The organism is Methylobacterium sp. M6A4_1b (assembly GCF_053345175.1).
This window is the reverse complement of record NZ_JBKEZQ010000001.1, coordinates 331833-387313: the sequence shown is the minus strand read 5'-3', so window position 1 is coordinate 387313 and position 55481 is coordinate 331833. Positions and strand designations below refer to the sequence as shown.

Annotated in this window: 53 protein-coding genes (2 of these 53 cut by a window edge); 25 read left to right on the top strand and 28 right to left on the bottom strand. The window is 69.8% G+C overall.

From position 1 onward, the window contains the following. Positions 1-182 carry the beginning of a glycosyltransferase family 4 protein gene (locus ACLBWX_RS01920; protein WP_447675400.1) on the bottom strand. It extends 964 nt beyond the left edge of the window, so only the first 182 of its 1146 coding nucleotides appear in the window; it begins with the start codon at positions 180-182; its stop codon lies off the left edge, out of view. Positions 183-450: 268 nt separating this feature from the next. Between ACLBWX_RS01920 and ACLBWX_RS01915 the strand changes: the two genes are divergently transcribed. Both ACLBWX_RS01915 and ACLBWX_RS01910 read left to right on the top strand, forming a co-directional pair. After that, on the top strand, positions 451-1662 hold the full coding sequence (locus ACLBWX_RS01915) for a glycosyltransferase family 4 protein (RefSeq protein WP_447675399.1): 1212 nt from the start codon (positions 451-453) through the stop codon (positions 1660-1662). A 214-nt stretch (positions 1663-1876) separates the two neighbouring features. After that, entirely contained in the window at positions 1877-2749 is an 873-nt protein-coding gene (locus tag ACLBWX_RS01910) for a glycosyltransferase family 2 protein (RefSeq protein WP_447675398.1), read from the top strand. A gap of 192 nt (positions 2750-2941) precedes the next feature. Here the strand turns inward: ACLBWX_RS01910 and ACLBWX_RS01905 are convergent, their stop codons facing one another. The 7 genes from ACLBWX_RS01905 to ACLBWX_RS01875 form a co-directional block, all read right to left on the bottom strand. Continuing rightward, positions 2942-3325, bottom strand: a complete 384-nt coding sequence (locus tag ACLBWX_RS01905; protein ID WP_447675397.1) for a hypothetical protein — start codon at positions 3323-3325, stop codon at positions 2942-2944. A gap of 11 nt (positions 3326-3336) precedes the next feature. Then, positions 3337-4320 carry a CsgG/HfaB family protein gene (locus ACLBWX_RS01900; RefSeq protein WP_447675396.1) on the bottom strand — a complete coding sequence of 328 codons (984 nt, stop codon included), beginning with the start codon at positions 4318-4320 and terminating at the stop codon, positions 3337-3339. A gap of 147 nt (positions 4321-4467) precedes the next feature. Then, the gene (locus ACLBWX_RS01895) at positions 4468-4923 is read right to left on the bottom strand and encodes a curli assembly protein CsgF (RefSeq protein WP_447675395.1); all 456 of its coding nucleotides are present in this window, start codon (positions 4921-4923) and stop codon (positions 4468-4470) included. 54 nt (positions 4924-4977) lie between these two features. After that, the gene (locus tag ACLBWX_RS01890; RefSeq protein ID WP_447675394.1) at positions 4978-5667 is read right to left on the bottom strand and encodes a hypothetical protein; all 690 of its coding nucleotides are present in this window, start codon (positions 5665-5667) and stop codon (positions 4978-4980) included. An 8-nt stretch (positions 5668-5675) separates the two neighbouring features. Beyond that, on the bottom strand, positions 5676-6011 hold the full coding sequence (gene csgH, locus ACLBWX_RS01885; protein ID WP_447675393.1) for a curli-like amyloid fiber formation chaperone CsgH: 336 nt from the start codon (positions 6009-6011) through the stop codon (positions 5676-5678). A gap of 74 nt (positions 6012-6085) precedes the next feature. Then, on the bottom strand, positions 6086-6637 hold the full coding sequence (locus tag ACLBWX_RS01880) for a helix-turn-helix transcriptional regulator (RefSeq protein WP_447675392.1): 552 nt from the start codon (positions 6635-6637) through the stop codon (positions 6086-6088). A gap of 225 nt (positions 6638-6862) precedes the next feature. Next, positions 6863-7078 carry a hypothetical protein gene (locus tag ACLBWX_RS01875; protein ID WP_447675391.1) on the bottom strand — a complete coding sequence of 72 codons (216 nt, stop codon included), beginning with the start codon at positions 7076-7078 and terminating at the stop codon, positions 6863-6865. A 355-nt stretch (positions 7079-7433) separates the two neighbouring features. On the opposite strand from ACLBWX_RS01875, the gene ACLBWX_RS01870 reads away from it, so the two are divergent. The 3 genes from ACLBWX_RS01870 to ACLBWX_RS01860 all read left to right on the top strand — a co-directional run bounded on the left by ACLBWX_RS01870 (position 7434) and on the right by ACLBWX_RS01860 (position 10470). Beyond that, complete coding sequence (locus ACLBWX_RS01870; RefSeq protein WP_447675390.1) at positions 7434-8681, top strand: hypothetical protein; 1248 nt, start codon at positions 7434-7436, stop codon at positions 8679-8681. A gap of 179 nt (positions 8682-8860) precedes the next feature. Next, complete coding sequence (locus tag ACLBWX_RS01865) at positions 8861-9436, top strand: hypothetical protein (RefSeq protein ID WP_447675389.1); 576 nt, start codon at positions 8861-8863, stop codon at positions 9434-9436. Between the two features lie 140 nt (positions 9437-9576). Next, entirely contained in the window at positions 9577-10470 is an 894-nt protein-coding gene (locus ACLBWX_RS01860; protein WP_447675388.1) for a lytic transglycosylase domain-containing protein, read from the top strand. A gap of 2 nt (positions 10471-10472) precedes the next feature. Here the strand turns inward: ACLBWX_RS01860 and ACLBWX_RS01855 are convergent, their stop codons facing one another. The 3 genes from ACLBWX_RS01855 to ACLBWX_RS01845 form a co-directional block, all read right to left on the bottom strand. Next, positions 10473-10937 carry a hypothetical protein gene (locus ACLBWX_RS01855; protein WP_447675387.1) on the bottom strand — a complete coding sequence of 155 codons (465 nt, stop codon included), beginning with the start codon at positions 10935-10937 and terminating at the stop codon, positions 10473-10475. Positions 10938-12279: 1342 nt separating this feature from the next. After that, the gene (locus tag ACLBWX_RS01850) at positions 12280-14526 is read right to left on the bottom strand and encodes a polysaccharide biosynthesis tyrosine autokinase (RefSeq protein WP_447675386.1); all 2247 of its coding nucleotides are present in this window, start codon (positions 14524-14526) and stop codon (positions 12280-12282) included. A gap of 776 nt (positions 14527-15302) precedes the next feature. Continuing rightward, the gene (locus ACLBWX_RS01845) at positions 15303-15965 is read right to left on the bottom strand and encodes a hypothetical protein (RefSeq protein ID WP_447675385.1); all 663 of its coding nucleotides are present in this window, start codon (positions 15963-15965) and stop codon (positions 15303-15305) included. A 513-nt stretch (positions 15966-16478) separates the two neighbouring features. On the opposite strand from ACLBWX_RS01845, the gene ACLBWX_RS01840 reads away from it, so the two are divergent. Continuing rightward, on the top strand, positions 16479-17108 hold the full coding sequence (locus ACLBWX_RS01840; protein WP_447675384.1) for a recombinase family protein: 630 nt from the start codon (positions 16479-16481) through the stop codon (positions 17106-17108). A 112-nt stretch (positions 17109-17220) separates the two neighbouring features. Beyond that, the gene (locus tag ACLBWX_RS01835; RefSeq protein ID WP_447675383.1) at positions 17221-17514 is read left to right on the top strand and encodes a hypothetical protein; all 294 of its coding nucleotides are present in this window, start codon (positions 17221-17223) and stop codon (positions 17512-17514) included. A gap of 21 nt (positions 17515-17535) precedes the next feature. Here ACLBWX_RS01835 and ACLBWX_RS01830 read toward each other — a convergent pair whose 3' ends face one another. Further along, a complete protein-coding gene (locus ACLBWX_RS01830; protein WP_447675382.1) occupies positions 17536-19665 on the bottom strand; it encodes a carbohydrate porin in 2130 nt (709 codons plus the stop codon). Between the two features lie 379 nt (positions 19666-20044). Then, complete coding sequence (locus ACLBWX_RS01825; protein WP_447675381.1) at positions 20045-20545, bottom strand: hypothetical protein; 501 nt, start codon at positions 20543-20545, stop codon at positions 20045-20047. A 161-nt stretch (positions 20546-20706) separates the two neighbouring features. On the opposite strand from ACLBWX_RS01825, the gene ACLBWX_RS01820 reads away from it, so the two are divergent. Continuing rightward, on the top strand, positions 20707-22398 hold the full coding sequence (locus ACLBWX_RS01820; protein ID WP_447675380.1) for a methyl-accepting chemotaxis protein: 1692 nt from the start codon (positions 20707-20709) through the stop codon (positions 22396-22398). Here ACLBWX_RS01820 and ACLBWX_RS01815 read toward each other — a convergent pair. The 4 genes from ACLBWX_RS01815 to gntA form a co-directional block, all read right to left on the bottom strand. Next, positions 22364-22999, bottom strand: a complete 636-nt coding sequence (locus tag ACLBWX_RS01815) for a DNA-3-methyladenine glycosylase (protein ID WP_447675379.1) — start codon at positions 22997-22999, stop codon at positions 22364-22366. The genes ACLBWX_RS01820 and ACLBWX_RS01815 overlap by 35 nt on opposite strands. Then, positions 22996-23748: a ribonuclease HI gene (gene rnhA / locus ACLBWX_RS01810; RefSeq protein ID WP_447675378.1), complete on the bottom strand. Its 753-nt coding sequence runs from the start codon at positions 23746-23748 to the stop codon at positions 22996-22998. The genes ACLBWX_RS01815 and rnhA overlap by 4 nt, the downstream gene beginning before the upstream one ends. Positions 23749-23854: 106 nt before the next feature. Beyond that, positions 23855-24478: a DUF1989 domain-containing protein gene (locus tag ACLBWX_RS01805; RefSeq protein WP_447675377.1), complete on the bottom strand. Its 624-nt coding sequence runs from the start codon at positions 24476-24478 to the stop codon at positions 23855-23857. After that, positions 24468-25166, bottom strand: a complete 699-nt coding sequence (gene gntA, locus ACLBWX_RS01800; protein WP_447675376.1) for a guanitoxin biosynthesis heme-dependent pre-guanitoxin N-hydroxylase GntA — start codon at positions 25164-25166, stop codon at positions 24468-24470. Before gntA ends, ACLBWX_RS01805 begins: the two co-directional genes overlap by 11 nt. A 208-nt stretch (positions 25167-25374) precedes the next feature. Here gntA and ACLBWX_RS01795 point away from each other — a divergent pair, with 208 nt between their 5' ends. The 4 genes from ACLBWX_RS01795 (at position 25375) to ACLBWX_RS01780 (ending at position 29256) form a co-directional block, all read left to right on the top strand. Continuing rightward, entirely contained in the window at positions 25375-26601 is a 1227-nt protein-coding gene (locus ACLBWX_RS01795) for an App1 family protein (RefSeq protein WP_447675375.1), read from the top strand. Positions 26602-26824: 223 nt separating this feature from the next. Continuing rightward, a complete protein-coding gene (locus tag ACLBWX_RS01790) occupies positions 26825-27964 on the top strand; it encodes an HPP family protein (protein ID WP_447675374.1) in 1140 nt (379 codons plus the stop codon). A gap of 327 nt (positions 27965-28291) precedes the next feature. After that, positions 28292-28888: a 5-formyltetrahydrofolate cyclo-ligase gene (locus ACLBWX_RS01785; RefSeq protein ID WP_447675373.1), complete on the top strand. Its 597-nt coding sequence runs from the start codon at positions 28292-28294 to the stop codon at positions 28886-28888. A 14-nt stretch (positions 28889-28902) separates the two neighbouring features. Further along, positions 28903-29256: a cupin domain-containing protein gene (locus ACLBWX_RS01780; protein WP_447675372.1), complete on the top strand. Its 354-nt coding sequence runs from the start codon at positions 28903-28905 to the stop codon at positions 29254-29256. A gap of 4 nt (positions 29257-29260) precedes the next feature. Here ACLBWX_RS01780 and ACLBWX_RS01775 read toward each other — a convergent pair whose 3' ends face one another. From ACLBWX_RS01775 to ACLBWX_RS01760, 4 genes are all read right to left on the bottom strand, one after another. Then, positions 29261-30064, bottom strand: a complete 804-nt coding sequence (locus ACLBWX_RS01775) for a TetR/AcrR family transcriptional regulator (RefSeq protein WP_447675371.1) — start codon at positions 30062-30064, stop codon at positions 29261-29263. Positions 30065-30129: 65 nt separating this feature from the next. Next, on the bottom strand, positions 30130-30957 hold the full coding sequence (gene proC, locus ACLBWX_RS01770) for a pyrroline-5-carboxylate reductase (protein ID WP_447675370.1): 828 nt from the start codon (positions 30955-30957) through the stop codon (positions 30130-30132). After that, on the bottom strand, positions 30954-31457 hold the full coding sequence (locus tag ACLBWX_RS01765; RefSeq protein WP_055957499.1) for a type III secretion system chaperone family protein: 504 nt from the start codon (positions 31455-31457) through the stop codon (positions 30954-30956). Before ACLBWX_RS01765 ends, proC begins: the two co-directional genes overlap by 4 nt. A 304-nt stretch (positions 31458-31761) precedes the next feature. After that, on the bottom strand, positions 31762-32040 hold the full coding sequence (locus ACLBWX_RS01760; RefSeq protein ID WP_447675369.1) for an accessory factor UbiK family protein: 279 nt from the start codon (positions 32038-32040) through the stop codon (positions 31762-31764). A gap of 309 nt (positions 32041-32349) precedes the next feature. On the opposite strand from ACLBWX_RS01760, the gene ACLBWX_RS01755 reads away from it, so the two are divergent. Together ACLBWX_RS01755 and ACLBWX_RS01750 are read left to right on the top strand one after the other, a co-directional pair. Further along, the gene (locus ACLBWX_RS01755) at positions 32350-33078 is read left to right on the top strand and encodes a response regulator (RefSeq protein ID WP_447675438.1); all 729 of its coding nucleotides are present in this window, start codon (positions 32350-32352) and stop codon (positions 33076-33078) included. Beyond that, positions 33075-34508, top strand: coding sequence for an ATP-binding protein (locus tag ACLBWX_RS01750; RefSeq protein ID WP_447675368.1), 1434 nt, complete (start codon positions 33075-33077; stop codon positions 34506-34508). Before ACLBWX_RS01755 ends, ACLBWX_RS01750 begins: the two co-directional genes overlap by 4 nt. Positions 34509-34632: 124 nt before the next feature. Here ACLBWX_RS01750 and ACLBWX_RS01745 read toward each other — a convergent pair whose 3' ends face one another. Then, entirely contained in the window at positions 34633-34902 is a 270-nt protein-coding gene (locus tag ACLBWX_RS01745; protein WP_447675367.1) for a hypothetical protein, read from the bottom strand. 161 nt (positions 34903-35063) lie between these two features. Next, positions 35064-35720 carry a glutathione S-transferase family protein gene (locus ACLBWX_RS01740; protein WP_447675366.1) on the bottom strand — a complete coding sequence of 219 codons (657 nt, stop codon included), beginning with the start codon at positions 35718-35720 and terminating at the stop codon, positions 35064-35066. A gap of 374 nt (positions 35721-36094) precedes the next feature. On the opposite strand from ACLBWX_RS01740, the gene ACLBWX_RS01735 reads away from it, so the two are divergent. After that, positions 36095-37309 carry a polyhydroxyalkanoate depolymerase gene (locus tag ACLBWX_RS01735; protein ID WP_447675365.1) on the top strand — a complete coding sequence of 405 codons (1215 nt, stop codon included), beginning with the start codon at positions 36095-36097 and terminating at the stop codon, positions 37307-37309. A gap of 244 nt (positions 37310-37553) precedes the next feature. Here ACLBWX_RS01735 and ACLBWX_RS01730 read toward each other — a convergent pair whose 3' ends face one another. The 3 genes from ACLBWX_RS01730 to ACLBWX_RS01720 all read right to left on the bottom strand — a co-directional run bounded on the left by ACLBWX_RS01730 (position 37554) and on the right by ACLBWX_RS01720 (position 41729). Then, positions 37554-39317, bottom strand: coding sequence for an ABC transporter ATP-binding protein (locus ACLBWX_RS01730; protein ID WP_447675437.1), 1764 nt, complete (start codon positions 39315-39317; stop codon positions 37554-37556). Between the two features lie 256 nt (positions 39318-39573). Beyond that, positions 39574-40926 carry an MFS transporter gene (locus ACLBWX_RS01725; RefSeq protein ID WP_447675364.1) on the bottom strand — a complete coding sequence of 451 codons (1353 nt, stop codon included), beginning with the start codon at positions 40924-40926 and terminating at the stop codon, positions 39574-39576. Beyond that, positions 40923-41729 (bottom strand): PRC-barrel domain-containing protein, encoded by an 807-nt coding sequence (locus ACLBWX_RS01720; RefSeq protein ID WP_447675363.1) that lies wholly within the window; start codon positions 41727-41729, stop codon positions 40923-40925. Before ACLBWX_RS01720 ends, ACLBWX_RS01725 begins: the two co-directional genes overlap by 4 nt. A gap of 416 nt (positions 41730-42145) precedes the next feature. On the opposite strand from ACLBWX_RS01720, the gene ACLBWX_RS01715 reads away from it, so the two are divergent. The 4 genes from ACLBWX_RS01715 (at position 42146) to ACLBWX_RS01700 (ending at position 47204) form a co-directional block, all read left to right on the top strand. Further along, entirely contained in the window at positions 42146-42523 is a 378-nt protein-coding gene (locus ACLBWX_RS01715) for a hypothetical protein (protein WP_447675362.1), read from the top strand. A gap of 397 nt (positions 42524-42920) precedes the next feature. Continuing rightward, positions 42921-43661 (top strand): aquaporin Z, encoded by a 741-nt coding sequence (gene aqpZ, locus ACLBWX_RS01710; protein ID WP_447675361.1) that lies wholly within the window; start codon positions 42921-42923, stop codon positions 43659-43661. Between the two features lie 170 nt (positions 43662-43831). Further along, positions 43832-46123, top strand: coding sequence for an FUSC family protein (locus tag ACLBWX_RS01705; protein ID WP_447675360.1), 2292 nt, complete (start codon positions 43832-43834; stop codon positions 46121-46123). Positions 46124-46529: 406 nt separating this feature from the next. Continuing rightward, positions 46530-47204, top strand: a complete 675-nt coding sequence (locus ACLBWX_RS01700; RefSeq protein ID WP_447675359.1) for a response regulator transcription factor — start codon at positions 46530-46532, stop codon at positions 47202-47204. 119 nt (positions 47205-47323) lie between these two features. Here ACLBWX_RS01700 and ACLBWX_RS01695 read toward each other — a convergent pair whose 3' ends face one another. Further along, positions 47324-48616: a flagellin N-terminal helical domain-containing protein gene (locus ACLBWX_RS01695; RefSeq protein WP_447675358.1), complete on the bottom strand. Its 1293-nt coding sequence runs from the start codon at positions 48614-48616 to the stop codon at positions 47324-47326. 333 nt (positions 48617-48949) lie between these two features. Beyond that, on the bottom strand, positions 48950-49195 hold the full coding sequence (locus tag ACLBWX_RS01690; protein WP_447675357.1) for a PilZ domain-containing protein: 246 nt from the start codon (positions 49193-49195) through the stop codon (positions 48950-48952). A gap of 189 nt (positions 49196-49384) precedes the next feature. Between ACLBWX_RS01690 and ACLBWX_RS01685 the strand changes: the two genes are divergently transcribed. The 6 genes from ACLBWX_RS01685 to flgK all read left to right on the top strand — a co-directional run. Continuing rightward, positions 49385-49936: a hypothetical protein gene (locus ACLBWX_RS01685; protein ID WP_447675356.1), complete on the top strand. Its 552-nt coding sequence runs from the start codon at positions 49385-49387 to the stop codon at positions 49934-49936. Between the two features lie 169 nt (positions 49937-50105). Further along, complete coding sequence (locus ACLBWX_RS01680; protein WP_447675355.1) at positions 50106-50882, top strand: DUF1217 domain-containing protein; 777 nt, start codon at positions 50106-50108, stop codon at positions 50880-50882. A 6-nt stretch (positions 50883-50888) separates the two neighbouring features. After that, positions 50889-51614, top strand: coding sequence for a flagellar basal-body rod protein FlgF (gene flgF / locus ACLBWX_RS01675; protein WP_447675354.1), 726 nt, complete (start codon positions 50889-50891; stop codon positions 51612-51614). Between the two features lie 4 nt (positions 51615-51618). Next, positions 51619-52944, top strand: coding sequence for a flagellar protein export ATPase FliI (gene fliI / locus ACLBWX_RS01670; RefSeq protein ID WP_447675353.1), 1326 nt, complete (start codon positions 51619-51621; stop codon positions 52942-52944). Between the two features lie 141 nt (positions 52945-53085). Further along, entirely contained in the window at positions 53086-54345 is a 1260-nt protein-coding gene (locus ACLBWX_RS01665; protein ID WP_447675352.1) for a flagellar hook protein FlgE, read from the top strand. Positions 54346-54444: 99 nt separating this feature from the next. Next, on the top strand, positions 54445-55481 hold the 5' portion of the coding sequence (gene flgK / locus ACLBWX_RS01660; RefSeq protein WP_447675351.1) for a flagellar hook-associated protein FlgK. It continues 436 nt past the right edge of the window; 1037 of the gene's 1473 nt are visible here — the first part of the coding sequence; the start codon lies at positions 54445-54447; the stop codon falls past the right edge of the window.

The following is a 55481-nucleotide window of genomic DNA, read 5'->3' as shown; positions in this document are numbered from 1 at the left end:
TGCTGCAGATCGAGGCTGCCGGCGCCGCGCGGAACGGCGAGGTCGAGTTCCACGGCATCGGCGAACTCACCGCCCTCGCCGACGAGGCGATCCAGCGTGGTCACGATCTGGCGCGCGTAACGCTGTACGCCGGTCATGGGCTGCGCCAAGAAGCGGCCGTTGATCGTCCATCGCTGCCGCATGCCGGCCGCCTCCCCACCGGTTCCGCACTAGCATCGGCCCGCCGGCGCCGTCAGAGGCAATCGCGGTCCGCACCGTACCTCGAAGGGTCGGGTGGATGTGCGAAAGCGTGGAGGGGATCCGTCCTTTGGGTGACTGCCCGTGGCATCGGGGATGCCGCACGTATCGGATGCACGGGCGGAGGCGCGACGGGGCGGACGGTGTCCGCCGGGCGCGATCGCCGAGGCTGACGGGCATGCGACCGGTTGCAACGTGAGTACGGGCCAGGCCATGAGCAACAGCGTCGTCAAAGGGGCCGCCTTTCGGTCGTATGCCGGCGGGACCGCTGCGGCGCACGCGACCGCCATCCCCGACACGTCCAGGCAGCGGCCGCGGGGACATGCGTCCACCCGCTCCTGGACCATCAACGGCGATTTCCTCACCCTCAATCCGGAGGGGGTCGCGCGCTACGCGCGCGAACTGGTCCGGGCGCTCGATTCCCTGGTGAGTGAGGGGCATCCGCTCACGGAGGGGCTGCGCCTCACGATCGTCTCGCCGATCGCACCGCCCGAATCGTTCAGCCTGCAGACGATCCCGGTGCACGTCGTTCCGGAAGCCATCCGCCCGCATCTTCCGCAGGTCTGGGTGCAGTTTCAGCTGCCACGTCATGTCAGCGACGGCCTTCTGAGCTTCTGCAACCTCGCGCCGCTCGCGGTCTCGCGCCAGATCGTCTGCATCCACGATCTGCAGACGCGTCTGACGCCGAAGAGCTACGGCCGGCTGTTCAGGTGGATCCATCGCGTGATGCTGCCGCTGCTGGGGCGCCGGGTCGCTCGCATCGTCACGGTGTCGGAAGCCTCGCGCCAACATCTCGCCACCTACGGGGTCGCCGTGCCCGGCAAGATCTCGGTCGGCTACAACGGCAGCGATCACGCCCTTCGCTGGCAGCCCGACCGCGCCGGCGTTCAGGCCGCGCCGAGGCCCTACGTCCTGTGCATCGGCCGAACCCAGGCCCACAAGAACCCGGAGCTCGTCCGGTCGATCGCCGCGCCCCTCGATGCCGCCGGTTTCGACCTCGCCGTCGTGGGCAACCCGGACCAGTTGCGCCCGCTCATGGGCGAGGCGGCCAACCTGCGATATCTGGGACGCCTCGACGACGACGCGCTGGCCGCGACCCTGCGGACGGCCCATTGTCTCCTCCTGCCCTCCCGCTTCGAAGGTTTCGGCCTTCCCGCCGTGGAGGCGATGGCCTGGAACTGTCCGGTGATCGCTTCGACGTCGCCCTGCCTCCCGGAGATCTGCGCGAGTGCCGCCCTCTACGCGGACCCGGAAGAGCCCGACGCCTGGGTGGCCGCGATCCTGAGCCTCGCGGCCGACCCGGAGCTGCGGGCGCGTCTCGTCGCGGCTGGCCAGCGAAGGGTCGAGCGGTTTAGCTGGCGTGCCGTCGCCGAGACCTATCTGTCGCTGATGGCCGAGATGGACGCCGGAAGGGCCGAGGCGTGACCGCGGCTGCCGGCGGTCTCCCCGCATTCGCGGATCGGGCGAGCGGCCGCAGGGCCGCGCAGGCTTGCGGCCAGAGCTGGACGCCGCTCCGGGGGCTGTGCGCGCAGGACTCTCCGGCGGGAGCGACGCCGACGCGGGAAGTCCTGGGGTCGGCCGGATCGCAAACCTCGCCACGACTTGAGACCGTCAGACCCTTCGCTTCAGGTGGCGTGACATGAAACTGGCAGTCGTGATCCCGACCCTCGGTCGAAACGATCTCCTCTCGCGGCTCCTCGCGCATCTGGCCCGGCAGAGACGGCTTCCCGATGCGGTCGTCGTGTCGGCCGTCGACCCGGACGGGATCGATGAAACCCGGTCCTATCCCTTCCCGGTACGGTTCATCTACGGACCGAAGGGCTTGTGCGCCCAGCGCAATCGCGCGTTGCGGATGGTCGTGGACACCTTCGATGTCGTGACTTTCTTCGACGACGATTTCATTCCGGCCGACACCTACCTGGAAGCGCTCCTGGTCGCGATGGCCGGGAACCCGGACTGGGTCTCCGTCATGGGCCACGTGCTCTACGACGGCATCGGCGGACCGGGCCTCAGCTTCGACGATGGGCTCCTCCGCCTCGCGAACGCCCGGGACCCAGCGGGCATGCCCATGACGGTCACGCTGCAGACGGGGTCCTACGGCTGCAACATGTCGGTGCGTACGAAGGCCGTCAAAGGGCTCGCCTTCGACGAGCGCCTCGTTCTCTACGGCTGGCAGGAGGACATCGATTTCACGCATCAGCTCTGGCGCAAGGGCAAGGTCGTGCAGATCGACACCCTGACGGGTGTCCATCTGGGCCATAAGTCGGGCCGCGTGAGCGGACTCCGCTTCGGCTACTCGCAGGTCATCAATCCGCTCTACCTCATCCGGAAAGGGACCATGCCGGCGCTGTACGGCCTGCGCCTGATCCTCCGGAACCTCCTGGCCAACGTCCTGAAGAGCGTCCGCCCGGAGGCCTACATCGATCGACGCGGGCGTCTCCGAGGCAACCTGCTGGGTCTGTGGCACGCCGTGGTCGGACGCGTCGAACCCGAGTTCATCCTCAGGCTCTAGGCCCGGGCGCCGCCGGGCCGGATCGTGCTACCCGAGATCGGCGATCCGGTGTCGGACGCCTTCGGACGGTCCTTCGCCCGCCATCGCGCAGGGACGGGCCGGCTTCCAGGAGAGCGGGGCCGCATCCGGCCATCGGGCCGCGACGCGCGGCGACGTCGACACTCCGCACCCGGGTGCCCTGCGCATTCCGCCTCAGGCGGAGGCGATCCACCGGGCGGCCTCGCTGCGCGGATCGGACGACGCCTGCCTGCACCGATAAGCGCTTCCGATCGCGCTCGCCCCGCCCCAGCCTGCGGACGGATTGGTGAGGTACAGGTGCGTGCCCCCGAGCGCGGCCGTCCGCCGGCGAAGCGCATCCTGGAACGCCTCGTAGCCCGAAGGCGGGCGAGCGCCTGGAACGAAGGTCGGAGCTCCGACGGGTGCGATGAAGGCGCAGGTCGTGACCGCGGCGAGATCGGTGACGATCGCCACCGGCGGGGGCTGGTTGCCGGTGGACACGCATCCGGCCAGGGCGAGGCCCAGGCAGGCGTGAGGGGTCAGGCGCAGCATACGGATGATCGGCAGAGGGGCGGGCATGGCGCGGCGACCTATCGGGAGGGCGTGTCGCCGGCGCGGAGCGGCGCCTCGGGCGGAGACGCGGGTGCGGCGGCGGCCGGCGGGGACGCCTCGAGACGGGAATACTGGGTCGGCGGCACCGGCTCGGCCAGTTCGGCCTTCGCACCCACCACCGGTGCGCCGCGATACCGCTCGATTAACGCGGCGGCGCTGCCGCCGTTCTTGAACTTCCACAGCTTGCGCTCGGCGCCCTCGATGACGAGGGAGTAGACCGCGAGCTCGATCGCTTCGCGAACGGCCAGCTGCGTCGGTTCGTTGCGCGAGAAGCCCGTTTCGGCTTCGAGGATCCGGTCGAGGGCCACGAACTTGTAGATGTTGCCCGAGACCAGGACCGAGTAGATCGTCTTCGTGGTGGTGACGCTGAGGATCACCTGCCCGCTCTGGACCGAGACCACACGCATGGCCACCGTGACCATGTCGCGGCGGTACTTGGTATCGAGGCCGACCCCGAGATAGCGGGCGCCGAGGCCCCCCGTCACCGTATTAGCGTCGTAGGCCAGAATTCCGCCCTCCACCAGGAGCCCGGCGAAGCGCAGGGGCGGGAGCGGCTTGGCGTTCACGCCCTCGAACTCCGTCCGCGTCGCGCGGATGAGCTGGCGCTCCTGCAGCAGCGACTGCAGGCCGCCGCGCTCCACCACGTTGAACCACTTGCCGCCGCCGGCCCTGCGCAGGGCGTCGACGGCGAAGGCCGAGCCGCCCTGCGTCACGGCGCGCGAGTATTCGGCGAAGTTGTCGCTCGGCTTGTTCTGTCCGGTGAGGTCGGGGAAGGCATAGATGGCGACGTCGATCGCCCGCTCCGGAGGCGGCAGGGTCTCCAGACCGATTCCGGTGGGAGAGGCGGGCGTGATCACCGGGGCTTCCGCCAGCGGCTCGCGCTGGCCCAACACGGTCTCGCATCCGGCCAGTGCGAGGCAGGCGAGGCAGGCGACGAGCAAGCGCTTGGGGAACAGGGTCATCCGAGGGCACCGGGAGGCATTGATGGCAGCGATCCGTCCGGTCCGGGGCACTGAGGACCCCGGGGCGGAGCTGCGGTTCGCGGTTCCGTGGGATCCGGCAGGTCCTCGAAGAGCGAGGGCGAGATCTCACGCGAGGAACGAGGAAGGTCAGAAGCCGAGCGGGACCGTCACCGTGGAGACGGTCGCACCGTCGTTCACGGAGATCTGGACGTTGGGGCCGAGCTGCTGGAACTGGATCGTCGTGCCCTGGACGACGAAGGTCCCGCTCTGCTGTGCGTTCTCTCCGAAGATCGCATTGGTGATGCGGTCGGCCACCGCCGCCAGCAGGCGCGCATTGATGACCGCAGCGAAGTTCGAGGCCGTGGAGGGGGTGTTCCGGGTTTGCTGCTGCTGCTGCGCGATCTGCTGGGCCATCGCGTCGGCGATCTGCTTCTGGCGAACGAAGATGTTCTGTGCCGTCGCCTGCGACTGCAGCCAGTTCCCATTCAGCGGCGAGCCACCGAAGGAGGGGTTCACGGGCTGATAGTTGAGCGGGCTCGCCGCGGCCGGGAACAGCGGCCCCAGCAACGCGAATGTAAAAATGATAAATCCACGCCCCGGCATCGCCGCCTCCCTTTAACCATCCGCGGCGATAAGCCTATCTGCGCAGGCCTGACATCATCGCGAAGAACGGGCCGAGTTTACCCCACCCATTGATGGCGGCAACCCGGTCGGATTTGTTGCGAGTGCTGATCCAATACTTCTCTGATCCACAGTGATATTTTTATCACCGGAATTCGATGACGTAATGGAGAGGCCGTAGGATAAATTCGAACCGTTCTGCGTATTCGTGATGGTGTAACCCGAGCCGACGACGCTGATGTTCGAGGCGTTTCCGTATCCGACCTGACTGTTCACGAGGGCGTTGCTGTCGCCCAGGAGGCCAAGGGTCGATTGATTCAGCGCCCCATCCTGGGTCTGTGAGGTCACGTTGCCCGTCCCGGACACGCTGGCGCGAGCCGTGTTGCCGACGCCCGTCTGCGTGATGGCACTGCGGTTCACGGTGCCGGTCTGATCGATGATCGCGATGTTCCCGGATTGCGCGGACCCCGCCGCCCCGGACCGGCCGGCCGCGGCGACGGTCTCGGACAGGCCGCCCGTGGCCCGCGATGCGGCCGGCAGGCCCAGCGTGGCCGGAGCCGCGCTGACGAGCGCCGACTCGATCGCGGCCTGGTTCGACGGCCGCCGCGGTGAGGTCGCGGCCGTTGGATCGATCTGGCCGATATAGACGCTCTGCTGGGCGGCCAGGGGCGTGCCGCAGGCGAGCCCCAGAGCGACCACCAGGGCGCGCGTGACGGGGAGAGTCATGGGGCACCTCATAGGGGCGTCGTCGTCGCGGAACTGGCCTCGCAGCCGATCCGCTGGCCGTCGACATCAAGCGTCAGGGTCGCCTCGAATCCCGCATCGGGCTCCAGGCTGAGGCGGACTTCTCCGAGCCCGGCCTGGCCACCGGCCGCGACCTCGAACCGCCCGCCCTGCGACACGCGGGACGAGCCGCCGGGACCGGTCTTGACCACCAGCAAGGTGTAGGTGCCCACCACGTCGCGGCGCGCCAGCGCGATGCCGCGCAGCGTCGTGAGCGGCCCTGAGGTCTCCCGCTGGATCCGGCACCGAAGGGCGCCCTCCGCGGGCGATCCGGCTGCCGGTTCCATGCCGTGGGCTCCGATCGAGAGGAGGGGAAGGAGGGCGCCGAGGAGTGCGCCGACGGACGCGCGTGCTGTCCGCCTCATGGAAAGATCGCGACCCGGGTCAGCAGCGCGACGAGTTCGGCCTGTCGGCGGGTCTGGGTCTTGGTGAACACGGCCGAAAGCTGGGTCCGGAGCGTCGCACTGCTGAGGCCCATCTTGGTCGAGGCCTCCGACAGGGTTCGGCCGCTGACGATCTCGATCGCCAGGCGCGCCTCGGCCGGCGTCAGGTCGAACAGCTTCTGAAGGACGTTGAGCGTTGGACGCGGAGAATGCCGCAGATCCACCAGGATGATGACCGTTCGCGACCCGGGCGATCCGGTTTGCGCCAGCGGGATCGTATGCAGCACCAGGGGAGCGCCGGTCGACCGGGAAACCGTCACCCAGGTCTCGGACTCGATCTGCAAAGCTTGGCCGGCTTGCTTCAGGAGGCTGCGTAGCGCGCGCCGGCTTCCCTCCGGAGACGGAATGCCCAGCGATCCAAGTTCCTGCTGGCCGAGAATGTATGCGGCTGTCGTATTCAGGTCCATCGGATCCCCTTCGGAATCGACGACCACAGCGCCGCAGCTCATCCTGTCGAGCAACTGCAGCAAGGGCTGACCTGAACTCACGATGACTCCGCAACGCTTTCAAGATGCTCAGCATCTGTAGCGAATTTCGATTAATTTTTACAACCGAGCTTTGTCCGAAATCTCTCCGGCGTACCGGGTTGAAATTACGGAGTGCGCATTGCGCAGGTTCGATCGAAAGAATCGGCGGCGTGATATTGCGCTGCAACACTCCAGTGCGACATCGATACCGGTGCGGGTTCCACGATGTCATGGGCTGATCAGCCAGCTCGACGGCATGCAACTGCGAACCCAGTTCTCCGCGTCGCCGAGGGACGCGAAGATGAGCCCCTCCGCCTCGAACGGTCCGAGCCCGAGCTGCAGGAACCACCCGCTCTCCGCCTCGACGAGGAGCGCGACCAGACGACCGTGAACCCAGATCAGATAGGCGCTCTCGTGCTCGAAGGAGGACGCCGCTCTGATCACTTGAGATGTCACGTACGGCATGACGGCGGAAGGCCAATCGAAAGAACAGGTCGGAGTGCCTGCTGAAGGCACAGTAACTAGCGCCTAAGTCGATCGACGCGCATCATCTGTTTGGATGATTAACCCTAATCTGCCATCGTCGTGTCCATCGCGACATCGTCCTAAACAAATTCTAAATTGTCATCCAATTGGATGATGTGGATCGGTCGGACACTGTGTAGCTAACAGATCGTTAAGGATTGAATGCCCGGCGGGGCAACCGAGTATATCCTTTGACATAAACGGCGGCGCAAGTCCGCTCATCGACACTTGGGAGGAGGCGGAAGCCTCTACTCCGCACGGGAGTTTAGCCATTATGCATAAGCATCTTCTCGCTCTTTCCATGGGCGTTGCTGCAATCGGCCTGACGACGTCTGCTTTCGCAGGGGATCGCAATACCGTCGACTTGACCCAGAGTGGAACGAATAACCGGACGACGACCTCTCAGCAGGATGGCTCCGCGGGCACCCGATACATCCGCGTCAACCAGGACGGCACCAGCAACACCGTCGACGCCACCCAGGCCGGCGGCTCCGAGAACGGGCAGATCTTCGTCGACCAGAAGGGCGTCGGCGGCAATACCGCGGCGAAGAATTCGGCGACGGCGACGCAGGGCAACGGCTCCACGAACAGCTTCATCCAGATCACGCAGGGCGGCTTCGCCGATGGCGGCAACAACAGCGGCACCGCCAACGTGTTCCAGGGGCAGGGTAACGACAACCAGGCTCGAGTGAACCAGACGGCGACGCTCGCGACCGCGACGGTGACCCAGGTCGGCAATCAGAACCGGGCGACGACCGATCAGACTCAGGGGACTGGTTCGGCGCAGTACTCGTCCATCGTCGTCAATCAGCAGTCGAACAACAACCAGGCCTATGCGCTTCAGACGACAGGTTTGACCAACGCAAGCATCTTCCAGGGCGGCGGCGGTTCGCATGTGGTCGAGTCTTATCAGACCGGCGGCACGGCAAACCTCACCGTTGACCAGACTGGTGTCTCGAACAGAACCTACAATCTCCAGTCGACAGGCGGCGGCAACGGTCGCGACGCGACCATCGTGCAGCGTGGCGAGCGTGGCTACGTGCAGAACGTGCAGGGCGGTTCGATCAACACCTTCATCGGCATCCAGGATGCCGGCAGTGTGCAGAGCCAGATCTACAATACGCAGAGTGGCAACGGTGTTTTCGCCGACACTTATCAGGGTAGTGGCACCAATAACCTGATCGTCAACACTCAGAATGGAACCGGTGGAAACGCGAGGCTGTACCAGTACGGTGGCGACGCCAACACGATCTACAACACCCAATCGGGCACGAACGACATCTCTCTGATCACCCAGTTCGGGAACACCAACTACGTGCAGCTCGTGCAGGGTGGTTCGGGCGTCGCCGGCAACAACGCAGAGATCGTCCAGTCCGGCAACAACAACACCGTCAACGGCATGCAGATGCAGTCCGGCGGCCCCGGGGGGCAGAACGTGATGACGATGTCGCAAAACGGTTCGTTCAACACGACGACGTTCAGCCAGTCGGGCGCCGGCAACATCGCCACGGTCCGCCAGTAAGCGCTCCCTGCGCGACGCGGCGACCGGCCTCCCCTGGATGTCGGTCGCCGCGTCGAGCATTTCGCCTGCGGTTTCACAGCTTTCGCATTCTCCGCGCGAGGCGGCGTTCGGATCAGCGCGATGGCATCCGCCATCGGAGCGTCGACGTCGCATAGCGCATCGTCCTGTCAGAGCGGCTCATGATCCGGTTCCTTGCCACGACGGCTCTCGCCATCCTCGCCGTCCCGGTCCTCTCCGCGACGACGGCGCAGGCACAGGCGCCCGCAGCGGCCTGCAACGCGGATTGTGTCCGCTCGAACGCCGACCGGGCGCTGCAACCCTGTGCGTCTCAGATCGAAGCGCAGGCTCCCAACGACTTCGACTGGATCTCGCGACCCTACGGAGGCATCTTCCAGGAAGCCGATCCACCGGAGGTTCCGACGTCCTCCGTGGTGCGCTACCGGGGCGATTCCATCCGCTTCCTAAGCCCGCAAAGGGAATGGGCGCGGATCATCTACGAGTGCAGCTGGGACGCGGCCGCCGGCAAGGTGATCGCCGTGAAGGTCCGGATCGGCCTCCTCGGCAAGCCGAACGCCGTGGCGACGGCCCCGATGTCCGGCGCTCGGCCGCCCGAGGCCGCGAGGCCGGCGCCCGCCATGGTCGCGGCTCCCCCCGTCGCTGCGGCGGTCCCCCCTCCAGCCGGCCGCCTCAAGGTCGGCGAACCGACGATGACGGAAGTGCGCCAGGTGACACCGAAGCCCGGGACCGTGCGCTGATCCCATAACGGATCGAACATCATCGGCATTCTAGAATGGCACGAACGTCACTTCGGCGGCGTCTTACGGTCGGTGCAAACATCCACAAGATCAAGGGCCAGCCCGGGAAACGCGGCGGCACCCCCGGGGGAGGGTTTCTCATGCGGTCGATCGGTGTCGGTCTCGTCGCTCTCCTGTCCATCGTCGCGGTCGAGGCCGGCGCCGCGCCGCAAGCACCCGGCGGCGAGGCCGAACTCCTGGCCCAGTTGCGCGCCGGCTCCGGGACGACGGCTTCCCAGTTCCTGATGCCGACCTCGGGTTCGACCCTGACCCCGCAGGGGTCCGCCACGCCGCGCTTCCTGCAGGCGAGCGCGGCCGGACCCGTCGCCTTCGCGCCGCTGGTGGAGGCCGCCGCCCATCGCCACGGCATCGCGATCGACTTCTTCAAGCGTCTGATCCGGCAGGAGAGCGGCTACAACCCCAACGCCGTCAGCTCTGCGGGCGCTCAGGGCATCGCCCAGTTCATGCCGGGCACGGCGGCGATGATGGGCCTGGACGATCCGTTCGACCCGGCCAAGGCCCTGCCGAAATCCGCCGAACTCCTGGCCGCGCTGCACCGGCGCCTCGGCAACGAAGGGCTTGCGGCCGCGGCCTACAATGCCGGGGAGGGCCGCGTGCGCGCCTGGTTGTCGGGCCAGGGCGGCCTGCCGCTCGAGACGCGCAACTACGTGCGGGCGATCACCGGCCGGGAGGCCGAGGAATGGGCGCCGGCGAACCTTTCGGCGATCCTGGTGCCGGTTTCCCTGCCGGCGGCACGCAGATCCGCCTTCACCGGAGCGTCCGCCCGCATCTCCCCGGAATGGGCCTTCGCCCTCACGATCCTGCCCTCCGCGGCTGCGAATTCGGCCTTCGCCAAGCCTGCCGCGTCCCGGCCTGCGCAGACGGCTCAGGCGGCTGCGCGGCCGGGACGGAGGGTCGGCCGCCCGGTCTCGGGAGAGGCGGCGCTGTGCGAGGGCATGCGCAGCACCGGCTGCATCGTCGCGGCCGTGTATTGAGTCTATCGCTGGTCCACGCGCAGGACGTTGCCCTGGCCGACCTGCACTGCCGACATCCGGTTTCCGTATCCGCTCTGGATCGCGACGATCGCCTGATCGGACCCCGATTGCTGCAGCACGAGGGCGTTCTGGCTCCCCAGCGTCACCGCCTCGATGGTGTTGTTCCCACCGCTCTGGGTTGCGGCGATGCTGTGGTTCCACCCGGTCCGATGGATCGCGAGTCGGTTGTCCGAGCCGGTCTGCTGCAGGTCGAGGGCATGAGCCCCGCCGCTCGGGTTCAGGAGATGGGACTCCGGCCCCATACGCCGCGAAGGGGACGGGGCCGCCGAAGCCAGCGGGTTCGATCGCATCGCGCTGGGCGAAACCTGGCCGATCCAGATCTCGTTCGCCCATGCCGGAAGCATGCCGTCGAGGAGGAGCGCCGTGGCGCAGGTCATCCAAAGGGCTGGACGAGAAAATCTGCGCATTGTCTGTAATCCTGGCAGCCCTTAAGATCCTGAGATCAGTAGGGCATCTGTCTTTCCGGTGAGTTAAGCCACGATTGGAAATCGATCCCGTGCCGCAATCGACCTGTGACCTGACGTGACGACACTGATGCTCCGAATCTTCTGGGCTGCGACGGCCGTCCTCGGGCTCTCCGGCGCGCTGGCGCGCGCGCAGACGGCCGGGAACGTGAACGATTGCACGTTGATCCAGGACCCGACCGAACTGCGCAATTGCATCCTGCGCTTCGAAGGACAGCGGACGCCGCCCCCGGTGACGCTGGAGAGCGGGACGGATGCGAACGGGCGCCCGATCCCGGCGGGCGACGGCACATTCGAGCCAGCCGCGGCCGCCGTGCCTCCCCTGTCGAAAGCCGGTCCGCGGCTGCCCCGATCGACCGCGGCCCACGGGAACACGAGCCGGCCCCGCGGCAGCCGGATCCCGCAGAAGCTCCGGCCGCAACCGCGTCCGAGGGGACAGGATGTCTGGGTCGAACAGCTCAGCCTGCCGCATCGGAAAGGAAAATGACCTTCACCCGCCGGGACGGTCCACACGCCTCCCAGGCGCCGGGGCCGTCTCGATCCGTCGGATCCTCCGCTGCGGGACTTTCGGACGGGAGCGCACCTGCACCCGCCGGTCGCACCGCACGCATGCGCAGCCTCGCTCACCCGAAAGGACCGCATGCGCCGCGTGCCTCAACCGCTGCGCAGGAGAGGACGGCGGCGACCGCAAGCAGACGCGCGATGCGCTTTCCTTCATCGGGCTTCACCTGTCCGACTTCGGACGGATAGCGGACGGGCGCTGGCAGGATCACGAGCTTGGGTGGGATCACGGGGCTGGGGCCGGTTGCGAATCCCGGTCGGGACATGCCCGAGGTGAATCGGCCTGCCGGTCGCCACCCGTATAAGCCTCCGTGCCCGCGCCGGTTCGAGAGCTCCGAGGCGACGGGATCGTGCGGAAATCGCGTGGCAGGGCGTGCTCTGCTGGAAACGCCCTGCGCGGTGTCTATCGCATGCGCAGGCCGGGTTGCCCGCCGCCGAGTCCGTCCTCGGGGTCGAGCCGGACGGCCATCGCCCCGGGTCGTCCGGGACGGATCTCGTTCGAGGCTCGCGGGGAGGGGCCGACGATGCCGAACCTCGGTCTCAGGTCACAAGCGCTGCTCGTCTGCCCTGTCCGGTTCGCTCGCCCCGGATGCTGGCTCGAAGGCCGGCGGATTTCTGCACGCCGGATCCCTGGCCATCACGGTTTGAGGGCTGTCGAGGCCCTTCTGCTGGGCGGAGGCACCTGGGTGGCGACGTCGACGTCGCCGCCCGGGTGCGGGGAAGGTCAGGCGGCTTCTTCGTGATAATAGTCGCTGTAGTAGCGTCCCTTGTAGAACTCGAGACGCTTCAAGGCGGCGATGTCGGCATTGTTGAGGACGACGCCGAGGGTCCGCTCGTGGATCGCGCCGGCGTTCGAGAGCGCCTCGACGACGGCGTGTTGGGAGGTCTTGCCCCATTCGACGACGTAGACGAACGCATCGATGAGGTGAGCGGCGGCTTTGGCGTCCGCCACCGACATGATCGGCGCGAAGTCGACGAAGACGTACTCGTAGGTCCCGCGCGCATCCGACAGAAGCTGAGCCATCGCCATCGACGAGAGGAGTTCGGCCGTGTTGGGAATCCGCTGCGGCACGACCGCCGGAAGGAAGTCCAGGCCGGTCTCGGTGTCGCGGCAGACCCCGTCCGCGAGGCTTACCGCGCGGCGGAGAACCTCGACGACGCCGACCTCGGCATGGGGGGTGAGATTGCGGGTGAGGGTCGGGTTGCGCAGATCGCCGTCGATCAGCAGGACCCGGTGACCGGTCTGGGCCACCAGTTCCGCCAGATTGGCGGCCACGGTGGTCTTGCCCTCCTTCGGCAGGGACGAGATCAGTCCGATGACCCGCACCTCGCGTCCGAGGCGCGCGATGTCGATCGAGACCTTCACGTTGCGCAGAACCTCCGTATAGCGCGAGAACGGCGTATCGACGACGTGCCGGAAGCGACTGCCCTTCCCGAGGGCGACCTTCGACGTGACGTTGATCGCCGAGGGCAGGCTCGCGCCGGAATCCGGGACCGACGGAAGAATGCCGATGCATTCCAGGCCGGTCTGCTGCTTGATCTCGGCCGGGGTGCGGAAGAAGCTGTTCAGGAGTTCGAGGCCGATCGCCGCGACGACCCCCATCATGAAGCCCGCGATCGTGCCCGCCGGAACGATCAGCATCGTCTTCGGACCGGATTTCCCCGACGGCTCCGTCGCCGGCGTGATCACGCGCGCATCGGTGATCGGGAAGGTCTGCTGCTGCGTCGCCTCCTCGAACTTCTGCAGGAAGCTGTCGTAGAGATTTCGGTAGGTCTGGGACGAGCTCTCGAGCTCGCGCAGCTTGACCTGCGCCTGGCTGCTCGTGCCGGCCTGGTCGACGAGCTTGGAGAGACTGGTCTCGAGGGAGACCTCGCGGGCACGGGCGATATTGTAGTCGCTCTCATAGGTCTGCGCGATTCTCCGGACCTCGTCGACGATCGAGCGCTTGAGCTCCTCCATCTGGTTGCGGAGATTCACCGTAGCGCTGTGCTGGGGGCCATACTTGGCCGACCAATCCGCCTCCTTGCGTGCGGCGTCGAGGTACTGCGCGCGCGCCCGGTTGATCACGTCGTTGCGCAGCGCGTCGGCGACCGTCGCATCCGGCAGATTTCCGCTGCTGATCTCGCGGACGCGATCGAGGCGGGCCTTGGCTTCCGCCGTGACCGCCCGCGCCTGGATGAGCTGGCTGTTCACGTCCGCCAGCGACTGCTCGCTCATCAGGCCGCGGCTCGTGTCGACGATGTTGTTTTCGGATTTGAACGCCTGCACGGCGAGATCGCTCTGCGTCGCCTGCGCCTTGAGCTCGGTGATGCGCTCCTGCAGCCACCGGCTGGCACGACGGGTGGCCTGGAACTTCGCGTCCAGCTCGCCGACCATGTAGGCGTCCGCGATCGCGTTCGCGAGGCGGGCCGACTTCTCAGGGTTCGTGGTCTGCACATCGACCTGGATCACGTAAGTCAGGCCGACGCGCTTCGCGGTGACGCGCTTCACGAAAGCCTGGATCGCATCCCGCTCGATGTCCTCCTGCGAGCGCACGGTCGGCTCCGAGTCATCCCAGGAAAACAGCGACAGCAGCGAGCCGATCAGGGACGGCGAGCCCGAGCCGACGAACTCCGGGTCCTTGAGCAGCTGCTGGTCGCGAATCACGGACCGCGCCACCCCCTCGGATTTCAGGATCTCGACCTGGCTCTCGACGGCACCGGCATCGACCGGGCCACCGAAGTTCACCTCCTGCTTCGACATCACGTTGTTCTTCCGGGTGTCGATCAGCAACTTCACCGAGGCGGTGTAGCGCGGCGCAGACGTGGCGACGTAACCCACGGCCAGAAACATGCCGACGAGCGTACAGGCCAGGATCACAGGCCACTGACGGCGCAGGATCATGACCATATCTTTGAGGTCGAGCTTCTTTGCCGGCCGTTCCTGTGGCTCTTCGGGCATGGGACGCGTCTGGTCCAGCAGCTTCAGCATCCCGATATTCTCCCACCGGTCATTTGGTGCGTTCGAAGACAATGTAACAAGGTGCCTTATCCGAGATCGATCAGGCAGACTCAGTGTCTGGAGCCCACATGGAGCCTATCGCCGGATTAGGCCGGCAATGCGTGTTTAGAAAGGCATCTCCGCCTAACCATCGGGTCGCGCCGGACCTTGAGGACGAAGGCCCGATATTGTGCCGCCGTTCCTCCGCGAGTTCGGCCGGAGGCCTCGGGTTTCGATGAGCCGACGCATCGGCACTGGGACCGTCCGCGTCGGTGCTGTCGATGTTCCAGATATCTGGTCGCCCCTCGCGGCTGCGTTGCCGCGGGTCATGCCGACACCCGCGGGTCCGGGAGGATTGCAGATCTCGCGGACCCGACCGCCGGGGATCCGAAGCAGATTCGGTGCCGTTCCGCTCTTCACATTCGAGCGAGCTGATGCGGTGCAGCAGATCGGCGCGCCGCCGACGAAACGAACGAAGGGGCCATCGCAGGCGATGCGAGCAGAGCGAGGGCGTGAACGAATCTCCGAGACGCGTCCGGACGTCGCGCCGACCGGCGGTCTTGAGAGAAACCAGTCCAACCATCCAGTCTTTGGACCTGCCCTCAAGACTGCAACCTCCTACCTGCGCGCTGCAACACGGCAGTCCCGGTCGCGGCTGGCTCCGTAGGCGGACTTTAGACCAAGCCCCTCCTCTTACAAGGTGCTGGTCCTTAAAAATTTGTGCGCCGCAGCGACCACGACGCGAGTGGGAAGTTTTTTTGCCGGGTCTAGGGTCGGAACGCGCTGACCGAGCCGGATCGGCTGGACAGAGGATCCCCGTTGGACGAGCCGCGGGCGCCCGCGCCGGCCGCTGCAACGAAGTTTCCGCTCAGGAGGTAGACGGATCCTGTGGGAAGGACCCCGCTGCTCCTCTCCAGCGGAGCGCGCGGATAGACGCCTCCGCCGGGGACGCTGTCGGCCACTTCGCCCGGCGGCACGGAAGGCGGATTGACCGGAACGGCTTCCGTCACGATGTCCCCCGCGACGCCTTCGAAGCCGCGCTGAACATCCTGGTTGCCGGCGACCACCACGGCGCGCTGCATCCGAAGTGCGATGGTCGGGTTGCTCCGCATGCAGATCACCGCCGCCGCACCCAATCCGGTGCCGAGCGCCCGCATCTGGTCGGCGGTTCCCTTGCCGTTCAGCGTCAGAAGCCGGTCGACCAGATCGGGACTCCGAAGGGTCGCATTGCGGACCTCGATCGCCATCGTCCCGCCGCCCTCGCCGAACTGGGTGAGGAGGGAGGCCGGATCGGCCGCGAAACGCTCCGCGGAAGCCTCGGTCTCGGGCGAGCGCGACGGCATGCATCCGTCCGTCGCCGCCGAAGCGCCGGAGGCCGAGAGGCCCGCGAGGACGACTGCTCCGAGGAGGGCCGCGTAACGTCTGGTCATTGACCCAAAGCCCTGAACCGGCAGGCACTTCCTGCACGGGCGACAACTTTAAGCGATGTCACCCGGTTCCACAATCAAATGTCCGCGATATTCACAGGTCCGAAATCGCCGATCCGGCGGGTCCTTCCTGTAGATCCACAATCGGCATCGGCCCTGGTCTTCGGCTTCGTCGAATCGCGGCCAGACACGCTGCGGTATGTTCCGTAGAGGGCGGACGCATGAACTTGATCCCGGCCGCGGCTGTTGGATCGTCGAGGAAAACGTCGGGTCAGGACAAGTCACGACCGGGCGGATTCGTGGTTGTTCCGTCCGGTCACGTATCGAGATCGGCCTCGCTCGCGCTCCTGAATCCCGATTCCTGCGAAGCCCAAGATCTCGTGATGGCGCTGGTCGTCGCAGCGTGCGCCGATACAGGCTCGCTGCCTGCGGAGGCGGGGGTCTGCTCGGGAGGATTGACAGACACCCACCTTCGCTCCGTCCTGCTGTCCGGATCTGCGAAGGCGGCCACGACCGATGAAGACCATCCTCTACGCCCGGGTGTCCACCGGCGACCAGACCATCGCGCACCAGCAGGCGCAGGCCGTGGCCGCCGGCTTTGCCGTCGACGAGGTGGTGGCCGATGACGGCGTGTCGGGCCTGGGCACCGGCCTGCGCGAGCGACCGCAGGGACGCCGTCTGTTCGATCTGCTGCGCCGGGGCGACGTCCTGGTGGTGCGCTGGGTCGACCGCCTCGGCCGCAACTATGCGGATGTCTGCGATACCCTGCGGGAGATGATGCGGCGCGGCGTCGTGGTGCGCACGGTCATCCACCGGCTCACCTTCGATGGCGCCGCCGCGGACCCGATGCAGCAGGCCGTGCGCGACGCCCTCATCGGCTTCATGGCGGCGACCGCTCAGGCCCAGGCGGAAGCCATGCGGGAAGCGCAGAAGGCCGGGATCGCCCAGGCGCGGGCACGCAGCGACGCCTATCGCGGCCGCAAGCCGAGTTTCAGCCGGGCGCAGTACGAGGCCGTGCGCGGCGCGCTCAGCGAAGGCCGGGGCATCGCCGCGATCGCTGCCGCGACAGGCCTCAGCCGGCAGACCGTCTACCGCATCCGCGACAAGGCCGGGGAAGCGGAGGCGGCGCTGGCGCGCTGGGCCTGACGCCTGGGCGCTTTGGAAGCGCCGAACCCGGCCGAGGCGCTGCTTCGTATGGTCGCCTCCCGTGGGCGGCCGCATCGGCTAGTCTGGAGCGCCTGACCGATGCGGGATCACCATGGGCGCCGCCACTCTCCTCGGGCTCACCACGCTGGCGTTCCTGGCGCCGCTCCCGCCCGAGCGGTTCCATCTTCCGGAGCCGCCGCCCCGCGGCGCCGGCTGGGCGGTCTGCGCCGTGGTCGCCCTCCTGCTCGTGGTCACGGTGGTGCCCCTCAGCCTCGCGCTCGCCGACAAGTGGGCCATGGACGCGCATGTGGCCGAGTGCCGGGCCGCGGGCGGCCGCTTCGTCCCGGTCGCCTCGGTCAACGGGCGGGCCTATCGCTGCGACCAGCCCGAGCGTCCGCGTTCCTGAATCGGCTCCGGCCTCTCCCGTCTAGAAATCCGCGTGGATGCGGGTGCCGAAGAAGTCCGCCGGCCCACGGTCCCGGTTGTAGGCCGGGTTCACCACGTGCTGGTAGTTCACCGATAGGGTCAGGGTCTTGTTCAGGGCGAAGGCGTAGTAGGCCTCGACCGCGCGCTCGGGAGCGTAGTTGAGGCGGCCGTCGCCGATGAGGAGGCCGACGCCGCCATTGGCGAAGAAGGCACGGTGGCTCGGCGAGATGGCGTTCATCGAGGTGCCGAGGCCCACCGTGTCGCCGGGCCGACCCCAGGCGGTGCCCTTGAGCGACACGCCGCCGGAGACGGAACGGTCGATGTCGGTGAAGGACAGGCTCTCGGTGCGGCCGTCATTGGCGCTGAAGCGGGCGAAGACGCCGAGGTCCGGCGTCACGGCCTGTTCGAGGTTGAGGTAGAAGCCCGTCTTGCGCCGCGCGGCCCGGGTGGCGGCGGCCGCGTCGTTGATGTCGCCGAACACGCCGGCCTGGGTCAGCGACACCACCTCGCGGAAATCGGCGGTGTTGCCGACATTGGTGAAGAAGCCGAGGCGCAGCTTGCCGGGTTGGTCGAGGCCCGGCAGCACGTGGCGCTCCTCGAACTCGATGGTGGTGCCGGCCCGCCGGAACACGCGCGGGTCGAGGACGTCGCTGGAGGGTTCCTTCGGCACCTGGGTGTAGGCGGCGCGGATGGCGAACGCGGCTTGATTGTACTCGACCATCACGCCTTGGGTGAAGCCGGGCAGGTTGGCGGGGAAGTCGTAGGCGCCCGAGGCCCAGATGCCCCAGTTCATGAAGTCGACCCGCGGATCGTGGGCGTAGACGTTGCCGTCGAAATAGTCGCCCAGGGCGAACTTGCCCGCCACCACGGTGATCCGCTCGATGTCCCGCCGGGTCGCGACCTGGTTCGGGCCGTCCGGCACGTCCTCGGTCTCGCCGCCGAGGCCGAAGGTCTGGCGCACGAAGTAGCGGTTGGAGCGCAGCTTCGGGAACGGCGCGCCCGCCTTCTGCGCCTCGCCGTTGACGAATCCGGCGACGCCGAGGGTTCGGCTCAGGCCGAAGCCCTGGGAGAATTCCGGGTTGTAGTAGAGTTCGGTGCCCTCGAAGAGCTTGAGCCCCAGGAAGGCGGTGGCGGTGGTGGTCGACTGGACCTGGCGGCCGATCAGGCTCGCCGGGCCGGTATAGGGCGCGCGGAAGCCCGGCACGCCCTGGGCGATGAAGGTGGTCTGGCCGTGGAGCGAGAAGCGGTCGCCGAAGCCGCTGCCGGGATCGTGCGGGGCGGCCTCGTCGGCCTCGGGCGGCAGCACGAAGCCGTTCGGATGCCAGGACAGGCGCGCCATCATCTGATGCGAGGTGAAGGAATCCTGCCGCGTCGTCACCGGGCCGAGGCCCGGGACGGCGCCGAGGTCGAAGCGGCCACTGCCGCCGAGATCGAGGTAGCGGTAGTCGATCCCGAGTGCGAGGCTCTCGGAGATGGCGAACTGCACGCCGGCTCCCAGGGTGAAGCCGAGAGAGGAGAGATCGCGCCGCGCGGTGGAGACGAGCCCGGTCCCGGGGTCGGGATAGCTCGCCAGGATGCGGGCATTGGCCCCGGCGAGCCCGAAGCTCGCATAGACCAGCGACCGCTCGAACGCGTAGCCGAAACGCCCGCGCAGGGTGCCATAGACGTCCGTCTTGGCCCGGATCAGGCCGAGGCCCGGATCGCCGTCTCCGACGAAGCCGGGCGTGGGCAGGAGCACGGGCCGCTTGAGGTTCGCGCTCGCGACGTCGGCCTCGATCCCGTAGAGCCAGGGGCCGGTCTGCCAGTTGTAACCGCCGAACAGGCCGCCGACGGCGGTGGTTGCGTTGCGGCCGAGGTCCGGCCGCCCGGTGGCGTCGCCCGTCCTGAAGCCCCGGACCGGGCGGCCGCCGACCGTGGTGTCGCGAAAATCGTAGGCACCGTAGGAATTGCCGGCGCTGCCCGCGAGGCCGAGATACGGGCCCGACCAGTCGACGAAGGCCGGCATCACGGGCGTGGGCCGGGACGGTGCGAGATCGGCGGCCTGCGCACCGGACACGGTTGTCAGGGTGAGCAGGGCGGCGCTGGCGCTCCGCCTGCAGCCGCGGCGCCGATCGCGATCCGGTATCGTCATGTCGCCCCCGGGCCTCCGTTCCGAAGACGCGGTATAGACGATGCTATAACTGTGACAATATGGTTTAATCCGAGCCCGTCTCGGATCGGCGCGACTGTTGCTCAAACAGCGCAGGCGTCGGTCCGCAGGGCTTCGAGTGGAGCAGGCCGATCATCCGGGAGGCGATGCCGGCGTGAAGCCGACCCAGCGGCAGAGCCCGGTTCATAGCCGGCATCTGCGAAGGCCTGATGACCGTCACGGCATCCCCCATTTGGGGGATGCCGGGCCGTGGGGTACGGCCTAGCCTGAGCATCTCCAAGGTTTCGGACCGTCTCGGCTCGCAGGGCACAGCTCCTGCGGGCCGCTTTTTTGGTCGCGGCGTTGGATGGCCAGGGCGCCGTCAGGCTTCGCCCGTCTCGATCTTCTCGATCAACGCGGTCAATTCTCCGATCCGCAGGCGAAGGCCTTCGCGGGTGCTCTCGTCCATGTCGCGTAGCGCGTAGCCGTCTTCGAACTGGCGCTTCTCAGTGTGCGCGTCCTGCCCGAGCGCGGCGAGGTCCTGCATCAGGCGCTCGCGCTCGACGAGGTATTGGGTCTTCCGGTCATCGGTCGTGGGCATGGTCATTCCCTGGCGGATGGCGCGCGGCGCGTCCGGATCGCCTGACGGGGCAGGCTCGCCGGGGAAACGCGAACCGCCGGCCCAGAGTTCGAGCGGCGCAATCCGGAACCATAGCGCCGCCCGGCCGTTACACCGGCGACCCAAGCTCGATGACCTCACGCCCGCCCGGCTTCTGCCGCGGCGGGTTTTTTTCGGGTCGATCGACCCGATCGGCTTTGCCTTCCGCTCTCGGAACGTCGCCCCTGGGCGCGTAATCGCGATCGTGTGACCTGACGAGATCACGGACCGATCGTGGATAGAAAGAAGATCAGCACGGATCTTACAAGTAATTATAATGCTGAATTTACGTGCTACAGCGCAAGTTTTGAGCACGAAAAATCCCTTAGTCAGGCTTTAATCTTCCGGTTCGTAGCATGGCCACGACATCATTCCGGAGATCTCCCGTGGCTCTGCTCGCGCGCTTCAGCATCATCACCAAACTGATCGCCGTGGTCAGCCTGATCGGAATCATCGTTAGCGGCTGCCTCTGGTATGCCACCACCCAGATGGCGATGATCGACAGCGCCTACAGCCGCTTCATCTCCCACGACACCAAGGCGATCGCGGATCTGCGCACGGTCAACCGGCTGGTCTTCACGCTGAGCTACTTCAACTTCCGCAACATCGCCGAGACCAGCCCCGGCGAGATGCAGCGGACCGACAAGGGCTTCGACGAGGCCAGCGAGCGCCTGAACAAGGTCCTGGCGGAGCTGCGGGACTCGGCGCCCAGCTTCGGGCCGCGCATCGACGTGCTGAAGCAGAAGGTCAACCGCTTCATCGCCGACAGCTCCGAGGCGCGTACCCTCGCGAGCAGCGGCCTGAAGGCCGAGGCGGTCACCCTGCTGCACCAGACCGTCGACCCGACCTTCGACGCGATGGTGGCGGAGGGAAGCGCCCTCGGCCGGGACATCCGCACTTTCGTCGACGACGGCGCGCGCGACCTCGCCGCACTGACGGACCGGACCCGGACCAACACCCTGCTGCTCGGCGGCCTCGGCCTTCTCGCCGGCTTGGCGGCGGCCGGCGTCGTCGCCGTGTTCGGCATCACCCGGCCGATCGGCCAGCTCGTCGAGGCCCTGCGCCGGATGGCCCGCGGGGATAGCGATGCGGCGATCCTCGGGCGCGACCGGCGCGACGAGGTCGGCGCCGTGGGCCGCGCCGTGGAGGAGATCCGCGCCCTCGTCGCCCGCAAGGCTTCGGAGGAGGCCGAGCGCCGTCAGATCGCGGACGACGCGGCGGCGGCGAAGCGCCGGCGCACCATGTACGAGCTCGCCGACGGCTTCGAGACTGCGGTCGGCACGATCATCGCCACCGTCTCGGCCTCGGCTGGCGCGCTGCAGGTCACCGCCGAGGCGATGAGCACCAACGCGGCCCGCACCACCGACCGGTCGGTGACGGTGGCGGCCGCCGCCGAGGAAGCGGCCTCCAACGTCAACACCGTGGCGGCCGCGGCCGAGGAACTGGGCTCGTCGGTGCAGGAGATCGGCCGTCAGGTCGACGGCTCGGCGAACCTCGCCCTGCGGGCGGTGGAGGAGGCGGCCCAGACCGCAGGACTCGTCGAGGACCTCAGCACCGCCGCCGCGCGGATCGGCGACGTCGTCGCGCTCATCACCACCATCGCGGGCCAGACCAACCTGCTGGCGCTCAACGCCACCATCGAGGCGGCCCGGGCCGGCGAGGCCGGGCGCGGCTTCGCGGTGGTCGCCGCCGAGGTCAAGGAACTCGCCAACCAGACCACGCGCGCGACTCACGAGATCGAGGAGCAGATCGGTCGCATCCAGGCTTCGACGGCGCAGGCGGTGGGGGCGATCCGCACCATCAGCGGCCGGATCGGCGAGATCAGCCAGGTGACGACGACGATCGCGGCGGCGGTGGAGGAGCAGGGTTCGGCCACGCAGGAGATCGTCCGCAACGTCGGCCAGGCCGCCGGCGGCACCAGCGAGGTCACCGAGAACATCTCGGGCGTGGCCCACGCGGCCGAGGAGACCGGCGCCGCCGCCCGTCAGGTGCTGGTGTCGGCCTCCGACCTGACCGCCCAGTCGGAGCACCTCACGGTGCAGGTCACGCGCTTCCTGGAGACGGTCCGGGCGGCGTGAGGAAGTTGCCCGGCATCGCGTGGCGCGAGGGCGGCCGGCTCACGGCCCGCGAGCCGGCGAGCAGGAAGCGCCAGGGCGTCTCCACCGCGCGGGAGATGCCGATCCGGCGATCGGCGATCCAGGCCGGGGCCGCCTCGGGGGCGGCGAGCGCGAAGGGCGGCGCGTCGAGGGCCAGGCCGTCCATCGCGAGGGTGACGGCCAGGGCCTGGCACAGGCGTCCGGGCCCGGCGCAGAGGCGGCGCGGATCGGACAGCCCGCGCCGTTGCGCCATCGTCGCGAGCCCGTGGCGGGGCTCCAGCGCGCGGATCAGCACCGCGCTGCCCGGCTCGCAGACGAGGTTCAGGCACCAGTGCATGCCGTAGGAGCGGTAGACGTAGGCGTGCCCCGGCGGCCCGAACATGCTGGCATTGCGCCGGGTCGGGCCGTTCAAGCTGTGCGAGGCCGGATCGCCGCGGTCATAAGCCTCGGTCTCGACGACGATCCCGCCGATCCCGTCCACGCGCAGGTCGCAGCCGATCAGCGCGGCGGCCACCTCCGCCGCCGGCCGGGTGAAGAAGCCGGTGGCGAGGGGCGCGCCGACGGGGTCGCCCGCCGCATTCAAGAGGTGGACGCGCCCTTCGCGCCCTTGGCGCCGCGCAGGTCGGCGCGGGCGCGCTCCAGCCCCTCGGGTCCGAGGTCGAGGGCGAGCCGGACCGCCCGCTCGACATAGGCCTGTGGCGTCAGGCCGGAAGCCTTCGCGGCCCGCGACACCTCCAGGCCGAGGCCGAGATCGAGGGGGATCGCGCTCGTACGCGCCGGGGTCGGCTCGGCCGCGGCGGGCGCGGTCGCCAGGGCCGCCTGGGACACGGCCGGGGCGGCGGCCGCGCGCAGGGCGGCGGTACCGGTGAGCGGTGCCGGTCCGGTCTCCGGGCGCGACGGCAGGCCGAGGGCCTCGCGCCGCCCCTGCGCCGCCAGCCGGTCGGCGCGCTCGTTGCCGGCCTCGCCCGCATGGCCCCGCACCCAGGTCCAGCGCACGTCGCGCCGCGCCGCCAGGGCATCGAGCTCCTGCATCAGCTCGACGTTCTTCACCGGGCCGGTGGCGGTGCGCCAGCCCTTGGCCTTCCAGCCCCGCATCCACTCGGTCACCGACTTGATGACGTATTGGCTGTCGCACCGCATCTCGATCTGCGCGCCCTCGGGGAAGTGGCGCAGGGCGTTGATCGCGGCCGTCAGCTCCATGCGGTTGTTGGTGGTGGCCCGGTCGCCGCCGCAGAGCTCGATCCGGCCGCTCTCGGCTTCGATCACCACGCCCCAGCCGCCGGGGCCGGGATTGGGATCGCATCCGCCGTCGGCATAGACGATGGTTCGCATGGGGCTCGCTTCGACCTGTTCACGACGCGCCGTCCCGCAGACGGGGCGGCGCCGGGGCATCCGGGCGCCGCCCATAGCACGGCCGTGGTTCTCTCGGGCACCCGCCTCAGGCGCGGGCCGGATCGATGCGGTAGCGGATCGGCTTGAAGCTGTTGTTGTTGGATTGCAGGGCCGAGCAGGCGGTCAGCCCGATCACGAGGTCGCATGCCGCCTCGAAGGTGACGTGATCGCCCGCCCGGCTCAGAGGAGGCTCGACCTTCAGCGCGCCCGTGCCCGCGTCGACCGTGACGTTCATGAACACGTTGAAGGCCACCGGGATCCGGTCCGGCACGACGCCGTAGGGCGCCAGCGCCGCCGCGAGGTTGCCGAAGCAGCCCCGGTGCGGATGGGTGTCGCCGTAGATGATCCGGAAGGTGTCGGCCGAGCACGGGGTGAGCAGGAAGTCGTGGCGGCCCACCGTGTCCGCGACGATGCGCAGGAGCACGTTCGAGCGGTTGGAATAGATCGGGTCGCCCGTGGTGAGATAGATCCGGCTGGCATAGTCCAGGGTCCGGCCCGACGAGATCACCTCGTCGAGGTCGCCGCGCACGAAGGCGAGGAGGTCGGCCACCTGCTCGCCCTGGGGGTCGATCACGGTGAGGCGTTCGCCCTTGTCGAGGGTGAAGGCGACGCCGGAGCGGGGCGCGATCTCGTGCAGGGTCGATGCGTGCGTGGGGCTCTCAGGCGGCATCCTGGGCCTCCGGCGCGCGGCCCCGGAACGGGCAGATCCAATCGGCCCCGACGGCGCGGCCGCTGTACTGGCGCGCCTCGGAGGCGTCGCCGTGCCGGGCCAGCATCGGGTTGATCGAGCCGGCCAGGGCCTCGTCGCGGGACAGGATCGCGCTGCGCAGCTTCTCGTAGCGGCCCTCCGCGCGCAACTGCTCGAACTGGGCGCGCAGGTTGAAGACCAGGACCGGATGCGGGAAACGCCGGGCGGGGCGGCTCGCGCCGGGATGCATGCCCACGACGAAGAACGCCTCGCCGCCGAAGGAGAGCGAGAAGTGCGGATCGTTCGGATCGGCCTCGACGCGCGCGTCGTAGCGCTGGCCGAGGAACGCGTCCTTGTCCGACAGGGACTGCACGCGGTCCCAGAGGTGGCGCTCGAAGGCCTCCTCGCCGAGATCCGTCGGATCCTCGAAGATGACGGCGAAGCTCTGGAACAGGTCGGGCTTGGCGCGGTAGCGGCAGATGAAGGCGAGGAGCGCCGGATAGAGCCGGGGGTCGTCCCAGGTCGACGCGATGCTGCGCGCCACGACGATCTTCATCTGGCCCTTGGAGAGGGCGGATTTGGCGCCGACGCAGGGGAAGGGCTGGCTTCGGATGAAGTCCTGGAATCGCACGGCCAGGGGATGGCCGCTGTCGTCGGTGGGAAGATACATGGAGACTCGACGCTGACAGCACCCGGAACGCAGGGTGCCCGAGGTGAACCGGACCCGGATGGCCGAGTTCCGTTCGCGCGACGGCATGGCACCCCTGCTCCACAGGTTCGGGCGGGAGTGGGCGGAGCCTCCACGCAGAACCTTTGCCGGCGCCGGGCATTGAACCGGCGATGCCGAGACGGGACCCGACCACGATGACGATCCAGCCATGACCGGGCGACAGGGAGCCGCCCGGTTCGCGAAGGGCATCTTGCGGGCGCTGCGCCTGCTGGCCAAGCCCGTCCGCCGCTCCCAGGGCCGCGCCGGAACGGTGGTGGAGACCTATCGGGGCTACGGCTCGCGCGACGAGGTCTTCCTCATCGGTCGGGTCTTCCGCCAGTCGCGCCGGGCGGCCGATGCGCCCGACGACGGCTGGGCGGCCGAACTGCGCGACATCCGGCGCCGCATCACCCGCCGCAAGGTGGCGGGCGCGGTTCTCACCGCCCGTTTCTTCGGGTGCGAGGAACAGGTCGTCACCGACCGGGACGGCTACTTCCGCGTCCACCTGCGGCCGAACCTGCCCGCGCCCCCGCAGGCCTCCTGGCACAGCATGGAACTCGATCTGGCCGGGCCCGAGCCGGTGCGGGCGAAGGGGCAGGTGTTCATCCCGTCGGCCGATTGCCGGCGGGTGGTGATCAGCGACATCGACGACACGGTCATGCGCACGGGCGTCGCCAACAAGGTGAAGATGCTGTGGCGCCTGTTCGTGGAGGATGCCGAGAACCGCGTCGCCTTCCCGGGCGCCGCCGCCCTGTACCGGGCGCTCTATGCGGGTCCGTGCGGGGCGGAGGGCAACCCGATGCTCTACGTCTCGCGGGCACCCTGGGGCCTCTACGACATGCTCAGCGAGTTCTTCGTCATGCACCGGATTCCCGTGGGGCCGGTGCTGTTCCTGCGGGAATGGGGCCTGTCCTGGACGAGCCCGCTGCCGCGCCGGGCCGAAGATCACAAGCGCCACCTCATCGACCACATGCTGGCGCTCTACCACGACCTGCCCTTCGTTCTCATCGGCGACAGCGGCCAGCACGATCCCGAGGTCTATGCGCAGATCGTCGCCGCCCATCCGGGCCGGGTGGCGGCGGTCTACATCCGCAACGTCTCGCGGGACGCGGGGCGGCTGGAAGAGATCGCAAAGCTCGCGGAGGCGGTGGAGGCCGCCGGCAGCAGCCTGGTTCTGGCCGCCGACAGCCTCGCCATGGCGGAGCACGCCGCCGAGCAGGGCCTGATCGCCCCCTCCGGCGTTGCCGAGGTGGCGCGGGAATACGGCACCGTGCCGGAGACGCGCCGGCATGCCGGCCGCACCCGCGCCCGCGCCCTGCGCAAGGTGCTCGACGGCGCGGGACCCACGCCGCCCAACGTCATCGTCGAGCCGGGCCGGTCCGACCCGCCGGCCTGAGCCTGGGCTGAGCCACATGACCTCCGATTTGGCCTCGCAGCCGCCCGGCGCCGCCGCGGAAGGGCGGCCCGCGCCCCGTGCCTGCCTTTGTGCAAGGCATTCTGCTCATGCCGTTTGCAATTTAGGCCTCGCCCTCTAAGATCCGTCTGGTATACCAGAGGCGTCAGCCTGCATTTTCAGCGTTCGCCCGCCACAGGGGCGCTGCGCGAGCGAGGGCAGAGGAATGTCCAACACCGCCGGTCCCGACCGCCGAGCCGACACCTGGTCCGGCTTCCGCCTGTTCCGGCCGATCCTGGCCGGCGCCACCTTGCGCGAGCGCCTGATCGGCTGCCTCGGGGCTCTCATCGGCATCGCCCTGACGGGTCTGGTGAGCGGCTGGATGGTCGGTCAGGGTCCGCACATCCCGCTCATCGTGGCGCCCATGGGGGCGACGGCGGTGCTGCTCTTCGCGGTGCCGGCGAGTCCGCTCGCTCAGCCCTGGCCGATCATCGGCGGCAACACGATCTCCGCCCTGATCGGCGTCACCGCCGCCCACTTCATCCCGAACCCGATCCTGGCGATCGGGGTGGGCGTCTCGCTCGCCATCGCGGTGATGTCCTTCACCCGCTGCCTGCATCCGCCGGGCGGGGCGGCGGCGCTCACCGCGCTCATCGGCGGGCCGGCCATCGCCTCCTCCGGCTTCCTGTTTCCGTTCGTGCCGGTCTGCCTGAACTCCATCATCCTGGTCAGCCTCGGCATCGCCTTCCACCGGATCTCCGGGCGCAAGTATCCGCACGTGCCGGCGCCACCGCCGGCGAACGTGCACGGGACGACCGACCTGCCGGCTCCGATCCGGGTCGGCTTCAACGCCCGCGACGTGGACGCGGCGCTCCTCAGCCTTCGCGAGACTCTCGACATCGACCGCAGCGACCTCGACCGCCTGCTGCGGGAGGTCGAGAGCCAGGCCCTCGTGCGCGCGCACGGCAGCCTGGATTGCAACGCCGTGATGTCCCGCGACGTGATCACGATCGGGCTGAACGAGCCCCTGGCGCGGGCGCGCGACCTGCTCCTTCGGCACAACATCCGCACCCTGCCGGTGGTGGACCCGGCGGGCCGCCTTGCCGGGACCCTGGGTCTGCGCGAACTGGCTCTGCGCGGAGAGGGCGACATCGCGCAGGTGATGTCGGAGGCGCGTACGGCCAGGGCGGCCGAGCCGGTGGTCAGCCTCGTCGAGCCCCTGACCAACGGCCGCACCCATGCGGTGGTGGTGACGGGCGAGGATGACGGGATCGTCGGGATCATCACCCAGACCGACCTGCTCGCGGTGCTGACGCGCCTCGTCTCGACCAAGACCTTCGACCTGAGCGCCGCCGAGGCCTCCTGAACCCGATGGGCCGGCGACGCATCGCCCGGCCCGTGGCGCGGTTGTTGCAGGGCAACATGCTCCCTCGCACCGTAGCCCCACGGGTTCGAGCCGATGCACGACGCGCCGCTACTCCTGCACCTCCTCTACGCGACCCTCATGGTCGCGAGCATGATGCTGACCTGGCAGGTCCATCGGATGCTCGGGCGAGGCTGATCCCGCCATCGGACGCCGTCCGACCCGTCACCATCCCGCCGCCAGCCGCGTTAGTTAGGACCGGCTCGGATTCGCCGAGCCCGATCTCAGCCGGCACGCGTGGACGGGAGGGTAGAGGTGGGAGACACCTTCATGGCATCGGAGACCTCTCCGCCGACCGGGTCCGATTGGCCGGCCATCCGGCAATGGCGCCGGGCGATGCGGGCCGACCTCATCGCGCAGCGCCAGCGCATCGAGTCCCAGGATCGAACGTCCTGGAGCGACCGGATCACCGAACGGCTGAAGGCCCTCCTCGCCGCGCGGACCAAGCCGATGATCGGCTTCTACTGGCCGTTCCGTGGCGAGTACGATGCCCGGGCCTTCCTGTCGCGGTTGCTGGAGCAGGGCGTCCGCCTCGCGCTTCCGGTCGTGGTCGCCAAGGCGGAGCCGCTGCAGTTTCGCGAATGGCGGCCGGGCATCGCCATGACGCGCGGCGTCTGGGACATCCCGATCCCGGCCGAGGGCGACCCGGTCCCGCCGGACATCCTCCTCGCGCCGCTGGTGGGGTTCGACGGGTGCAACTATCGTCTCGGCTACGGCGGCGGCTACTACGATCGAACCATCGCGGCCATGCCGGCCAAGCCCCTCTGCATCGGGATCGGCTACAGCCTGTCGCGCCTCGCGAGCATCCATCCGCAGGCCCACGACCGGCCGATGGATCTGATCGTCACCGAGGCGGACCCGGACTGACGAGGACACGCCGCATGAGCCGCCTCGCGCCTGACGCCAACCTGCTCGCCGACCTCCCCGACGCGTCCGCGAGCGAGGTCTTCACCGAACTCCTCGCCCGGCCCGGATGCCGGATCGAGCGCATCGTCTCGCAGGGTCAGGTCACGCCTCCGGACCAGCCGTACCGGCAAGCCTATGACGAGTGGGTCCTGCTCCTCGCCGGTGCGGCACGCGTCGCCATGGCCGGCACGGAGACGGCACTGGCGCCGGGCAGCACCCTGTTCATTGCGGCCGGGACCGAGCACCGCGTCACCTTCACCGATCCCACCCGGCCGACGGTCTGGCTCGCCGTCCATCTGGGCGAGACGGGTCCGCTGGCGGGCGGGTAGGGGTTCAGATCGCGGCGGCCGGGTCGCCTCCGAGGGGGTTTCCCGCATCCTCGTTGCGCTCGTCCGCCGCGTGGCGCGCCCGGCGCGAGCGGCCGCCCCGGTCGAGGAGCGAGCGGCCCAGCGCCCGGAAGGGCGCGGTGAGGCGACGGGCGTCGTCGGCGCGCTCCATGAAGCGCTCGCCGTTGCGGATCTCCTTGTCGAGGCGCGCCATGGTGCGGGCCAGTGCCGGATCGTCGTCGTCGAGCCAGACCTCCACCGTGCGGGCGAAGGCGATGACCACGCCCTGGAGCTTGAGGCGACCCAGCGGTCCCTCCGTGTTGATGCCAGCGGCGGCCAGCATGAAGCGGTGCGAGTTCAGCGCGACGCCGTTCAGCGCCAGCATCGAGAGCGGATCGCCGCGCAGGGCGTAGGAGATCCGGCGCAGGGCGTCCTTGTAGGGCGTCATCGCGTCCAGCCGGCGCATCAGCACGTCGAACAGGCGCTCGCGGGTCGGCTCGTCGGCCAGATCCGCGTTGTCGCCCTCCAGCACCTTGCGGTCGATGAGGCGCGATAGGCCTCCGAGCACCGCCCCCTTGGATGGGAACAGGTCGCGGAATTCGGCGAGCGACAGGCCCGCCTCCCGGGCGATGTCGCCGACCTCGATGTCGTTCCACGGCTGCTCGGCGGCGAGCCGCATCAAGGCCTCGACGGTGGCCTCGCGCGGGGGCAGCGTCCGTTCCGGCGACGCGACCGCCACCGGCAGAGTGTCGGCGGAATCCGTCTCGGTCTCGTGTATCTCGGGCTTGGGAGTGCCGGGGCGTTTGGCCATGGTCGTGCGATCCTCGTCCAATCAGGCCTTCATGTAGGGTCGGGCGGGCTGATCGTCAGGGCGGGTCAGCCCGCGAGGGCCCCGGCGCGGCGCCGCGCCGCGTCCACGGCCTCGCGCATCAGGTCCGGCAGGCCGCCGCTGCGCATCAGCACGGCCAGCGCCTCGGCGGTGGTGCCGCCCGGCGAGGTCACGTCCTGACGCAGGAGCCCGGCCTCTCGGGGATCGGCCTCGAGGAGCGCGGCGGCCCCCGCGACAGTGGATCGGGCGAGGCGCGCGGCCATGTCCGCGGGCAGGCCGGCGGCGGCGCCCGCCTGCGCCATCACCTCGGCCAGGAGGAAGACGTAGGCCGGGCCGGAGCCCGAGACGGCGGTCAGGGCGTCGATCAGCGCCTCGTCATCGAGCCATTCCACGAGGCCGACGCTGGCGAGGAGCGCATGGGCCTGGGCCCGCTGCCCGTCATCGACCTCGGCGCTGGCCACGGCGCCGGTGGCGCCCCGTCCGATGCTGGCCGGGAGGTTCGGCATCGCCCGCACGATGGCGCGGGCGCCGGGCAGGCGGTCGCGCAGGTTGGCGATGGTCTTGCCCGCCAGGATCGACACCACCAGGGTCCGAGGGCCGACGAGCGGCGCCAGCGCCGGCGCCGCGCCCTCCAGCCCCTGCGGCTTCATCGCCAGCACCAGGGTCTCGGACACCGCGGGCGCGGCGGGGTTCAGGGCGAGCCCGCGCGCCGCGCAGAGCGCCTGCATCTCCGGGGAGGGCTGGGGATCGAGGATGGTGGTGCGGGCAGGATCGAGGCCGCCCGCGAGCCAGCCGGCGAGCATGGCGCCCCCCATCTTGCCGGCTCCCACCAGGGTGAGGGAGGCGGGGAGGGCGGAGACGGGTCGCGCGCTCACGCCTCGCCTTCGGTCTCGAACAGCACCGCGTCGAGAGCCTCGCGGGCAGACTTGCCGGCCCAGAGCACGAACTGGAAAGCCTGATAGTAGCGCTCGCAGGCATCGACGGCCGATTTCAGCATCATCGTGCACTGGCCCTGGGTCGGGGCCGCGCCGCCGGTCAGCAGCAGCGAGTGGCGGAACATCACCACGTTGTCGGTGGACCAGAGGTCGAAATGGCCGACCCAGAGCTGCTCGTTGACCAGGGAGACCAGCGTCAGGATCTCGGTGCGTCGGCGCTCGGGCACCTTGAGGTCGAAGGCGGAGGCGACGTGCAGCGCCTCCACGTCCTCGATCCAGGTGAAGGCCACATGGTAGTCGGCCCAGCGCCCGGCCACGGAGACCGACATCTCGTCGGTCTCGGCCCGGTCGAAGATCCAGTCGCGCAGCGACGCGAGGCGCTCGACGATGTCCAGCGGATGCTCGTGCCGATCGTGATCTTCGATGTGGAGTTGGGTCATGGCGGTCCAGTGTGTCGATCTTCGAAAGATCGGCGAAGTCGTTGTGAAACTCGATTCCGAGACCCGCGGCACCCTGTTCCGGACTTGCGCCGCACACACCCGGACGGGGTGTTGGCCAGCGGCGATTCTGTTCGGTTCAGGGCGCTTCGGGTCGGGAGCGAATCAGGTCATGACCCACTATAGACCGTGCCGGACTCGCGTTTCAAAGCGGCCCGCGAAGCCGGTGAACAGGAAAGCGACCGTCCACCGTTCCTTCCTGTGCACAAGCGTGGCGGGGCTGGAGCCCCCGCGAATCAACCTGGAATCAGATCGCCTCGCTGGCTCCGGCCACCGCTTCGGCGCCGAGCTTCCCCTCCAGAGCGGTGACCCGGGCCGCCAGCGCGTCGTTCTGCGTGCGCAGCGCCGAGACGAGGTCGCGCAGCACGTCGAGCTCCTCCCGGGAGGCGATGTCCATGTCGCGGATCAGGCGCTCGACCTGGGCCTTGAACACCGTCTCCGCCTCGCGGCGCACGCCCTGCGCGGCTCCGGCGGCGTCGGTCATCAGGCGGGCGAAATCGTCGAACAGCCGGTTCGAGCCTTGCATCGTCGTCTCCCGGAGCATTGAGGCCGCCATCCGTCCGTGACGGCCACGAGACCGGCGCCTTCGCATCACGACATAAGAATCCCCGCGCGCTCCGGCAATCCGCGCCGAGGCTGCGGTGTCCCCAAGATGTCGAGGGCACGGATGTTTCCGGTGATGTCCGGTGGGCGCGCGCGAAACAGGCGTTTACAAATCCCTGCCGCGCCGCCCCTTCGAACTCCGCGCACCCGGGCGCATAGTCGCGCGTTGACAGATCCGCACAGGGTCCGGGCTCCCGTCCCGGATGCGGAGGGAGCCGCGATGCTCGGGACCATGACGCAGACGACCACGACCCATCCGCACATTCTCCTGGTGGAGGACGACCGCGAGATCAGCGCCCTCGTCGCCCGCTACCTGCGCGCCAACGAGTGCCGGGTCAGCCTCGCCGGGGACGGCGCGGCCATGGACAAGGTGCTGGCCGATGCCCGGGTCGACCTCGTCGTTCTCGACCTGATGCTCCCGGGCGAGGACGGCCTCAGCCTGTGCCGGCGCCTGCGCGCCACGTCCCGCATTCCGATCCTCATGCTCACCGCCAAGGCCGAGGAGATCGACCGGATCATCGGGCTGGAGATCGGCGCCGACGACTATCTCGGCAAGCCCTTCAATCCGCGCGAACTCCTGGCGCGCATCCGCGCCATCCTGCGGCGGGGCTCCGGCACGGAGGCCGAGGCGGAGGAGGGCGTGCGCCGCCTGCACTTCCTCGGCTGGACCCTCGACGTCTCCCTGCGCCAGCTCCTCAGCCCCGAGGACGCGCGCATCGCCATCACGGGGGCGGAGTTCGACCTGCTGCATGCCCTCTGCCTGCGTCCCGGCCGGGTGCTCTCCCGCGACCAGCTCCTCGACCTGACGCAGGGGCGCGCAGCCGGCCCGTTCGAGCGCAGCATCGACGTCCTGATCAGCCGCATCCGCCAGAAGATCGAACAGGACCCGCGCAACCCCGAGATCATCCGCACCATCCGCTCCGGCGGCTACCTCTTCACGCCCGAGGTCACCCGCACATGAGGACCCGCTGGAACCGCCTGCGCACCCTGCTGCCGTCGAGCGTCGCCGGGCAGATCGCCCTGCTCATCGTCGCCGCCGTGGTGCTGGCGCACGCCATGGCGACGCTGGCCTTCTTCACCCTGCGCGAGCCGTGGCGACCCGACGACCATCCCGGCGTCGCCGCCAACCGCCTCGCGACCGTGGCCCGCCTCCTCGACGGCGCCAGTCCGGCCGATCGCCCGGCGCTCCTCGCCAATGCCGCCCGGATGCTGCCGACCCTGCGGATCGAGCCCTGGGAGGAGACCGCTGCCGGGACCATCGCGCCCGAGCCGGCGGGCGACGACCGGATCGGCGACCATTTCGTCGTCCAGCGCCTGCGCGACGGCTTCGGCCGCCCCCTCGCCATCACCGACCTGTGGGGGGCCAAACGGCCGGCGGAGGCGCCCGCGGGCGTGCGCATCGGCATCGTGACGCCGGACGGCGCGCGGCTCTCGGCTCTGGTGCCCGACGACGACCGCCCGCCGATGCGCCAGGGCGCCATCATCTTCACCTTCGTGTTCCTGGGGGTGGCCGTCTCGCTGATCTGCCTCTGGGCCACCCGGGCGCTGACCGCGCCCCTGGCGCGCCTCGCCGAGGCGGCGGACGCCTTCGGCACACGCATGAACCTGGTGGACCTGCCCGAGAACGGCCCGCGGGAGGTCGTCACCCTGTCCCGGGCCCTCGACCGGATGCGCGCCCGCGTGCGCCGCCTCGTCGACGACCGGACCCAGATGCTGGCCGCGATCAGCCACGACCTGCGCACGCCAATCACCCGCCTGCGCCTGCGGGCCGAGTTCATCGAGGACGAGCACGCCCGGACCATGACCCTGCGCGACCTCGACCAGATGAACGGCCTCGTGGAGGCGGCCCTGTCCTTCGTGCGCGACGGCCATGGTCCGGAGGGCGGCGCCAAGACCCTGGTCGATCTCGCCTCGGTGGTGCAGACCGTCGCGGACGAGTTCGCCGACATCGGGGCCGATGTCGGGGTCGCCGAGACCCGCCACATCCTCGTCCAGGCCCGGCCCGACGAGCTGCAGCGCGCGATCGTGAACCTCGTCGACAATGCGGTGAAGTACGGTGGCGCGGCGCGGCTGACGGTGACGCAGACCGAGCGCGGCGTCGCCGTGGAGGTGAGCGACGACGGTCCCGGCATCCCCGAGGCGGAGCGGGACGCGATGCTCCAGCCCTTCGTGCGCGGCGACCGGGCGCGCAACCTCGACACCGCCAGCGGCTTCGGCCTCGGACTCTCGATCGTCCACGCCATCGTGGATTCGCACGAGGGCCGCTTCACCCTGCGCAACCGGTCGCCGCGCGGCCTGACCGCGCGAATCGAGCTGCCGCGGGCGGTCGCGGCCCCGGCGACCCCGCCGCCAGCCGCGGGCGACACGGGCCACCGCGCCGCCGCCGAGTGATGTCGAGGCGTCGGGCTCATCGCGGTTCGATAGACGGGTGCCGACGACGCGAAAGAGGCCCGGACCTCGCGGGCCGGCCTTCCTCCAATGCCGACGCGTCGCCGCGCCGGCTCGCGTCACGTCGTCAGCAGCGCGGGCCGCCCGAAGTCTGACCGTATTGCTGGACCGGGAAGTTCTGCTGGTTGGCGTTGCCCTGGCTCGCCGAGTTGCCCGCGCAGCGGCCCGGCACAGGGACATCGTAGGAGCGGATCGAGCCCGTCGTGATGTCGTCGTAGCGCGAGGCCGGCACATCGCCGTAGGCCGGCACGACGCGGTCGAGCGCGAAGCTTCCGGTCGCCGGGGCCGCAACGGCAAGAACAGTCGCGGCAACGAGGACGAAGAGACGATGTTTCATCGGCAAACGATCACTCCAATGTGAGACCGGGACTGTCTATCCCTGCGTCTCGACTGCGATGAGAGCGATGTGGGAAGCGCCCTGCCCGAACGACGTGCCGCCGCGCACGCGGCCGCGCGGCGTCGGTTTTCCGGGACCGCGGAGGCTCGGAACGCGAAGCCTCAGAACTCCATGTCGAGTTCCTCGATCTCCTCGGGCTCCCGCGCCGCCTCGGCCGCCCATTCTTCCATCAAGGGCCAGGCCAGGATGGTGTCGCGATAGGTCGCGGTCCGCCGCGGCAGGCCGACATCGTAGGTGCGGAAGCGTGTGCAGACGGGCGCGAACATCGCGTCGGCGAGGCTCGGGGCCTCGCCGAACAGGAACGGGCCGTCGTAGCGCCCCAGGCACTCGTCGACGATGGTGACGACCCGGTCGATGTCGCCCCGCGCGCCGTTGAAGATCTTGAAGTTGGTGTGGCGCGCCTTGAGGTTCATCGGCAGGGCCGAGCGCAGGTTGATGAAGCCGCCATGCATCTCCCCCGAGATCGAGCGGCAATGGGCCCGGGCCACGGCGTTGCGCGGCAGGAACCCGGCCTCCGGCCGGATCTCGTTGAGGTACTGGGCGATGGCGAGAGTGTCCCAGACGATGATCTCGCCGTGGACGAGGCGGGGCACGAGGAACGAGGGCGACAGGTGCAGCAACTCCGCCCGGGTCGAGGCGTCGTTTCCGGAGAGGAGTTCCGTCTCGAAGTCGAGCCCGGCCATGCGGCAGACCAGCCAGCCCCGCAGCGACCACGACGAGTAATTCCGGCTTGAAATCGTCAGTGTTGCCGCAGGCATCGTGGGCCTCCTGGTGTTTCCTCGCCAACACGTGATCCAAGACTCGTGCCGCCGGGGCAAGTCACGATACCGGATGTTTCCGTTCGTCCGAGCGCCTGCTCCGCCGACGAGGGAGCTTTTTTCCAGCACGTAGGTTGACCTTTCGCAGTCACGGCCTGCGGCGACACGATGTTCACTGTTATTCCGATGCCATGTGCGACATTTCCCCGGTGATGCATAAGCACAACAACACCGGGATATCAGGCGATAGGCCCGTTGCGTCCGGGGCCGGCCTGCCGCAGCCTAGCCCTCCGTCGGCGGCGGCGGCGCTGCCGGCGCGCCCGCTCGCCGCGGACGTTCTGCGACTTGACCGTTCGCGTAGGAGTTCGGGCTGCATGCTTTATCGTGCCTTCGATGCACAGTCGGACCTCGCTGATCAGACGCGCGCCTGGGGACGCCTCGTCCACGACGCCGTTTCGCCGTGGACGGCTGCCGGCTACCGGGAGCCCCTGAACTGGTGGTCGGCCGGTGCGCGCATGATGATGCGCGCCGGACTGACGTTCGCGCGCCCGGCCTACGGCATCGACAGCGTGACGGTGGGCAACCGCGAGGTGCCGGTGACCGAGGAGGTGGCGTTCGCGACCCCGTTCGGGACCCTGTTGCGCTTCAAGAAGGACATCGAGACCGAGCAGCCGCGCGTCCTCGTGGTGGCGCCGCTCTCGGGCCATTTCGCCACGCTCCTGCGCGGCACGGTGCGCACCCTGCTGCCCGACCACGACGTCTACATCACCGACTGGCACAACGCCCGCGACGTGCCGCTGAGCGCCGGCCCGTTCGGGTTCGACGACTATGTCGACCACCTCGTGCAGTTTCTCGGCGCGATCGGGGAGGGGGCGCACCTCGTCGCCGTGTGCCAGCCGGCCGTTCAGGCGCTGGCCGCAGCGGCCGTCATGGCCCATTCGAAGAATCCCGCGCAGCCGCGCAGCATGACGCTGATGGCCGGCCCGGTGGATTGCCGGATCTCGCCGACCTCCGTGAACCACCTGGCCACCTCGAAGCCGATCGCCTGGTTCGAGAAGAACCTGATCGCCACCGTGCCGGACCGGCACAAGGGCGCCGGGCGGCGGGTCTATCCCGGCTTCATGCAGGTCTCGGCCTTCGTCTCGATGAACGCCAAGCGCCACATCCAGGGGCACGCCGACCTGTTCTGGCACCTCGCCAACGGCGAGACCGAGAAGGCGCGCCAGATCGAGGGCTTCTACGACGAGTATTTCGCCGTCCTCGATCTTGCCGCGGAGTTCTACATCGAGACCGTCAAGACGGTGTTCCAGGACTACACCCTGGCCAAGAACGAGCTGACCTATCGCGGCAACCCGATCGACATGGCGGCCATCCGCAAGACCGCGCTGATGACCGTCGAGGGTGAGCGCGACGACATCTGCGCCGTGGGCCAGACCATGGCGGCGCACGACCTCTGCACCAGCCTGCCCCACCACATGAAGAGCCACCACCTCCAGGCCGGCGTCGGCCATTACGGGGTGTTCTCGGGCCGCAAGTGGGAGAGCCAGACCTACCCGCTGGTGCGCAACTTCATCCAGTCGCACAACTGAGCGGTCGTCGGACCGACGCGCGCCGCTCCCGCATCGCAGGGCGGTCGCTTCACAAACAGGACCGCCGCTCCAGGTCGCCGGAGGCGAGGCCGCGCTCGCACGTTCCGCCCTACCGGAGGTGTAAGAGTCACCCCGACCGGCCCCGCCGGCAACGTTTCCCCGCGAAGGCGAGAAGCCCTGGGCCGGCCCGAGATCCGCCGCGAAGGAGCGGCCTCCTCCGGGTGAGCGCGCTGCGCTCCGGGCCTCAGGCGGCGGCCAGCGCCATCGACATCGATTCCTTCTTCATCAACTCGCGATAGAAGCCGTCGAGATGGGTCAGCTTGTCGGGCGAGCCGTCCTGGATGATGCGGCCGCCTTCCAGCACCACGATCCGGTCGAAGTCCCTCAGGGTCGAGAGGCGGTGCGCGATCGCGATGACGGTGCGGCCCTTCATGAGGTTGGCGAGGGCGTGGCGGATCGCCTCCTCGGACTCGGCGTCGAGGGCCGAGGTGGCCTCGTCGAGGAGCAGGATCGGGGAATCCTTCAGGATGGCTCGCGCGATGGCGATGCGCTGCCGCTGGCCGCCCGAGAGCTTCACGCCGCGGTCGCCCACGATGGTGTCGAAGCCCTCGGGCAGGGCATCGATGAAGTCCGTGCAATGGGCCGCGGCGGCAGCCTTCCAGACATCCTCGTCCGAGGCGTCGGGTCGGCCGTAGCGGATGTTCTCCCGCAGGGTGCGGTGGAACATCGAGACGTCCTGCGGCACCACCGTGATGGCCTCGCGCAGCGATTCCTGGGTGACGCGCTGGATGTCCTGGCCGTTGATCAGGATGCGGCCGCCCTGCGCGTCGTAGAAGCGCTGCAGCAGGGAGAACAGGGTCGACTTGCCGCCGCCCGACTTGCCCACGAGGCCGACCCGCTGGCCCGGCTGGAGGACGAGGTCGAAGTCGGTGAAGACGCTCCGGCCGTCCGGGTAGGAGAAGGCGACGTGGTCGAAGGTGATCTCGGCGCCGGTGCCGGAGAGCGGCTCCGCCTCCGGGTGGTCGATCAGGTCGTGCGGCTGCAGCAGGGTGTGGAGCGCCTCCGAGAGCCGGGCGGTATGCTGGGTCGCGTCCACCAGGGCGACGGCGAGGTCGCGGGTCGCGGCGAGGATGCGGATGCCGAGGGTGCAGACGAGCACGACCTGGCCGTTCGTGGCCTGACCGGCCTCCCACATGGTGATCGCCCAGTAGAGCAGGCCGAGCACCGCCAGCACCGTGAGGATGGCGTGCACGATGCGCAGCTTCTCGAGGTAGAGCAGCGAGGAGCGCCGCGAGCGCATCTCCTGGCCGATCGTCCCGTCGAAGCGGGTGTACTCGCGCTTGAAGGCCGAGAACGCACGCACCAGCGGCATGTTGCCGACGAGGTCGACCATCTCGCCGTCGACGGACGCGGCCTTGGCGGCGAAGTCGTGGTGCAGGGGCTTTCCGGCGGCCGCCATCTTGAACATCAGCAGCACGACGGCCGCGAAGATGCCGGCCAGCACCAGAGCCATCGTGAGATTGACGGTGCCGATGAAGAGGATCGAGCCGAAGGCGGCGACGCAGGGGGGCATCACGTTGAACACGAACATGTTCTCGACCGTGAAGATCGCGTTCGAGGTCGCGGTGATGCGCGAGGCCAGGGTGCCGGGCTGCCGGTCGGCGAAGAAGGTCGGCGAGTGTCCGGTCATGTGCCGGAACAGGTCGCGCCGGATGTCGCCGGTCACGCCCACGAAGGTGAACGAGCCGACGAGGCTCGCCACGCGCCAGAGCATGTTGTCGGCTGCGATGAAGGCGATCAGGAGGGCGAGCGCCCCCCAGATCAGGCCCGACTGGGGTCCCTTGCTGAGCGCATCGACGACGCCCTTCAGCGCGTAGTCCGTGCTGACGGAGAAGCCCACGGCGCCGAGGACGGCGCAGAGGATGACGATGTGCGGCAGGGCGCGTCGGCGCAGATAGCGTCCCACGAAGGCGAACGGCCTATCGGCATAAACGCAGAGGTCTTCCATCGCGGTGACCGTCCCGGTTTCGAGGGTCCGCCCGGAACTTGGGTGGACCGGCTTCTGGTAAGGCGTCCTCACGGACCCTGGTTTCCCGCGCGTGCCCCACACACGATCTTGAGCCCCCCGGACTCGCAACGCGAAGCGGACGCAGGCGTTGCGGTGTCTGGCAGAGGTTTGCGCGTTTTAGAGGGCAAACCTGAACATCGCTTGAGCGGCAAGCGAATTCGATGCCGCCCGAGGTTCGTTTTCGCGGGCCTCCCCGTCATGCCGCGGGTTCGCGGCGCGTCTCCGGCATGATGAGCGCCACGAGGGCGAAGGCGGCGAAGCCCACGATCGCGAGGCCGAGGAAGGCGGTGTGGCTGCCGAGCCGGTCCGCCATCACGCCGGCGAGCGAGGTGGACAGGGCGGCGCCGATGCCCATGGCGGTGCCGACGGCACCCAGGGCGAGGTTGAAGTGCCCCGTCCTGCGGGTGGCGTCCGAGACCACGAGCGGCACCATCACGCCGAAGACCGCCGCCGAGATGCCGTCGAAGACCTGCACCGCCACCAGGAGCTCGGGGCTGTCGACATAGGCGAAGAGCAGGCCGCGGATCGGCAGGGCGGCGAAGCCGAGGAGCAGCAGCGGTCGCCGGCCCCAGCGCTCGGCCAGGCGCCCGACGGTGGGGGCCGACACCGCCAGCACGACCTGGGGCACCACGATGCAGGCGGCGATCAGGGCGGTCGCGGTCTCGCTGGCGCGCAGGGTCAGCATGCTGCCCACCAGCGGCAGCATCGCCGCGTTGGCGAGGAAGAACAGGGTCATGCAGGCGGCAAAGCACAGGAGCGCGCGGTTGGTGAGGAGGGCGCGCAGGCCGGCCCCGCCCGGCGGCGCAGCGGTGCCTCCGGCGTGCCTGGCCTGGGCCGGGCCGTCGATCTCCTCGGGCCGGATCCGCGACAGCGCGATCAGGGTCGGCACCATCAGGGCAGCGGTGAGGTAGAACACCGCGTCGTTCGAGAGATAGTAGCCGCAGGCCCCCATCCCGGCGGCGGCCACGGCGTTGCCGAGGGCCGAGAAGCTGGCATTGCGGCCGAGGCGCTCACCCGCCCGGGCATGGCCGACGAGGCCGATGCTGATCGCCGCGATGGCGGGGGTAAGGATGCAGCTCGCCGCCGAGTGCGCGGCCATGGCCAGCAGGACGATGAGGAAGTTCGGCCACATGGCGAGGGCGAAGGCGCTCAGCGCGATGGCCACGACCGAGAAGCCGGCGGCAAAGCGGCGCGAGCGCACCACGTCCACGAAGGCGCCGCCGGGCACCTGGCCGAGCAGGCTGACGAGGCTGCCCACGGTGAGGGCGAAGCCGATGTCGGACTGCGTCCACTTCGCCTGGGTGAAGTACACCGCCAGGAAGGGGCCGAAGCCGGTCTGCAGATTCGCCACGAAGAATGCGAACCCGTCGAGGCCGCGCGTGCTCCGGCGCGAGATCACCTTCATGTCGGCCGGGTTCTCCGCTGCCGTCGCCGGCGGGGCGTCGTCCGTGAGGGCATCGCGGCGCGGGACCGGCCGCGGCCGGAACTCCGGACGCGCCACCTCCCGCGGCTTGAGCGCCCGGCGATCTTTCGGGAGCGGAACCGTCATCGATCCGGCGACTTCTCGGCCGGCTTGTCCGGCGCCTTCTCAGATGCCGGCACGGACACGGGCGCGGCCGCCGGTGGAGGAGTCGCCGGCGGAGCGGAGGCCGGCGGGGGAGCGAGGGCCGACGGAGGCGCGACCGGCCCCTGGACCGGGGCGGCCGCCTGTTCGCCCTCGGCCGGCGCGGCCGGGCTCGCGGGGCCGAGCACCACGATGGGGTCGCCGGGCTTGTACTCGGGCGAGACGCGGACCTGGTTGCGGCTGAGCTGGAGCACGGGGCGGCTGGCCTTGCCGTCGTTGGTGAACCGCATGGCGCGCCAGTCCACCGCGATCTTGCGGGAGCCGACGCCCAGGAAGCCGCCGAAATCGATGATCGCGGCGCGCGGGCGCCCGTCCTTGTCGAGGATGATGTCGATGATCCGGCCCATGTCCTCGCCGGTCGAGCTGCGCACGGCCTTGCCGAGGACGCCCTCGTAATCCTGGGTGTCGAGCACGGTGGCGGGCGTTCCCGTCGCGGACGCGCCCGGGGCGGGGGCGGGAGCGGGAGCGCTCGGGGCGGGAGACGGCGTGCCGGCGACGGGCGGCGTGCCGGGGGCTGCCGGTGGGGTCGGTGCGGGAACCGGAGGCGGCTGAACCGGCACCGGCGCCGGCGCCGGCGTCGCGGGCGGCGTCGAGGCGGGCGAACCCGTCGTCGCCTCGCCGGGGCTCGGCGCGGCGTCCTTGCCCGGGGCGGCCGGGGTCTCGGCGGCCGCGGAAGCGGCCAACAGGGTGATCGTCGCGGCGGCGATCATCCGGACAGTTCTGAACACGCGCGTTCCCCGAGTGGTGCGTCTCGCCGGCCTGACACAATGGCAGCTTGGGCGGCGGGTTCCGCCTGAAGGGCGGGTCCGGCCTCATTGCGCGTGGACCAAGGCGAAGTTGTGGATGGACGAGAGGGCTGGACGCGCGGGCGGCGGCCGCCTCCGATCGCCGATGCCGGGGAGACCCGGCCCCGGCGAAAGCAGGACGTCGCCACGTCGCGCACGACGGTCGCGCAAGAAATGGACCGGGCTGGCGCCGGTCGCGGTTCCTGGCGCGGCACTCTGGCACCGGGCCAAGCGTGGCCGCAATCCCCCTCGCGCACCGGAGCGTGTCTGGTTTTCGACAAAACCCCGTCGTACAGAGGCGGATAGATGTGTGGGCGTCCCGATGCGGTCGCCGGCGTTTTTCCCAAGGACCAGAGCCGATGTCCCTTCCGTCCAGAGCCTGCGCCGTCGCGCTCGTTGCCGCCGCGCTCGCCGGGTGCCAAGCGCTCGGCGGCGGTGGCGGCGTGATGCCCGAGACGGAAATCGGGCCGCCCCCGTCCATGCGCGGTTCGGTGCCGGCGCCCCAGCGCGGCCGCTCCGCCGCGGCCGATCCCGACGGTGCCCCGCTCCAGACGGCCCCGACGCGCCGGCTCAACGTGCCGACCGCCGGCGGCGGCCAGACCCGCGCGGCGGCGAACGAGGAGCGCCGCATCCGTCGCGAGGATATCGAGGGTGAGACGACGTCCCGCTCGAGCTCCGGCGGCCTCGCACCCCAGATGGGCCAGGGCGGCAGCGTCGGTCTCGGCGGTAAGTTCTAAGCCCCGATCCGCGTTTTCGAATTCGGACGACCCGCCAGTTCCATGGCGGCGGCACGCGCGCGGGCCAGGTCCTGCGCGCGTCCCGCCGCGTGGGGTCGTCGCCGCGCGGCGGCCTGCCCGAGGCTCATGGGCCTTTCGTCCCGTCGGTTCGATTCGATCAGTTCTCGGCCCGGCACCGAGCATTCCGATCCCTGGAATTGCAGGTTTCGGCATTGCCGCGCTGTCCGTCAATTTGATCGGCTCCCGTTGTTGCTGTCGACTGACGGTCGTGCAATGCTCGAATATTGCGCGGATCTGAGTCCGGCGCAGGAATGTCGATCTCGCGTCGTGCCGAGCGGTGGCGGCGAACCCGCCCTGGGAAGTGCGCCTCGCGGATGTACGAGCGGGAGGCATCGTCATGGATCACGATACGATGCGGCGGGCGACCGCCGAGTTCATCGGCACATTCTGGCTGACCTTCGGCGGCTGCGGCGCCGCGATCCTGTCGGCGGCCTTCCCGGAACTGGGGATCGGCTTCCTGGGCGTCGCCCTGGCCTTCGGTCTCACCGTGCTCACGATGGCCTACGCGGTCGGGCACATTTCCGGCGGCCATTTCAACCCGGCCGTGACCCTCGGGCTGTGGTCGGCACAGCGCTGCGCCAACCGGCACGTCCTGCCCTACATCGTCGCCCAGGTGGCGGGCGCGCTCCTGGCCGCGGGCGTTCTCTATTCCATCGCGTCGGGCAAGCCCGGCTGGGTGCCGAACGGCTTCGCGGCGAACGGCTACGGGGAGCTCAGCCCGGGCAAGTACAGCCTCGCCGCCTGCCTCGTCATCGAGTTCCTGACGACGTTCTTCTTCCTCGTCATCATCGTCGGGACCACCTCGAAGGGCGCCGCGACGGGCTTTGCCGGCATCCCGATCGGGTTCGCCCTGGTGCTGATCCACCTCATCTCGATCCCGGTGACCAACACCTCGGTCAACCCGGCGCGCAGCACCGGCCCGGCCCTGATCGCGGGCGGCGAGTATGTCGGGCAGCTCTGGCTGTTCTGGCTGGCGCCGATCGTCGGCGCGATGGCGGCGGGGGCGATGGCGCGCTGGCTCTATGAGCCCGCCGACGTCGTCGACGCGCGGGTGATCGAGAAGGGAAGCGCGATCTGACGAAGGGCTGGGCCGCAGCGTTCGCGGACCGGAAGGCTCCCGCGGACCGGAAGGCTCCCGCGGAATGCAAGGCTCCCGTGCCAACCCTGGCGGTTCCGCGGCGCGCCGAAGCGCCCTAGATCGCGGAGGTACGGAGGCCCTGCGTCCTCCGGGAGCCCGCCGCGCCCGCGATGTCACCTTCTCCCGCCAGGTCCGATCCTCCCGCCAAGCCTGCTTCGCCCGCGCGGTCCGACCGTTCCGGGTCGGCTCCGCCCGCGGCGCCGCCCCAGGCTGGCCCATCCGGGTCCGTTCCGGAGGCCGGACTGCGCCGGCGGCTGGGTGCGGCGGCCTTCCTGCGCGGACGCGGGACGCTGACCAATCCGGGCCTCGACCTCACGCGCCTGCCGATCGGGCTCGATCCGCGCGGTCTCAGCCTCGTCGACGGGGTGCGGGCGGCCCTGGCCTTCGGCCTCGTCATTCTGCTGCACGAATGGTTTCCCTGGCCGCCGCTCCTCACCGTGGCGCTCGCCGCGAACCTCGCGTGCTTCGCCGATGCGGGCGGGCCGATGCGCTCGCGCCTCCTGGTGCTCACGGTCTTCTCGCTGCTCGGCGGCGTGATCTGGGGGCTGTTCGGCCTGATGCAGCCGCTCGGGCCGGTGCCGGTGGTGCCGCTCGCCGGCCTCGTCATCTTCGGCTGTACCTATGCGCGGGTCTGGGGGGTGCAGGCGCAGGCCGCCGGCAACGTCCTGGTCCTCGTCCTGTGCTTCGCCCTCGACCGCCCGCTCACGCCCGACCAGGCCCTGGTGGCCGGGCTGGTCTTCACCGCCGGGGGGCTGTGGGCGACGCTGCTGGCGCTGCTGCTGTGGCGCCTTCACCCCTATCGCCCGACCCACCGCGCGGTCGCCGAGGTGTGGCGCCGCCTGACCCGCCTGTGCGACGACCTCGAGGACCTCGCCTCCCTGGCCTGGCCGGAGAAGCCCGAGACGAAGAACGCCGGCGGCGGGGCCCGACAGATCTTCGATCGCCAGACCTTCGATCTCCAGGCCTTCGACCGGCATGCCCGCGCCCACCGCCGGGGCGTGCGTGAGGCGATCGAGCAGGCCCGCACGGTGATCGTCGACCTCGCCCGCAGCCGCGAACGCATCTCCGACCGCACCGCCCAGGCCCTGATCCGCCTGGAGGCGGCCGAGCAGATCTTCGCCGCCCTCATCGCGCTCTCGGATCTCATCGAGGGCGAGCCGGACCCGCGTCGCCGCCGGATGGCGCGCCGCTTCCTGCGCCGCCTCCGGCCGCTGCTGGGCGTCATCGCCCGGGCGATCCGCGACGACAGCGCGATCGATCTCGCCCGCCTGGAGCGGGCGATCGACCGGAGCGCCCGGCGCCTCGCCCACGATCGAGGCCTGCACGACCTCGCCACCCGCATCCTCGACCGCGTCCGGATCGGCGCCAAGCTCTCGACGCCGGACGGCTACCGGCCCGGGGGCGCCCTGCTGGGGCGGGCGAGCCTGCCCCTGGGGACCCGGCTCCTCGGGCCGCTCGGCACGAACTTCACCTTCGCGTCGGCCAACCTGCGCCACGCCGTGCGCGCCACCGTGGTCGCGGCTCCCGCCCTGTGGGCGACGCTGGTCTGGGCCGGGCCGTTCGCCCACTGGCTCACCATGACGGTCGTGCTGACGATGCAACCCTTCTACGCCGCCACCTGGCAGCGGGCGCTGGAGCGGATCGGCGGCACCGTGCTCGGCGGCCTGATCGGCGCCATCCTCGCCGGCTTCGCGACCTCGCCCCTGGCCCTGGCGGCCCTGGTCTTCCCCCTGAGCATCGTCGGCTTCGCCGCGCGCCAGGTCAGCTACGGCGTGTTCATCGCCTGCCTGACACCCCTCGTCGTCCTCCTCGTCGAGGTGGTGGAGCCCGGCCACGGCTCCTGGGAGGTGGCGGGCATGCGCGCGCTCCTCACCCTCCTCGGCGGTCTCATCGCGGTGGCGAGCGCCCTGGTGCTCTGGCCGATCTGGGAGCCGGACCAGGTGCGTCTCGAACTGCGCAAGGCGGTCCGGGCCCATGCCGCCTTCGCCCGCGCGGTGCTCTGCGCCGGAGCCGAGGCGGAGACCACCGGCGTCCGCGCTCAGGCGGCCCGGGCCGCCGGCCTCGCGCTGAACGACCTCGAGGCCGCTCTCGCCCGCGCCCTGCAGCAGCCCCGGGCCGGGCGCCACCCGCAGGTGGAATCCGCCATGGTGGCCGACGCCACCCTGCGGCGCATTTCGGCGCGCCTCACGGCTCTGCGCTACGCCGTCGACACGGCGGAGCCGGAGGCCCTCGCGGCCTGGAGCGGCTGGATCACCGCGACCCTGGCGAGCCTCGGGGGCGAGGGCGCGCCCCCGCCGATGCCCTCGGCCCCCCGCAGCGACGGGCTGACCCGCCTCGTCGCCCAGATCGAACTCCTGGGCGAGACCCTGGCACCCTCGGCGGCGCGGACCGCCCGGGGGTAGGCGTTCGCCCAGGGGTTAGGCCTGCGCTCGGGGCTCGACGGGCCGAGGCGTTCCCCACCCGTGCGATTCGCGCCGCGCCGGCCGGTGGCGCCGGCCCGATGCCGAAACCGTGATCGATCTGCCACACCGGCCTCGGCCGAGGCGGTCGCCGGCCTCCGGACCCGCCGAAAAACGGCCCGGGATCACAGGACGTCGGACTGCTTAATTCAAAATTAACCATTTCCTTAAAGAAACATTTCCAACGCAAAGCGACGGACGGCAGCGACTACATCCCTCAAAGAGAGGCCGCTGCGAAGTCATCATCAAGTAAAACCTGGATATCAAGAGTGAACAACGAAGTCGCTCCGCTTCCAAGGTGATCGTCGAGTCGGCTTGCACAACAGTTCGTTTTCGGCGGGGCGCTGAAATGTATATCGTTGTCGATGAGCGACAGGCAGTCGCCGCCGAGTATGTGGCGGGTTTCAAAGCACAGGCTGTTCCGGCGCGCGGCAGCAGCGCCGACGACTTCCTGGCCTGGCTCGCCGGCAACCCGGCCGACGCCCTGCAGGGGATCGTGCTCGGCGAATGCGCCGATCGCGCCAGCCGGACCGCCGCGATCCGCAGCCTGTCCCAGGCGCCGATCATCGCCCTCAACGAGACCCGCTCCCTGGAGCAGACCCTCGACCTCTTCACCGCCGGCATCGACGACGTCGTGCGCCGCCCGGTCCATGTCCGCGAGATCCTGGCCCGGGCCGAGGCGATCCGCCGCCGCGGCATCCGCGGCGAGATCCAGGCGCCCGCCGCCCAGGATCGCAGCGGCCGTCTCAAGGTCTTCTCCGACGGGCGCGACCCGGAGATCGACGGCGTCAGCCTGATCCTGCCGCGTCGCGAGCGCCACATTCTCGAGTACTTCGCCGGCCAGCGCGGCCGCCAGCTCAGCCGGACGCAGATCTTCAACGCCGTCTACGCCGATCACGGCGCCGACGTAGAGGAGAGCGTGGTCGAGGGCCACATCAGCAAGCTGCGCAAGAAGCTGCGCCTGCGCCTCGGCTACGACCCGATCGAGGCCAAGCGGCTGGCCGGCTACACCTTCGTCGGCTGAGCCGAACCGCCCGACCGCTCCGGCGCCGGCCCCGGAATCAGAAAGGCCACGCCCCCTCGCGGAGGCGTGGCCTTTCTGCGTGAGGCGCCCCCGGAAACTCCCCGGGGGCGCCGTCGACCTTACCGGAAGAGCGAGAGGACGTTCTGGCTCGCTCCGTTGGCGATGCTGAGGGCCTGCACGCCGAGCTGCTGCTGGGTCTGCAGGGCCTTGAGCTTGGTGGACTCCTCCTCGATGTCGGCATCGACGAGGGTGCCGATGGTCCGGTCGTTGGCCTTCATCAGGGTGTCGATGAACGCCTTCTGGCCATCCACCTGCTTCTTGCTCGAACCGAGCGAGGTCGCGGTGTTGGTCATGGCGGCCAGGGCCTTGTCGACCTGGGTGATGAAGGCCTTCACCTGGGCATCGGTGGCGGCGGAGATGTCGATGGTGCTGACCGCCTTGCCGGTGATGGCATCCACGCTGTCCAGGATACCCTGGGTCGCCGTGGTTCCGGCGACGCCGGTGCCCGACTGCGTCGCCGCGGCGTAGCCGAGGCCCGCGGCGCTGAAGACCACGGCGACCGTGGCGGATGCGCCGAGCTTCGTCGTTTCGAACTGGAGGCGACCGCCGCTATCCAGGCTCGCCGTCACGGCGCCGGTGGTCTTGGGATCGGCGGCGAGCTGCTTGTTGATCTCCGCGACGACCTGATCGTTCGTCACCTTGGTCGGGTCGAAGCCGGCGGTGGCGGGGAACTTCGCCGCATCGAGGGTGACGGTGACGGCACCGCCGCCGTTGGCGTTGACCGTGAAGCTGACGGCGGTCGTGAAGTCGGTGCTGGGACCGAAGGAGGCCGGAGCGGTCACCTTCGCCGACGTACCGGCGCTCGCGCCGGCATCGTAGAGCTTCAGGCCGCCGGCCGCGCCGACGTTGATCGACACCTCGGAGAACTTGATGCCGCCCGTGACGTCGCGCGAGAAGCCCGCGACGATCTTCTGCGTGGCGGTGAACTTCGCGTTCGAGGAATCCACCGAGAGCCAGTTCTGGCCGCTCATGACCGACGAGTCGGCCGTGGACTTCATGGTCGACTGGATGGCCGCGATTTCGACCTGGACCTTGGCGCGGTCCACGTTGGAGGACAGGGCCGAGGTGAGCTGGGTGCGCAGGCTCTTGACGTTCTCGATGATGCTGTTGATGCCGTTATAGGCCGTGTCGATCGAGGAGCTGCCCAGGCCGAGCACGTCCTTGACGGCGCCGAGCGACGAGTTGTCGGCGCGCACGGTGGTGGCGATCGACCAGTAGGCGGCGTTGTCGGCCGCGGACGACACGCGCAGGCCGGTCGACACGCGGTTGCTGGTGACGTCCAGCTGGGTCGTGATGCTCTTGAGGGTCGTCAGCGCCGTCATGGCGGCGTTGTTGGTCAGCAGGCTGGTCATTGCGAAGGATGTCCGGTTGACAGGAATTGCAAGGAATTCGTGTGTGTGACCGAGCAATACGCCACGCGGGCTAAAGACCTCTTCAAGTAGAGATCCGATATTGCTTCATACATCCCGGATTTTCACCGGACCGGTGGGGCGACATCATGTCTATAGGTCCACGAAACCTATCCACCGCGTTCGCATCGAGGGGCTTCCGTCCCGATCGGGGACAGTCGCTTGCCGATGGAGGGACTATGCCCGGTCCGGATTAGCAGGAGCTTAAGGCCGACGGCCCGCGCCTGTGCCCGGATGCGCCGCCTCCCGGCGGGGAGCGTTCCGCGCGGCCGGTCGTCAGTCCCGAGGCAGGAAGGTGACGCCGGCGAAATCGGCGCGCTGCCAGCGCAGCTGGACCGCCACGGTGCGCAGTTCATGGCCGGCGATGACGAGCTCGAAGCGCTCGGGCAGGGGGGTCGGTCGGGGCAGACGCAGGCTGGCGCCCATGGGCGAGAGGTCCCGGACGATGCAGGGCAGCAGGCGCTCGGGGCCGAGGACGATGCGGCCCTGCTGCATCACGCGGAAGCGCTTCGGCGAGGGCATGCGCGCGGGCCGGTCCCCCCGGGATACCGCCTCTCGCCAATCCGCCATCGTCGCGCCGTTCCGTCCGTGACCCGCGGGCAGGCTTAACAGCGGGTTCTCGGACTGTCGATCCGGGCCGGATCTTAAGATCTTGGTAACTATAACATGGGAGAGTTTCGGCTCGTCCGCCGCCTTCTCTCTGCGATGGCCATGACCACGACCTTCCCCCGTCGCGCCGCAAATCCGCTCTCGCCACGTCCGGGCTACACGCGACCGTCCGCGGGAGCCGAGCTCCGGCGCCGGTCCCGGGCCGCCGCCGTGGAGCGCGCGGCCGTCGGGATCTGCCTCGGCCTCGCCATGGTCTCGGGCAGCTTCGCGGCCTATTCGATCACGGGCGCCTCGAACACCTATTCGGTCCAGCCGTTCCTGCCGGCGGTCGGCGGCGGCTTCGCCTGGAAGCGGCCCACCGCGCCGATGCGCGAGGCCGCCCTCGATCTCGACCCGACCACCACGGGCGCGCTGCCCGATCCCGTGGCGCCGTCCTCCGAGGCGGAGCGGAGCGAGACCGCCCCGAAGGCGCGCAGCTACGTCCTGCGCCGGGTCACCGAGGGGGCCGCCCTGGTGGAGGGGCCCGAGGGCCTGCGCCAGGTGGTGCCGGGTGCCATCCTGCCGGGCGCCGGCCGCATCCTCTCCATCCGCGCCACCGGGTCCGGCTGGGTCGTGATCACCTCGGAGACGATCATCGGACCGACGCCGCTGTGACGACCGCGCGCCGCCCGCTGCCGGCACCAGCCTGCCGCAAGCCATTCGGCCTAGACCGGCGCTGTCCCGCGCCGGCTCCCGGCGCCGCGGCCCTCCGCACCCGTCCGTCCCACCCGTCCTTCCCGGATCCGGCGATGCCGCCGCGCCGCACGAGCGATCGCGCCCTGCCATGACAAGCACCTTCACGAGCTACGCCCTGTTGACGCGCGACCTCGACGCGACGTTGGCGCGCAAGGCCGCGCAGCCCGACGTCGCCCGCGAGACCGCCTACTACAAGGCGAAGATCGGCACCGTGACGTCGATCGACGAGTTCCTCGGGGACCGGCGCCTCTACGCCTACGCGATGAAGGCCTACGGCCTGGAGGACATGACCTACGCGAAGGCCTTCATGCGCAAGGTGCTGACCGAGGGCGTCACCGACCGCGCCGCCTTCGCCAACCGCCTCGCCGACGACCGCTACGTCGCCTTCGCCAAGGCCTTCGACTTCAACACCTACGGCGAGACCACGACCACCCGGGCCGCCACGAACACGGACACCACCGCGGCCTATCTGCGCCAGAGCGTGGAATCCGACGCGGGCAGCGACGACGCCGGCGTGCGCCTCGCTCTATACTTCGCCCGCGTGGCTCCGACCGTCTCCTCCGGCTACGGGGTGCTGGGCGATCCCGCCCTGTCGCAGGTGATCAAGACCGTCCTCGGCCTGCCCGACGTCTCGTCCTCGGATGCCATCGCCCGTCAGGCGGCGGTCATCGAGGACCGGGTCGACCTCGCGAGCTTCAAGGACCCGGACAAGCTCGGACGCTTCGTCCAGCGCTTCACCGCGATCTGGGACGCACAGAACAACGCCGCCTCGGCGCCCGTCCTGAACCTGTTCGCCGATTCCGCGTCGCAGGGCCTCGACGCGAGCCTGCTCCTCAGTCTCCAGCGCATCCGCACCGGGAGCTGAGCCGCCATGCAGAACGCCCTCTACGTCTCGCTCTCGGCCCAGATCGCGATGGACAAGCGGCTGAACGCGGTCGCCAACAACGTCGCGAACCTGTCCACCAGCGGCTACCGCGCCGAGGACACCAAGTTCACCGCGCTCCTCGCGCAGGCGACGAAGGGCGCCGTCGCCTTCGCCTCCTCGGGCGACACCTACATCTCCCGGCGCGCCGGGCCGACGATCAAGACCGACAGCCCCCTCGACGTCGCGGTCCAGGGCGAGGCCTGGTTCGCGGTGCGGGGCGCCAACGGCCCCGTCTATACCCGCGACGGACGCATGACGATGGATGCGCTCGGGCAGCTGCGCAGCCTCACCGGCCAGCCGATGCTCGATCCCGGCGGCGCGCCGATCCTGCTCGACCCGCAGGCCGGTCCGCCCACCATCGGGCGCGACGGCAGCGTCTCGCAGGGCATCAACCAGGTCGGGGCGATCGGGCTCTTCACCCTGGATCCGAAGAGCACGCTCACCCGCGCCGAGCCGAACGGCGTCAGCACCAGCCTGCCGGCGACCCCGGTGCAGGACTTCACCCGGACGGGCATGGTCCAGGGCTACGTCGAGGGCGCCAACGTCAATCCGGTCCTGGAGATGACGAAGCTCATCACCATCCAGCGCGCCTTCGAGAGCGCGGCGACGCTCACCTCGGAGACCGAGACCACCTTCTCCGGGGCGATCCGCTCCCTGAGCCCGCAGGGCTGAGCCGATGCGCGATGCCCTCGACCGCCTCGGCGCGGCCCTGGCGACGGGCCGCGAGGTCCTGCCCCTGGTGCGCGTCGGGGGACCGATCCAGGAGGTCACCGCCAGCGCCGCGCGGGTCGCGGGCGTCGCGCCGTTCCTGACCCTCGGCGACCGCATGGGCTTCCTGGCCAACGGCCGCGAGCAGATCGGCGAGGTCGTGCGGGTGGATGCGGCCGGCGTGACCGTGAAGCCCTTCGATGCCCGGATCGAGGCCGGCATCGGCACCCTGGCCTATCGCCTCGGCGACCCGACCCTGCGGCCGGATCCGAGCTGGAAGGGCCGGGTGATCGATGCCCTCGGGCGTCCCATCGACGGCCTCGGCGACCTCGTCCCGGGCGCCCGGGCGGTTCCGCTGGAGTCCGCCCCGCCCCCCGCCATGGAGCGGGCGCGGGTGACGAAGCCCCTGCGCACGGGCGTCCGCGCCCTCGACCTGTTCACCCCCCTCTGCCTCGGCCAGCGCATCGGCATCTTCGCCGGCTCCGGCGTCGGCAAGTCGACCCTGCTGGCGATGCTGGCCGGGGCCACCGGCTTCGACAGCGTCGTGGTCGCCCTGGTCGGCGAGCGCGGCCGCGAGGTGCGCGAGTTCCTGGAAGGGGCGATGGCGCCCAACCGGGCGCGCGCCGTCATCGTCGTCTCCACCGGGGACGAGAGCCCGATGATGCGCCGCCAGGCGCCGAAGATGGCGCTCGCCATCGCCGAGTCGTTTCGCGATGCCGGCGAGTCCGTCCTGCTCATCGTCGATTCGGTGACCCGCTACGCCCATGCGGCCCGCGACGTCGCCCTGGCGGCCGGCGAGCCGGCGGTGGCCCGGGGCTATCCGCCGAGCGTGTTCTCGGACCTGCCCCGCCTCCTCGAACGGGCCGGCCCCGGCCTCGACGGGGCCGGCACCATCACGGGCGTCTTCTCGGTGCTCGTCGACGGCGACGACCACAACGATCCCGTGGCGGATTCCATCCGCGGCACCCTCGACGGGCACGTGGTCCTCGACCGCGCCATCGCCGAGCAGGGCCGCTACCCCGCCGTGCACCTCCTGGGCTCGATCTCGCGCCTCGCCACCGAGGTCTGGACGCCCGAGCAGCGCGAGCTGGTCCGGCGCCTCAGGGCCATGATGGCGCGCTTCGAGGAGACCCGCGACCTGCGCCTGATGGGCGGCTACCGCGCCGGCGAGGACGCCGAGCTCGACCAGGCCATCCTCCTCGTGCCGCGGATCTACGAGGCCCTGCGCCAGGAGCCCGGCATGGCGGCGAGCGAGGATGCCTTCCTCGAACTCGCCCAGTCCCTGCGGAGCTGAGGCGAGGATGGCGCCCGTCTCCCCTTACCCCCCGTTTCGCCCCGGCCGCGCGAGGCCGTCCAGCCCCGCGCAAGCCTGCCTTCCTCTAGTGCCCGCCAGCCCATCGCGCCATGCCGCGAGCTCCGTTTTCGAGGTGACGTCATGAGTCTCATCAGCGTTTTGCGCACCGGCGTCTCCGGCATGAACGCGCAATCGAACCGCATCTCCACCGTCGCCGAGAACGTCCAGAACTCGAGCACCACCGGCTACAAGCGCTCGGCCGCCGAGTTCTCCTCGCTGCTCATCGAGGGCAGCTCCACCGCGAACTACACGTCCGGCGCGGTCGAGACCACGGTTCGCCGGTCCATCGGCGCCGAGGGCCCGATCACCTTCACGTCGTCGAAGACCGACCTCGCCATCCAGGGCAACGGCTTCTTCGTGGTGCAGGACGAGAACAAGGCGCCCTACCTGACCCGGGCCGGCAACTTCGTCGTGGACGGGCCGACGGGCAACCTCGTCAATGCCGGCGGCTTCGCCCTGCTGGGCTACAGCCTCGCCGACGGCCAGGACCCGAATCCCGCCCTCAACAGCACCGACGGGCTCGTTCCCGTGAACATGGCGAGCCTCGGCCTGCGGGCGACGCCTTCCACCAAGGCGGCGGTGACCGGCAACCTGTCCGCCGACAGCGCCCCCTTGAGCGGCACCCTGTCGCCGACGAACTTCTCGAAGAAGAGTTCGCTCGTCACCTACGACAAGCTCGGCAACAGCGTCACCCTCGACATCTATCTCGGACGCTCCGCGGCGAGCCCGGGCGACCCGACCGCGACCCCGCCGGTTCCCGCCGTCTCGGCCAACACCTGGACCGCCTCGGTCCACGCCCCGGACGGAACCGCCCTGACCGCGCCGCCGGTGACCCTCGTGTTCGGCGCGGACGGCAAGCTGAGCGGTGGCGCCAGCGCGAGCTTCACGATTCCCGGGGGCGAACCCTTCACCCTCGACCTGAGCGGCATGACGCAGCTCGCCGGTGCCTACGACCTGAAGGGCTCCGCCAACGGCAAGGCGCCCTCGGCCGTGACCGGGACCGAGTTCGGCTCCGACGGCCTCGTCTACGCGACCTACGCCGACGGCACCCGCCTTGGGGCCTTCAAGATCCCGCTCGCCGCGGTGAAGAGCCCGGACAACCTCAACCCGCGCGCCGGCAACGTCTTCCAGACGACGCTCGAATCCGGCGATCTCCAGGTCGGCTTCGCCGGCCTCGGCGGCCTCGGCACCGTGAAGGCCAGCGCGCTGGAGCAGTCCAACGTCGACGTCAGCACCGAGCTGACCACGATGATCGAATCGCAGACCGTCTACACCGCCAACTCGAAGGTGTTCATGACCGGCAACGAGCTGCTCGAGACCCTGATGAACCTCAAGCGCTGAGCCGCGCCGCGCTCCGGCGCGACCCCGCGAACCCCTCCCGCCGCATCGCCCCGATGCGGCGGCCTGCGCCGCCCGCGCCCGCCTGCCAGGACTTCGCCGATGGGCCTCTCCCTCGCCCTCAACTCCGCCCGATCCTCGCTCCTCGCGACCTCGACGCAGATCGCCGTCTCGGCCCGCAACACGGCCGGGGCGAGCGATCCGTTCTACACCCGCAAGATCGCCAACCTCGTGGCGGCGGGCGGCGGCAGCGCGGTCTCGATCCAGCGCGCCACCGACGTCGCCCTGTTCGACCGCAAGCTCGCCGGCACCGCCTCGGCGGCGGCGAGCGAGGCCGTGCTCGACGGCCTCGACACGCTCCAGGGCACCATCGGCGACACCGACGACGGCACCTCGGCCGCCGCGCGCCTCGGCGCGCTCAACGCGGCGCTGAAGGCCGCGGCCAACAAGCCGGACGATGCGGCCCTGGCCCGCGATGCGGTCGACCGCGCCCGCGACCTCGCCACGAGCCTCAACACCGGGGCGGCCGCCGTCGAGACCGTCCGCGCCCAGGCGGATGCCGGCCTCGCGGATTCGGTCTCGACCATCAACGACCTCCTGTCCCAGTTCGAGGCCGCCAACCGCGTCGTGACCAGCGGCACCGCGGCCGGGACCGACGTGACCGATGCCCTCGACGACCGCGACCGCATCCTCGCCGGCCTCTCGCGCGAGATCGGCATCTCCACCGTGGTCCGCGCCGGCAACGACGTCGCGATCTACACCGACAGCGGCGTGCCCCTGTTCGAGCGCAGCGCCCGCCGCGTCGCCTTCAGCCCCACCGCCGCCTTCTCGGCCGGCACCATGGGCGCCGCCGTGATGGTGGACGGCGTCGCGGTGACGGGCGCCAACTCGCCGATGCCGGTGCATTCGGGCCGGATCGCCGGCCTCGCGGAACTGCGCGACGGGGTCGCGACCCGCTACGAGTCCCAGCTCGACGGCATCGCCAACGGACTGATCGACGCCTTCGCCGAAACCGGGGCCGAAACCGGCGGGCAGGTGGTGCGCGCGGCGGGCCTGTTCACCGCCGGGGCGGGCGGGCCGGTCCCGAACGGAACCACCGTGGACCAGACGGGCCTCGCTGCCCGGATCCGGGTGAGCGC

Coding starts and splice junctions, on each gene's coding strand:
- ACLBWX_RS01840 (WP_447675384.1), top strand. CDS start 16,479: ATGAAGACCATCCTCTACGCCCGGGTGTCCACCGGCGACCAGACCATC.
- ACLBWX_RS01865 (WP_447675389.1), top strand. CDS start 8,861: ATGATCCGGTTCCTTGCCACGACGGCTCTCGCCATCCTCGCCGTCCCG.
- ACLBWX_RS01725 (WP_447675364.1), bottom strand. CDS start 40,926: ATGACGGTTCCGCTCCCGAAAGATCGCCGGGCGCTCAAGCCGCGGGAG.
- ACLBWX_RS01910 (WP_447675398.1), top strand. CDS start 1,877: ATGAAACTGGCAGTCGTGATCCCGACCCTCGGTCGAAACGATCTCCTC.
- fliI (WP_447675353.1), top strand. CDS start 51,619: ATGCGCGATGCCCTCGACCGCCTCGGCGCGGCCCTGGCGACGGGCCGC.
- ACLBWX_RS01755 (WP_447675438.1), top strand. CDS start 32,350: ATGACGCAGACGACCACGACCCATCCGCACATTCTCCTGGTGGAGGAC.
- ACLBWX_RS01790 (WP_447675374.1), top strand. CDS start 26,825: ATGTCCAACACCGCCGGTCCCGACCGCCGAGCCGACACCTGGTCCGGC.
- ACLBWX_RS01870 (WP_447675390.1), top strand. CDS start 7,434: ATGCATAAGCATCTTCTCGCTCTTTCCATGGGCGTTGCTGCAATCGGC.
- ACLBWX_RS01665 (WP_447675352.1), top strand. CDS start 53,086: ATGAGTCTCATCAGCGTTTTGCGCACCGGCGTCTCCGGCATGAACGCG.
- ACLBWX_RS01905 (WP_447675397.1), bottom strand. CDS start 3,325: ATGCCCGCCCCTCTGCCGATCATCCGTATGCTGCGCCTGACCCCTCAC.
- ACLBWX_RS01890 (WP_447675394.1), bottom strand. CDS start 5,667: ATGACTCTCCCCGTCACGCGCGCCCTGGTGGTCGCTCTGGGGCTCGCC.
- ACLBWX_RS01785 (WP_447675373.1), top strand. CDS start 28,292: ATGGCATCGGAGACCTCTCCGCCGACCGGGTCCGATTGGCCGGCCATC.
- ACLBWX_RS01830 (WP_447675382.1), bottom strand. CDS start 19,665: ATGACGATACCGGATCGCGATCGGCGCCGCGGCTGCAGGCGGAGCGCC.
- ACLBWX_RS01745 (WP_447675367.1), bottom strand. CDS start 34,902: ATGAAACATCGTCTCTTCGTCCTCGTTGCCGCGACTGTTCTTGCCGTT.
- ACLBWX_RS01805 (WP_447675377.1), bottom strand. CDS start 24,478: ATGCCGCCTGAGAGCCCCACGCACGCATCGACCCTGCACGAGATCGCG.
- ACLBWX_RS01915 (WP_447675399.1), top strand. CDS start 451: ATGAGCAACAGCGTCGTCAAAGGGGCCGCCTTTCGGTCGTATGCCGGC.
- ACLBWX_RS01700 (WP_447675359.1), top strand. CDS start 46,530: ATGTATATCGTTGTCGATGAGCGACAGGCAGTCGCCGCCGAGTATGTG.
- csgH (WP_447675393.1), bottom strand. CDS start 6,011: ATGGAACCGGCAGCCGGATCGCCCGCGGAGGGCGCCCTTCGGTGCCGG.
- ACLBWX_RS01735 (WP_447675365.1), top strand. CDS start 36,095: ATGCTTTATCGTGCCTTCGATGCACAGTCGGACCTCGCTGATCAGACG.
- ACLBWX_RS01900 (WP_447675396.1), bottom strand. CDS start 4,320: ATGACCCTGTTCCCCAAGCGCTTGCTCGTCGCCTGCCTCGCCTGCCTC.
- aqpZ (WP_447675361.1), top strand. CDS start 42,921: ATGGATCACGATACGATGCGGCGGGCGACCGCCGAGTTCATCGGCACA.
- ACLBWX_RS01750 (WP_447675368.1), top strand. CDS start 33,075: ATGAGGACCCGCTGGAACCGCCTGCGCACCCTGCTGCCGTCGAGCGTC.
- ACLBWX_RS01765 (WP_055957499.1), bottom strand. CDS start 31,457: ATGACCCAACTCCACATCGAAGATCACGATCGGCACGAGCATCCGCTG.
- ACLBWX_RS01795 (WP_447675375.1), top strand. CDS start 25,375: ATGACCGGGCGACAGGGAGCCGCCCGGTTCGCGAAGGGCATCTTGCGG.
- ACLBWX_RS01690 (WP_447675357.1), bottom strand. CDS start 49,195: ATGCCCTCGCCGAAGCGCTTCCGCGTGATGCAGCAGGGCCGCATCGTC.
- ACLBWX_RS01780 (WP_447675372.1), top strand. CDS start 28,903: ATGAGCCGCCTCGCGCCTGACGCCAACCTGCTCGCCGACCTCCCCGAC.
- rnhA (WP_447675378.1), bottom strand. CDS start 23,748: ATGCGAACCATCGTCTATGCCGACGGCGGATGCGATCCCAATCCCGGC.
- ACLBWX_RS01850 (WP_447675386.1), bottom strand. CDS start 14,526: ATGCTGAAGCTGCTGGACCAGACGCGTCCCATGCCCGAAGAGCCACAG.
- ACLBWX_RS01705 (WP_447675360.1), top strand. CDS start 43,832: ATGTCACCTTCTCCCGCCAGGTCCGATCCTCCCGCCAAGCCTGCTTCG.
- ACLBWX_RS01835 (WP_447675383.1), top strand. CDS start 17,221: ATGGGCGCCGCCACTCTCCTCGGGCTCACCACGCTGGCGTTCCTGGCG.
- ACLBWX_RS01715 (WP_447675362.1), top strand. CDS start 42,146: ATGTCCCTTCCGTCCAGAGCCTGCGCCGTCGCGCTCGTTGCCGCCGCG.
- flgF (WP_447675354.1), top strand. CDS start 50,889: ATGCAGAACGCCCTCTACGTCTCGCTCTCGGCCCAGATCGCGATGGAC.
- ACLBWX_RS01730 (WP_447675437.1), bottom strand. CDS start 39,317: ATGGAAGACCTCTGCGTTTATGCCGATAGGCCGTTCGCCTTCGTGGGA.
- gntA (WP_447675376.1), bottom strand. CDS start 25,166: ATGTATCTTCCCACCGACGACAGCGGCCATCCCCTGGCCGTGCGATTC.
- ACLBWX_RS01845 (WP_447675385.1), bottom strand. CDS start 15,965: ATGACCAGACGTTACGCGGCCCTCCTCGGAGCAGTCGTCCTCGCGGGC.
- ACLBWX_RS01855 (WP_447675387.1), bottom strand. CDS start 10,937: ATGCGCAGATTTTCTCGTCCAGCCCTTTGGATGACCTGCGCCACGGCG.
- ACLBWX_RS01685 (WP_447675356.1), top strand. CDS start 49,385: ATGACCACGACCTTCCCCCGTCGCGCCGCAAATCCGCTCTCGCCACGT.
- ACLBWX_RS01695 (WP_447675358.1), bottom strand. CDS start 48,616: ATGACCAGCCTGCTGACCAACAACGCCGCCATGACGGCGCTGACGACC.
- ACLBWX_RS01895 (WP_447675395.1), bottom strand. CDS start 4,923: ATGCCGGGGCGTGGATTTATCATTTTTACATTCGCGTTGCTGGGGCCG.
- ACLBWX_RS01740 (WP_447675366.1), bottom strand. CDS start 35,720: ATGCCTGCGGCAACACTGACGATTTCAAGCCGGAATTACTCGTCGTGG.
- ACLBWX_RS01680 (WP_447675355.1), top strand. CDS start 50,106: ATGACAAGCACCTTCACGAGCTACGCCCTGTTGACGCGCGACCTCGAC.
- ACLBWX_RS01760 (WP_447675369.1), bottom strand. CDS start 32,040: ATGCAAGGCTCGAACCGGCTGTTCGACGATTTCGCCCGCCTGATGACC.
- ACLBWX_RS01775 (WP_447675371.1), bottom strand. CDS start 30,064: ATGGCCAAACGCCCCGGCACTCCCAAGCCCGAGATACACGAGACCGAG.
- ACLBWX_RS01860 (WP_447675388.1), top strand. CDS start 9,577: ATGCGGTCGATCGGTGTCGGTCTCGTCGCTCTCCTGTCCATCGTCGCG.